This is a genomic window from Phytoactinopolyspora halotolerans (genome assembly GCF_010550675.1).
GTDB lineage: Bacteria > Actinomycetota > Actinomycetes > Jiangellales > Jiangellaceae > Phytoactinopolyspora > Phytoactinopolyspora halotolerans.
The window spans coordinates 112,929-160,442 of record NZ_JAAGOA010000018.1 but is presented as its reverse complement, the minus strand read 5'-3'; the positions used below and the strand labels follow the sequence as shown (position 1 = coordinate 160,442).

Here is a 47,514-nt window from a genome sequence, read left to right as displayed (position 1 = left end):
CGTCATCACCCGCACCGCCTACGGCTTCAAAGACCCCCACGCCCTCATCGCCCTGGCCATGCTCGCCCTCGGCGGATACCGCCCCGCCCTCCCCGGCCGCTAACCCACGGATCGGGACGGAGAGCCCTAAAATGATCATGTGAAGTGGGTTTTCTCGCGCCGTAACAGGTCTGCAGGCATGGTAGGGCACGAGAAAACCCACTTCACATGATCATTTAGGGCGGGGCGGTCAGTCCATGCCGCCGTCCCCGCCGCGGCCTTCCGGCGACTCCGGCTCCGGAATCCCCTCCGGCCCGCCGTCCATGTCGTCTGCGAAGGTCGTGCTGCGATGCTCGTCGGCGAAGTCCCCGTCCTCGCCGGCCCGCTGGTCTGCGTGTCGCTGATCGGCGCGTCGCTGATCTGCGGCTTGCTGACCTGTGCGCTCCTGATCAGTACGCTCCTGATCGGCGTCGGTACGGTCATGGCCTCGTTTCTGGTTCATGTCCATCCCGTACCCAGGACGACCCATTTCAGCGACGACGACGGGCGCGACCGCCGAGCGGACGTGGACTGAGCGGCCGATTCGGTGGAATACTGCATGCAGGACAACTCGATCCGTCTTGAGAGTTGTTCTCAACTAACGTAGAGTGTGCCGCTGCCGGTGATGGATACGCGGTACGGCGCACCCGCGCAGTGCACCCCATCGACGACGAACAGGATGTGACGAATGGCCAACCGGAAACCGGTCAAGCCGGAGAAGCGGACCTCGCGCAAGCGGAAGAACCCGCTGGACGCCGCCGGGATCACCTACGTTGACTACAAGGACGTCAACCTGCTGCGCACGTTCATCTCCGACCGGGGCAAGATCCGCTCCCGCCGGGTCACCGGGCTGACGCCTCAGCAGCAGCGGGAGGTGGCGCGAGCCATCAAGAACGCTCGCGAAATGGCACTGCTGCCGTACGCGGAGGGATCTCGCGGCTCGCACTGACGGCCTCCCGTCGGCCCGCCCGTCGCGGCGTTATGGCAGACGGCCGGTCACCCGGCGCTCCACGGCCAACACCGCCAGGACTGCGGCGAATCCGAGCGCCGCCAGGCCGGCGGCGGCCGCAATGTGCTCGTCCGGCGCCTGTAGTGCACGATCGTCGTCCTGCCATGGCCACAACGCACGCAGGCATCCGACCATCACGCCGGTCAGCACCACCAGGGTGACCCGGCGATGATGCTCCAAGACCCACTGCAACAGCTTGACGAACGAGGCGAGCCCGATGGTCGCCCCGGCGGCGAAGAACGCCAGAAATCCAAGATCCCGGTCGTTGAGCGCTGACAACGTAGCCTCGTAGAGCCCGAAGGTCAGCAGGATGAAGGATCCGGACAACCCGGGCAGGATCAGTGCCGAGACCGCGATCGCCGCGGCGAACATGATCATCGGCTTGCTCGGGTCGACGTTGCCGGGCGGGATACTCACCACGAGGAACGCCGCCGCCGCCGCGCCCGCTCCGACCAGGTAGTCGCGTCCCGACCAACGGCCGTCGGCGCGGATGTCGTCGTCCGATCGTGGCGTCCGCGTGGCACGAGACGCCAGCGAGAACGGCACCCACACCGAAGCGAGCACCAACCCGAAGAACAACGCCCTGCTCTGAATCGGTTGGTCCTCCACGAACCCTTCGATCAACCGGGCCATCAGCACCAGCGCGGCCGCCATGCCGATCAGGAGCGGCACGACGACCCGCCAGTGCACCCTGCGTAGCTCGGCGGCTGCGCGTTCCGTCCCGCGGCCGCGTGGCACGTCGACGACGGCCCGGCGCACCCCGGACAGCAGATGCCCGGCTGAGGTGATGAGCGTCTCGTAGACGCCGACGACAAGCGCGACGGTGCCGCCGCTCACGCCCGGCACGGTCTCCACGGTGCCGATCAGGGCACCGCGCACCAAATTGGCGCTATGGGAGCGCCATGCGGGTAGCTCGGCGGCTCGTCGATGGCGCGGCTGCGCCCCGGTCGGGCTTGCGGTCACGGCGTCATTGGACACTCAGGCACTTTATCTCTTCTCAGTAGTCGATCGAACGACGGCGGGAGCGGCCGGTCAGCCGACGACGCTGCGACTCGTCGAGCATGAAATACGCGGCGACGGGCACACCGACGACGATCGCCACGATCAGCCAGGTGGGCAGCAGCCACCATGCGAGCACGAATCCACCCGCTCCGATCAGGAGCTTCTTACCAGTGGACATGTTGGACCTCTCTTTCCTGGGCCGGACACTTTCATTCTGCGCGCGGAGACAGCCGCCCGACCTCAGGGAACGCCCTGATCTCACCCGGATATGACCACTGGTGATCACCGACCGCGACCCGGTCATGCATGGACCCGCCGACGGTCGGTGATCACTACGGGAGGTGGTTCGGCGTCAGCTGGCCCACTCCAGGAGCGGCTCGTGCCGGGCGGGATCGCGCAGTTCGGCGATCGCCTGCTTCTCCAGCTGGCGGACCCGCTCCTTGGTCAGCCCGACTCGTTCCCCCACCTCCTGCAGGGAATGCTGCCGACCGTCGTGCAGACCGTAACGGAGCGTGATGATCATCGCCTCCCGCGGTGCCAGCGTGCCGACCAGCGAACGCAGCTCCTCGCCGAGCGCCCGGAACTCCGCGACCTCAGAGGCCTGCAGCACTTCGGTGTCCTCGATCAGGTCCCCCACGTTCGCGCTGCCTTCATCACCGACCGGAGTGTCCAGGCTGATCACGTCGCGGGACAGCTCGCGCAGCTCCTCGACCCGCTCGACCGACATGTCCGCTTCCGCAGCGAGCTCCTCCACGGTCGGGTCCCGCTCCAGGCGGAGCTGGAGCTTGCGGTCCGCCCGGCCGAGCTTGGACAGGCTCTCCACCTGATACGCGGGGAGCCGGATGGTCCGCGCCTTCTCGGTCCGACCACGTTCGATCGCCTGCCGGATCCACCACATCGCGTAGGTGGAGAACTTGTAACCCTTGGCATAGTCGAACTTCTCGACCGCCCGGATCAACCCGAGGTTGCCGTCCTGTACGACGTCCAGGAACGACATGCCGGAGTTGCGGTAGAACTTACGGGCCGCCGAGACGACGAGGCGAAGATTAGCCCGGATCATGTGGTCCTTCGCCCGCTCACCGTCACGAGCGATCGCCTCGAGCTCGCGCCGCGGGCGCCCCGGGTCACCGCCGGCGTCTTCCTGCTCGAGTAGCTGCTGGGCGTAGACGCCTGCCTCGATCCGCTTGGCCAGCTCGACCTCTTCCTCCGCACTCAACAGTGGAGTGGCACCGATCTGCTTCAAGTACTGGCCGACCAGGTCATATTCAGGCTCTTGTTCGCGAGGCTCGGTGCGCCGAGCCGCGTCGCCGTTGCTGTGTCCATTCACCAATGTCATCGCATCTTCCCCTCTTCCCTTTCCTACTACCCGGTTCCCCGCGAATGGCATGCGCGACGCGGGGTAAGTCGTTGCCACAGATGACCCTCAACTCCCGCGAAAAGGCAGGTGACCAGCCTGATGGCTGAGCGCATATCTCCAGAGGTCGATGAACTCTGGGAACGCTTTCACCAAGCCGTCAACATGACGTCCCGGGAACTGCTGGACTGGCTCGGCGTGGAACCGGACCTCGACCAAGGCCCGGGACCAGCCGGCCGGGCGCCACTCGGCATGGCCGTCGTCAGCATCCTCTCCAAGCGGAGGACGGACCTCACCGTCGAGGATCTGGCGGTCATGCAGAAGGTGGTGGATGTCGTCGATGAAGAAACGTCCGACACGTCCCGAGAATTCCTGGCCGAGGACGAGCGCCGGCGGCATCGTCTGATGAACGTCGGTCACGACCCGCTCCGCAATGAACAATACGAGCGCTGAGGGTCGCAGCACGGCGTCGCCGGACCCGGAAGAGCGCCCGGCACCGGTTCCGGCGGGGGCCGATCCGGACCGTTTGCGCTCCGCCGCGGCCGGCTGCCGGGCGTGCGGGCTGTTCCGGGACGCCACCCAGACGGTCTTCGGTGCGGGAGCGTCGGACGCCCATGTGGTGATGGTCGGTGAACAGCCCGGCGATGTGGAGGACCGGGAAGGCGATCCCTTCGTCGGGCCGGCGGGCCGGTTGCTCGGGCGTGCCATGGACGACGTGGGACTGGTCCGGTCCGCCGTTTATCTGACCAATGCGGTGAAACACTTCAAATTCCGGCGTGCCGAGCGCGGCAAGCGCCGGATCCACCAGAAACCCGATGCGGCCGAACTCGCCGCCTGCCGCCCCTGGCTGCGGGCGGAGCTGGCGGCGATCCGGCCCGGCGTCGTCGTGGTGCTCGGCGCGACCGCCGCATCCACCATGCTCGGCCGCGCCTTCCGCGTCACTCAACAGCGCGGGCGCCCGCAGCCCTGGGCCGAACTCGCGGAGCGCTCTCCTCTCGTCTCCGCCGCAAGCGACGGCGAGCCGGACCCGATCGACGCCGACGCGGTCGTCGTGGCCACCGTCCATCCGTCATCGGTGTTGCGCGCCCGCGACTCCGAGGAACGGGCGGCAGCGTATGCGGACTTCGTCGCCGACCTTCGGGTGGTGGCGGAACTGTAGGCTCACGCCGTCGTTCGTCGGTGGTCGTCGATGAGGCGGCGCGCCATACGCCGCGCGCGGCAAGCGGCTTCCCGATCGCCTTCGACCGCGGAGATGATCGAGCCCTTCATCAGGATGTGCCAGGAGCGCGCGAAACCGTGCGGATCGCGCAGCCCGGCCTTTTCGGCGCGTTCGGCCACAATGGCCCGGATGTTGTTCAGGTGGCGGATGCAGGCCTCGCCCGATGGGTGTCCAGCACCGGTCTCCAACAGCACGTTGATGAACGTGCACCCCTCGAAATCGTCCTGCTGGAACCAGTCGTGGAAGACGTCGAAGATCGCCAGCAGTTGCTCTTCCGGCGTCGTGCCGCGCCGGGCCGACTCGGCCTCGACCAGGCCCACCGTCCACAGCCGTTCGCGGAGGTTCAGAAAGGCCAACGCCAGGTCGTCCTTGGTGCGGAAATGCCGGTAGAACGTGGCCTTGGCGACGTCGGCGCCGGCGATCACCTCGTCGACGCCCACTCCCCGGATGCCGCGGCGGGAGAACAGGTCGTACGCTGTGCTCAGGATGCGCTCGCGCGCTGCGGGGCGCGTCGCCGCGACCGTCGTCGTATCCATCTCCAACAACGGTAGCGTCTCCTTCGCGCTGGTGAGAACACGTGGTTGACACCTCCACCTCGAGCCGTTATACAAAAGATATAAAGACAGAACGGTCTGTCTAGGTGGGGATTGGGGTGCAGACGATGACGGAGTCCGTCTCCACGCAGTTGGCGACCTTCGCCCGCGAACTGCACGGCGAGGAGGGCATCGGCGACACCGTACGCATGATGCTCGAGCATGCCTCCGCGCTCACCGGTTGTGCCCAGGCCAGCGTCATACTCGGCCGCAGACCAACGGCCGAGATGATCCGAGCCAGCGCTCCGCAGGCTCACCTCGCCGCCATCGCCCAGGTCGATCTCGGCGAAGGGCCGGACGTCTCCGCGATGTCCTCCCAGACGCTGGTGGTCGCCGAGGACATCGCCGCCGATGTGCGGTGGCGACACTGGACACCGATCGTCACCGATCTGGGGCTGGGACGGGCCGTGAGCGTGCGGCTTGGAACCCAAGACGAGGCCCTCGGCACGCTGAGCCTGTACTCCACTTTCGCCAAGCGGTTCGACGCCGAACGCCTCGCCACGTTGAGCCTCTACGCCCAGCACGCTGCGGTGGCCATCGCGACCGCCCGTCGCCGGGCCGCTCTGCGCAGGGCGATGGACGACCGCAACCTGATCGGGCAGGCCCAGGGCATCCTCGTCGAAAGGCATGGGCTGGACGCCGAGGAGGCCTACGCCATGCTGCAGCAGTACTCCCGCAGCCGGCATGTGCGGCTTCGAGACGGCGCCGACCAGGTCGTCAGCCGACGGTACAGCCTGAGCTGACCGAGCGCCACGGCACGGCCGTGTCCCGGCACCGGCTCGGCCCACCGGTGGGTCCGGGGTCGACGAGCCCAGCAGAACAGCTGGTCAGGCGGACAGTGGATCAGCTGCCTCGGGGAACCTGGCGGCCGCTCTGCGAGCCGGGCAACAGCCCGAGCAACACCATGCCGGCCGCAAGCCCGAGGTGGAGCCAGTTGTCCGCGTCGTTCACCGGCACGAAGTTCACGTCCTCGTCCTGGTCGATCACGATCCCGAAGATGAACAGGGCCAGATAGACCAGTCCGCCGGCGATCAGGTACGTCCTCGCCAGTCGTACCGTGCGCGCGAGCAGGAGCCCGACGATGCCGAACAAGAGGTGCACGATGTTGTGCAGCACCGAGACGGCGAAGACGCCGAACAGCATCGCCTCCGAATCCGGTCCGGCGAACTCCATCATGTCGTAATCGGTGGTGATGCCCGGGATGAATCCAGCGACACCGACCAGCAGGAATACGACCGCTACCAGGTAGGCGGCGGTCCGTACAGGGCTGCTCACCGGGGAGGGACCATCCGGGACTTCCGGTGCAGGTGCCATGATCGCTCCAGACATCGAGCCGATGCTGCGTACACCCATCGGCTACCCGTCACTTCGCCTCGCAAACGATCGCCGGGCCAGGATGTCGGCCGGGACTGGACCGGACGTTGACCGGACGTGGACCGGAGGTTGCCTCCGCCGCGGTTCGGGTACCGACCAGAGAGACACATCGAACCGTTGCTGAAGGCGGCACCACATGACGCTGACTCTGAATCACGGTCCTCTCTCGGCCAAGCCTCCGGACGCCACGAACTACCGGATCGGCGGTCCGGACCACCGGCTGTTGTTCACCGACTTTCCCCGGCGCGTCCGCGCCCTTTTCGGCGGCGAGGTGGTGCTGGACAGCCGGCGTGGCATGCAGCTGCACGAGACCGGTTATCTGCCGCAGCTCTACGTGCCTGAGAGCGACCTGCGCACGGACCTTCTGGAATCGACGGACCGTCACACGACCTGCCCGTTCAAGGGCACCGCCCAGTACTGGTCGATACGCACCTCGGACCGCTCGGACCGTGTAGCGGAGAACGCCGTCTGGGGCTATGACGACCCCACCGAAGCCGCCGACTGGCTGCGCGGCTACCGCTGCGTCGAGTTCGAGGCGATGGATGCCTGGTTCGACGAGGACGAGGAGATCGACGGACACCTGCGAGATCCCTACCACCGGGTGGACGTCCGTGCATCCAGCCGGCACGTCCGGGTCACGGCCGGGGACGACGTGCTCGCCGAGACCGAACGGCCGATGCTGCTGTCTGAGACCGGTCTGCCGAACCGGTACTACATCCACCCGGACGACGTCCGTCGCGACCGGCTCGAGCCGAGCGCGACGCACACCGTGTGCCCGTACAAGGGCACGGCCTCGTACTACTCGGTGCGCCTCGGAGACCGGCGGATCGCGGACGCCGCATTCTGCTATCCGGCGCCGCTGGAGAACGCGGCCAAGGCCGCCGACCACGTCTGCTTCCTCGCCGACGGCGTACGGACCGAGGTCGACGGCGAGCGCGTCGACTGACCCGGACGCGGAGCCGGTCGAGCGGCCGGACGAGCGGCCCGACCCACAGCCGGTCGAGCGAGATCGACAATGGCGGTGAGCAGCATATCCGGGGGTTCCCGGAGATGTCCCTGAGTGGACCCTGGAGTGTCCCTCGAGAGCCTTAACGCACACGTCGCACGGCCCTAGCGTGTCTAGTGACAGCGCGGCACCACGGGGGCGCCGCGCCCCCACCACCAGACCAAGCGAACGACCAGACGACCAACCGAAGGCATCGAGGGACTCCATGATCACCGCACAGGGACTCACCAAACGCTACGGAGACACCACCGCCGTCGACTCGATCGACTTCACCGTCCGCCCCGGCGCGGTCACCGGCTTCCTCGGCCCGAACGGTGCCGGCAAGTCGACGACCATGCGCATGGTGATGGGGCTCGACCGCCCATCCGCCGGTTCGGTGACGGTCAACGGACGTGCCTACCGCGACCACCCGGCACCATTGCACGAAATCGGCGCGCTGCTGGAAGCCAAGGCGATCCACGGCGGCCGGACCGCCTACAATCACCTGCTCTGGATGGCGAAGAGCAACGGGATTCCGCGCCGCCGCGTCGACGAGGTCATCGACCTCGTCGGTCTGAGCGAGGTGGCGCGCAAGCGGTCCGGCGGGTTCTCACTCGGCATGGGCCAGCGGCTGGGTATCGCGGCGGCGCTGCTCGGGGACCCGGGTGTGCTCCTGTTCGACGAGCCGGTCAACGGACTCGACCCGGACGGCATCCGGTGGATCCGCACGCTCATCCGGAGCCTGGCCGCCGAAGGACGAACGGTATTCGTCTCCAGCCATCTGATGTCCGAGATGGCGCTCACCGCGGATCACCTGATCGTGATCGGACGCGGGCAGATCCTCGCGGACACCGACATGAACGATTTCATCTCCCGCAACTCGACCTCGTACGTGCACGTACGCTCGCCGCACGGTTCTGAGCTGGCGGAGCGGCTCGTCGCACACGGGTGGCGAGTGGAACCCGCCGACGACGGTGCGCTGGCCGTCCACGACGCGGCACCGGAGCAGGTCGGCGACGTCGCCGGGGCGGCCGGACTGTACCTGCACGAGCTGCGGAACGTCCAGGCGTCGCTGGAGGACGCCTTCATGCGTCTGACCGCCGACAGCGTCGAATACCAGGCCGGCGTGCCCGGTGCCGCGACCACCACCGCGGACACTTCGGCCGAATTCGCGGCCGCCGCCGCGTGACGGTGGGCCTCCCCCGTCCTCCGTCGAATCCACCGCTCTCGGCCGGGAAGGCCGAGACCTCACGCGAAACATCGGTGATAAGTGATGAGCACTGCAGTTCTTGATCGAGACCCGAGCGCGGCGTCTCCCACGCCGACGTCCCCCGCACCGGGCGTGAGTTTCGCCCGGATCCTGGATGCCGAGTGGACCAAGATCCGTACCGTCCGCTCCACCGTGTGGAGCCTGATCGCCATGGTGACGGTCAGCGTCGGCGGGACCGCTCTGGTGTGCTGGGGAGCCGCGAGCGAGCTGGCCAGCGACGAGAGCAACGAACCAGTGGGGGCGTTCCTCACCTGGGGCCTGTTGTTCGGCCAGATCGCGGCCCTGGTCCTGGGCATCCTGGTGGCATCGTCCGAGTACTCCAGCGGCATGATCCGCACCACGCTGGCGGCCGTGCCTCGGCGGGGATCCGTTCTGGTCGCCAAGGCCGCGGTGCTCGCTGGGGTCCTGCTTGTTCTCGGGGTCGCCACCACGCTCGCCAGCTACCTCGCCGGCAACTTCTTCCTGGACCGCGAGGGCATCGGGTTCGCCCTCGACGACCCGGGTGTGCTGCGTACCATCGTCGGCGGCGGCCTGTACCTGGCGATGCTCGGCGTCTTCGGCCTTGCCCTCGGCACGCTGATCCGGCACACCGCCGGCGCCGTCACCGTGGGCATCGCGGTGATCTTCGTCGTCGGCAATCTGATCGGCCTGGTTCCCGGCGTCGTCGGCGAGTGGCTGGAGAAGCTCATGCCGGGCAACGCGGGACAGATGGTCGCGGTCGTCGAGTGGTTCGACCCGGACGCGCTCGACCCATGGGTGGGCTTCGCGGTGTTCTCCGCGGAGACACTTGTGCTCCTGGCCATCGCGGGGCTGCTCTTCAGCCGCAGAGACGCGTAGCGTAACCGCCGTGTCCATCATCACCACCGACGAGCTGACGAAGCGGTACCCCGGCGTCACCGCCCTGGACCGTCTCACCGTCAGCATCGAACCCGGCGTCGTCGGGCTGGTCGGCGCCAACGGCGCCGGCAAGTCGACCTTGCTCAAGATTCTGCTCGGGCTCAACGACGCGACGTCGGGGCAGGCCACCATGCTCGGCCTCGACGTCGCCGCCGAGGGTCCGCAGATCCGCGGCCGGGTCGGCTACATGCCCGAACACGACTGTCTCCCCGCCGATGTCTCGGCCACCGAGTTCGTCGTGCACATGGCTCGCATGTCCGGTCTGCCGTCCAGCGCCGCCCGCGAGCGCACCGCCGACACGCTGCGTCACGTCGGCCTCTACGAGGAGCGCTACCGACCGATCGGCGGGTACTCGACCGGCATGCGGCAGCGGGTCAAACTCGCCCAGGCCCTGGTGCACGATCCGGAGCTGGTGCTGCTGGACGAGCCGACGAACGGCCTCGACCCGGCGGGCCGAGATGAGATGCTGGCGCTGATCCGCCGGGTGCACACCGATTTCGGCATCTCGGTCTTGGTGACCTCGCACCTGCTCGGCGAGCTGGAGCGGATCTGCGACCACGTCGTGGTCATCGACGCGGGCGTGCTGCTCCGCTCGTCGTCGACGGCGGACTTCACCCGCGCCACCCAGCAGCTCGCGGTCGAGGTCACCGCAGAGGCCGACGCGGTCGCCCGCACACTCACCGAGGCCGGGCTGAAGGTCGGCCGGGACGCCAACCTGCTGCTCGTGGAGCTGGCCGGTGATGCCACCTACGACGTGGTGCGGGACGCAGTCGCCCAGCTCGGCCAAGGGCTGGTGCGGTTGGAGCCGCGCCGGCACCGGATCGCCGAGGTCTTCGAGGGAGGTGCCCGCGATGCAGCCGCCGTCTGACCCGTCCTCTGCCTCGTCGTCTGCCTCGTCGTCTGCCTCGTCGTCTGGGCTGTCGTCCGGCCCGTCGCCCACCGGCGTCATCCACGACATCGGCTACCGCGGTTACGACGGCCCCAGGCTGGGCCGGCGTGCCGTCGCCCGGGCGCTGTTCGTGCACAGCCTGCGCGGCGTCTTCGGGATCGGACGTTCCGCCAAGTCCAAGGTGCTGCCGGTCGGTTTATCGGTGATCATGTGCGTGCCGGCCCTCGTGCTGGCCGTCGTGACCGTGATCGGTGCTGGTCGGGGCCTCCTTGACGACGTCCCGCTCGACTACTCGCACTACGCCATGGTGCTCCAGGCCGCGTTGGCCATCTTCCTGGCCACCCAGGCGCCGCAGACGGTCTCACTCGATCTGCGCTTCAACACGCTGCCGCTGTACGTGTCCCGCCCGCTGGAGCGGCCCGACTACGTCGTCGCGAAGTACGCGGCGATGACCCTCGGGGTGTTCCTCCTGCTGGCCGTCCCGCTGCTGATCATGTACGTCGGTGCGCTGTTCGCCGAACTCCCGGCCGGTGACGAGACCGCCGAGGTCGCCGCAGCCCTGGTCGGCGCGGCGATCTACGCGCTGGTGCTCTCCGGGCTCGCGCTGCTGATCGCCTCCTTGACGTCACGCCGCGGATTCGGCGTGGCCGGCATCATCACCACGCTGGTGATGACCTACGCCGTGGCCACCGCGCTGCAAGGTGTGGTCGGCATCGACAACGACGACGCCGTGACGGCCGGGTGGCTCGGCCTGATCTCTCCGATGACGCTGGTCGATGGCGTGCAGGTGTGGGCGCTGGGCACCGATCCGGCCACGCCGGCCGGTCCGGCGAGTGACGCCACCGGGATCACCTTCGTCCTGGTCACGCTGGCCGTCGTCGTCGGCTGTCTCGGGCTGCTGGTCGCTCGCTACCGAAAGGTGAGGCTGTAGATGACGACGATGAGTGTCACCGGCGTGTCGAGGTGGTTCGGCAACGTCGTCGCAGTGAACGACGTGACCATGACCATCGGGCCCGGCATCACCGGCCTGCTCGGACCCAACGGCGCGGGCAAGTCGACGCTGATCAACATGCTGGCCGGATTTCTGCCGCCGTCTGCCGGGACGGTCGCGCTGGACGACACCCCGGTGTGGAAGAACCCGGACGCGTACCGCGCCATCGGTCTGGTACCGGAACGGGAGGCTGTGTACGACTTTCTCACCGGTTGGGAGTTCGTGCTGGCCAATGCGGAGTTGCACGGACTGCCCGACCCCGGCGCGGCGACGCGGCGGGCACTGGCCACGGTGGAGATGGAGTATGCGCAGCAGCGCCGGGTCGGCGAATACTCCAAAGGGATGAAGCAGCGGGTCAAGATGGCTTCGGCGCTGGTCCACGATCCGGCGGTGCTCTTGCTCGATGAACCGTTCAACGGCATGGATCCGCGGCAACGGCTGCACCTGATGGAGCTGCTGCGGACGATGGGCATCGAAGGCCGGACGGTCCTGTTCAGCTCGCACATCCTGGAGGAGGTCGAGCAGCTGGCCAGCCAGATCGAGGTGGTGGTGGCCGGACGGCACGCCGCGTCCGGCGACTACCGCGAGATCCGCCGGCTGATGACCGATCGTCCGCACCAGTACACCATCCGTTCCAGCGACGACCGGGCACTGGCGTCGGCGCTGATCGCGGACGGCTGCACCACAGCCGTCTCGCTCGACGACGTCGACCAGGTGCTGCGGGTGGAGACCAGCCAGTTCTTCAGCTTCGCCGAACTGCTCCCACGACTCGCCCGAAACGCCGGGATCCGGCTCTACGAGGTCTCGCCCACGGACGAGTCCCTGGAGAGCGTCTTCTCCTACCTAGTCCAATCATGATCATCAACCGACGGCCGGGCCGTGATGGTCGAGGAGTTGATGATCATGGGAAACGTTTGAGGGAGTCATGGGTGTGAACAACACGATCGTGCGGCTCACCGCGCGCAGCATGCTGGGCGGCCGACGGCTGTACCTGCTGGCCGGCCTGGCCGCGCTGCTGCTGGCGCTGGCACTCCTGCTGCGGCTGTTCGCCGACGTCAGCGCGACCGATTCCGCCGAGTTCATCCAGGCCGTCTCGCTCGGCACATTATTGCCGTTGTTCGGGCTGATCGTCGGCACCGGAACCATCGGACCGGAGATCGACGACGGGTCGGTCGTCTACCTGCTGGCCAAGCCGGTGTCGCGACACGTGATCGTGCGAAGCAAGCTGGCGGTGGCGGTCACCACCACGGTGACGTTCGCCGCGGTACCGACCTTCCTCGCCGGGCTGATCATGGTCGGGGACCGCGCCGGGATCGCGCTGGCGTACGGCATCGGTGCGCTCGTCGCCGGCATCGTGTACAGCGCGCTGTTTCTGCTGCTGGCGGTCGCCACCCGGCACGCGGTGATCTTCGGCCTGGTCTACGCGCTGATCTGGGAGAGCCTGGTCGGCACGTTCGTCCCGGGTGCGCGCACGCTCAGCGTGCAGCAATGGGCGCTGTCGGTGGCCGAATCGATCGCGTCGCCGGGAGTCATCACCGCCGACGTCAGCCTGGGCGTGGCACTGACTCTGGCCGCCGTCGTGTTCGTGGCGGCGACCTGGTACGCCGGGGAGCGGCTGCGGGTGCTCACGCTCGCCGGCGACGACTGAGTACATCAGCGCGGCTGACGACCGCACCAAGCCTCCACGCGCACACCCGCACAGCACCAAGCCTCCTTGGAACACCGTGACGAGCGCACCAAGCCTCCACGGCGACCCGTGTGCGTGCGGCGGTGGCTTGCGCAGCGGACGTTGACGGTCATATGACCGATCCGTATCCAACTGGATGACCACTAGGCAACGACGCTTGTCGATGCTAACTTTTCTCGTCAGTCACGTCGGCAACAAGAAGTCCGGCGTGCACGGGGGACAACCGAATACCTTCGCCTCGGGAGGACCCCCGCATGGTCAGACGTGTCTCCGTTGCCCTGATCTCGCTCGCTCTGATGGCCACCGGAACGACGACGATGGTGTCGGCGCAGGAGTCCGATCCACCGGATCGCCCGTTGCCGGACCGCCTGGCAGGTCTCAGACTCGACGAACCGTCCACGGCGACGCAGGCGGAGGTACAGGACAAGCTCGATCCCCAGCTCCGCCATGCCGACGGTACCCAGCTGGTCAGCATCGAACTCAGCGAAGAGCCGGTCGCCAGCGCCGCGGCAGCGGGTGCGGACAGCACCGAACAGCAGGCCCAGCAGACCCGGGTCGAGCGCCAGCAGCAGGACGTGCTCGGCGAGCTCGTCGCAGCGGATCGCGCTGCGGACGAGGTGGCCTCGGTCTCCACCGCTCTGAACGCCATCATGGTCGAAGCCGACGCCGACGCGCTGGCCGAGCTGGCCACGGACGAACGCGTCCTCTCGATCGCCCGGGTCATCGACTACGAGATGGATCTCAGCGAGACGGTGCCCTACATCGGTGCGGAGACGGTGCAGAACGCCGGGTTCGACGGCACCGGCGTCCGGGTGGCGGTCCTCGACTCCGGTGTCGACTACACGCACGCGAACCTCGGCGGCGACGGCACCGCCGAGGCATACGAGGCGGCGTACGGCACAGACCCCGGCGACGCGCGCAACAAGCAGCGCGACGGCCTGTTCCCGACCGACAAGGTGGTCGAGGGCTACGACTTCGTCGGCGAGCAGTGGGTAGGCGGTGACCCGCCGTCGGCGCTGAGCCCGGATGACGACCCGATCGACTACGACGGACACGGCACGCACGTCGGCGACATCATCGGCGGTGAGCAGGGCGTCGCACCCGGCGCCGACCTGTACGCGGCCAAGGTCTGCGCCTCGCAGGACAGCGCGTGCTCCGGCATCGCCCTGATGCTGGCGATGGACTGGGTCCTGGATCCGCACGGCACCGGCGAGGCGGATCCGGTCGACATCGTCAACCTGTCCCTCGGGGCAACGTACGGCCAGCACTTCGACAACCAGCTCTCGCAGGCCGTGGAGAACGTCTCCCACCTCGACGTGCTGGTAGTGGCGTCGTCCGGTAACTCGTCGGACAAGCCGTTCATCACCGGTACGCCGGCCGCCGCGCCGTCGGCGCTCTCCGTCGCCCAGACACACGTGCCGTCGGACATACTGCCGGTGCTGGAGGTGCTGGATCCGGAGGCCATCTCCGGCGAGTACGGCGCGGTGTTCCAACCCTGGTCGGCGCCACTGGAGTCGGTGATCGAGGCGCCGCTGCAGTACGGCGACGGCGCCGGCGGCAACCTCCTGGGCTGCGAGCCGTTCGAGCCGGGCAGCCTGGATGGGCACGTCGTCCTGGTGGACCGCGGCGACTGCAACTTCTCGCTGAAGATCAGCCACATCAGCCAGGCCGGCGGGCTGGCGGGCATCATCGGGTTGGTCACCCCTGAGGCGCCGTTCACCGGCGGAGACGGCGGGGACCGGCCGATCGACGTTCCCGGCTTCATGATCGGTCCGGACGAGAACGCGGCGTTGAAGACACACGTCACCGACGGCGTGACCGTGCGGTTCGACCCGGAGCAGGGTGCCCCGCTGGTGGGCCACGTCGTGGGCTCGTCGTCCCGTGGCCCGACCATGCTGAGCAACCGCATCAAACCCGAGATCGGTGCACCTGGAGCCTCCGTCTCCGCGATCGCCGGCGGCGGCACCGAGGAGGGTCCGTTCGGCGGCACGTCGGGCGCGGCACCGATGGTGACCGGATCCGCGGCGTTGCTGATGCAAGCATTGCCGGAACGAGACGCCATGCACGTCAAGGCCGGCCTGATGAACACGGCCGAGACGGAGATCCAGAACGCACCGGAGCTGCTCGGCGGCGGGCTGGCGCCGATCGCCAGGATCGGTGGCGGCGAGGTCCGCGTCGACCGTGCGCTCGACGCCGGGGCGGTCGCGTGGGTACCGGAACAGCGCAGTGCCGCGCTGTCGTTCGGCTTCCATGAGGTAGCCCAGCGCACGACCACGTTGACCGAGACGGTACGGGTGAGCAACGTCTCCGACCGCCGCATCACGTACGACGTGGACGCGTCGTTCCGGTTCGCCGACGACGAGGCGAACGGCGCAGTCTCGGTGAACGCTCCGTCGCGCATCGCCGTGGCACCCGGGAAGTCACGCGAGGTGAAGGTCACGATCGAGATCGACGGTGCCAAGCTGCCCTCCTGGGATCTCGACTCGGGTGGGCTCGGCGCCGACGGTGACGCGATCACCGCGATGGAGTACGACGGCTACGTCACCTTCACCGAGGCCGGGCAGGAACAGAACACCCTGCGGGTGCCCTGGCATGTGCTGCCGCGGCAGTCCGGCGACGTCCGCGAGACCAAGATCCGGGACGAGTTCCGGCTCACCAACACCGGCGTCGGCGACGCTCCGGTCGAGGCCTACTCGCTCGTCGCCACCAGCGAGCAGCTGGAGCGGGGTGGCCCGGGCGAGGAGAGCCCGACGCCGGACCTTCGCTACGTCGGCGTGGCCACGTCACCGGTTCCGGCCGGCTTCTGCTCGGACGAGGAGTCGTTCGTGATGACCCTGGCGGTCAACACCTGGGAACGGCAGACCCACGCGAACGCGCCGGCGTCGTTCGAATTCTGGCTGGACACGGACCAGGACGGCACGGACGACTACGTCGTGGTCAACCGTGACCTGTCGTTCAGCGCCTTCGACGACGGCCGGAACGCGACCTTCGTCGTCGATCTGGCCAGTGGCGACGCGCAGGCATGGTTCCTGACCGACCACGACACCAACAGCGCCAACACGGTGCTGCCGTTCTGTGGCGAACAGATCGGGATGACCGCGGCCGACTTCGGCGATCCGATGGACGTCACCGCGGTCGCCTCCGACGTCTACTTCGACGGCCCCGGTGACGCGACCAAGCAGTTCTCCATCGCGCCGCTGGGTGAGCGGTTCGTCGGGGTGTTCCATGACGGCGGCGTCGGCTTCGGCACCGTTCCGGCACGTGGCCGGGAGACACTCGGCTACGTGGACGGCGGACCTGGCCCGAACACCTCAGAGACCGGTCTGCTGCTGCTCTACCGGGAGGGTGCGCCGGGCATGGCGGAGGCGACCGCCCTGGAACTGACCGACTAGCCCCAACCTCCGATGATCATGAACATTAACCGTTCCATGTGGACGGTTAATGTTCATGATCATGGAAAGCGAGGGGGATCAGGATGGCGGGGTGACCACCCAGAAGGTGGTCACCGGCCGGTCCCCCAATGCTCGCGTCCGGTGCGGTAGCCGGCTGGAGAAGTAGATGCTGTCGCCTTCGGACAGCACGTACGTCTCCCCCTGCACGGTCACCTCATAGGTGCCGGACAGCACCAGCCCGAACTCCTCGCCGCGGTGGGTATACGTCTCGTGCCCGTATCCCTCGCCGGGCTGCAGAACGCTCAGCGTCACCTCGATCTTGCGGTCCAGGTCCGGAGTCAGCAGCGAGATGTCAGTGGATGATCCCGGGTACCGGCGCACTCGGCGCTCATCGTGCCGGACGATGGACACCCCGGCGGAGCCGGCAGCCGTGCCGCCGGTAGTCGGGCCGCCGGCAGCCGCACCGCCGGCAGCCGTACCGTCGGCGGGCCTGGCATGGGCGCCGGCGGATTCATCGTCCAGCAGTGCCCAGACGGGGATGTCGAGAACGGCGCATATCCGCTTCAACGTGCCCAGCGATGCCGCGGAACGGCCGAGTTCCACTTGGCTGATGAAACTCTTGGAGAGTCCAGCCTGATCGGCGATGTGCTGCAGGCTGTACCGGCGCTCCTGGCGGGCAGCGCGCAGCCGTCGGCCGAGTTCAGCCTGGCGGACGCCTTCGACCTCCATCCGGTTCTCCTCTTCTTCGCCGACGTCAGAACGCCGGCGGGGTGGCGATCCAGACGGCGCGCGCCGGCGTCTCACCCACCACCCGCACGCGGTACGTTCCTCGCGGAGAGAAGTACATGCTGTCGCCCGGATGCAGCGTGAATGTCTCGTCGTCGATCGCCACCTCGTAGCTGCCCTCCAGCACCAGCGCGAATTCCTCTCGGTCCGCGCCGGATCGCTGCACCGAATGCCAGGAACCCGGGACATCCGCCGCCAGCGCCACCTCGAACGGGCGCTGCAGGTCCGGGGTGAGCAGCTGGAGGGGAGCGCGCCCACCCGGGTAGGTCACGGTCTTGCGGCCATCCTTGCGGACCACCCAAACGGTGGGGTCGGGCGCCGGCACCACCGGGGCGTCATCCCTCGCCCGGGCATCATCCCTCGCTCGGGCATCAGCCCTCGCCCGGGCGTCGTCGCTCGCTGGGGCGCCACCCTTCGCCGGACCACGGCCCGTCGGCCGGTCAGCGTGCGTCGTCTGGTCGGCGTCCTCGGCGACGAACACCCAGGCAGGGGTCTGCAGGACCGCGCCGATCTGGGCGAGCGCGCCGACCGAGGGCCATGATCGTCCGATCTCCACCTGACTCAGGAAGCTCTTCGACAGCTGCGCGCGATCGGCGACGTTCTGCAGGGTCAACCCGAGTTCGGTACGACGAGCCCGAATGCGCGCGCCGACCGTCGTGGCATCGAGCCGCCGCTCTTCACTCGGGACACCCGTGTCGTCTTGCCCCATATGCTGCTACTCCGTCGGTACGCGATAGCCAGCTCCGCGATACACCAGCCACGCGATTGTACAGCCGCCCCGCCGCCCGACGAGCCGTTCACAGGTTGATCGGCGATGCCGGAATCTCGTCGACGGTCCGTAGTCCCGGCCTGGCGACCTGGACCCGGCCGAGCGAGTTGACCACTACCGCAGCGGTCGCCGAGTCGCCATGCAGCCCGCGTATGACGGATTCCAGGCCCGGATCACCGTCGATGGTGACGACGTCGCGCGGGTCCGCCAGGCCGACGGCCATCTGCAGGTGCAGGCGGATCACCGGTTCGCCATCCCGGGACGCCACCACCAGTTGATCGATGCCGAGTACCCGTCCGGGCTCGATCGTTCCGGCGCCGAGGGGCACCGCTGAGTCGGCGATGACCGGGTCGATCGTCTCCTCGTAACCGGTACAACCCAGATCGAGTGCGCGGTCGATGATCCGCGCCGACTCCGGCAGGCCGACGTGCCGGATCGTGCCCTGCGCCACACGGTCGGCGAACTCGTCCGTGGTCAGCCCGGCACCCACCTTGCGCTGCAGCGGCAACCTCCGGAGGCCGGCGTCCTGGACTCGGTGGACCTGCACGCCCCGAACCGCGCGCTGAGAGGCGGCCAGAACGACGGGCAGGTAATCCATCGAGTACCCCGGATTGACGCCGGTGCCGAGGAGAACGACGCCATTGCGGCGCGCGCAGGCGTCCAGATCGGCGGCAAGCTGCGGCTGGGTGGCCCACGGGTTGGAGAGCTCCTCGCACGTGGAGACGGTGTGATAACCCGCCTCCAACAGCGCCATGAACGTCGGAGCGACCTTTTCCAACGACGAGCCGGCGCAATGCACGGCGACCGCGCCAGGCGTGGCACTCCCCAGGCCTGAGACCGTGTCCACGACCCGCACCTGGCCCGGGCTGACGGCCGCCTCGGCGACGTCGGCCAGGTCCTTGCCGACCAGGTCCGGGTCGATGTCGACCGCACCCACACTGCGATAACGCTTGCGATCGCCGAGAAAGGCGAGTATCTGGCGGCCGATCGGGCCGAGCCCGACGTGGACCACGCCGATCGGCTCGGTGTTCTGGTCCACAGGTGGGAAAGGCATGGTCGCAGAGGTCATATTGGGCGTCCTTCAGCACGTGGTGTGGGCAGGCAGGCACGTCGACGTGTGCCACCCGGATCGGCGTTCCGTGCCGTACCGGTGGACCAGGACCGTACAGCCCTACTGGACGTGCGTCAAGTATTAGTTGACTCCTGATGGCGACGTGCACTTGCCCGGTCCACGGCAACAGCTCTGCTGGTCCACCGCGATAGACGCCTCGCCGCTATTCGGGCGCCGGGTGGAACCAATCCCCTGACCCGTGGCGTCTGATCTGTATGAGGAAAGGCACGGCTCTCGCCATTGCCATCCTGGCACTGTCCGTGTCCGCATGCGGATCGGATGACGACGACGCCACTACGTCTCCGCGCGGTTCGGGCACGCCGGACAGCGGCGAGCACACACCCACCCCCGAGCCGACACCCACCGCGGAGGAGGAGCCGATGCCGGAGCCGACACAGGAGCCGACCGGCGAGGAAACCCCCACCCGGCCGGTTCCCGATCTCACTCCTGCACCGCCGACCCCGGGGGAACGACCCGTCACCGGCGAGGTACCGGACACGCACATGGACGCGGTCATTGCGGACGCGGTCGAGCGCAGCGGGGCCTCCGCCGAGGACCTCACCGTCGTCCGTTCGCAGGCGGTGCAGTGGTCCGACGGTTCACTCGGCTGTCCGGAGCCCGGTCAGGTCTACACCCAGGCGATCGTCGACGGATACTGGGTGGAGCTGGAGACCGATGATGAACACCTCGACTACCGGCTCCGCCATGACGGCTCGTTCCGGCTGTGCACCTCGCCGTCTACGCACCCGCCCCTGAAGAAACAGCCGGGAACCTGAGGCCGCCGCCGGCGGGTCGGGGCCGCTCGCTGCGCCGTCGCGCAGGTGCCGTCGCGCAGGTGCCGGCGCGGCTGCGATCAGCGACGCGGACCCTGGCGCGGGCGGTGCGTGGTCGGAACGCCATGCGACGGTGGAATGATCGGCTCGGCCTGCGCATTCGGCGGAACTTTGCCGGTGTTGCGCGGCTGATCCGTGGCACCACTAGGCGGCGGCCCTTCGGTCGGCTCCGCACCGGCAGAGAGCTCTGCCATCCGGGTGGTGATGACCTCCTTCACCAGCGGCCGGTCGGCATGGGCGTACTCGTACTGCAGCAGCGTCTGCAGCTGCTCCTCGTCCAGGCTCCGTACCGCCTGACGCACGGTGTCGACCGACATCTGGTCGTAGCCTTCGAGAGGTAGATCTTCGTGGTGAGCCATGAGTCGCCTCCCTTGCGGATGACGTCACCGTCATCTAGCACGTACCCGCCAGATCGCGGGCGCATGAGCCCTCCGCGACTCGGCAGCGCTACCCGTCGGTCGCCTCGTCCTTGTCATCGAACGCCGACGATATGGTGACCGCCAGCTGTTCGGCACTTGGCAGCTGTTCACGGACGTCGGCGGGCAGCGCGGACCACGTGCTCACCGCTACCGGCGAATCCACCGTGTCCAACGCGTACTCGACGACGACATCATTGCGGCTGGCCACGAGCAGAATGCCGAGCGTCGGCGCGTCGTACTCAGGCTTTCGCAGCTGTCGATCGATCACGTTGACGTAGAACGCGAGCTTGCCCGCATGCTCCGGCTTGAACTTGCCGACCTTCAGCTCGATCACGATGAACCGCCGCATGCCCATGTGATAGAAGAGCAGGTCGACGAAGAACTCCTCCCCACCGACCAGCAAGCAGTACTGGCTACCCATGAAGGCGAAGCCGACACCCAGCTCCTGCAGGAACCGTGCGACGTGGATCAGCAAGCGTCCCTCAAGATCACGCTCCTTGAGCCCTTCGTCACCCTCGAGGAACTCCAGCATGTACGGATCCCGCACCAGACGCTGCACCGACTCGCGCTCCTCCAGCGGCACGGTCCGTTCGAACGTGTTGGGTGCGACGCCGACGCGCTCATGCAGCCGACTCTTGATCTGATGTACAAGCACGCTCCGTGACCAGCCTTCCTCGGCAGCGCGCTCACCATAGAACTCACGGACAGAGCGACCATCCAGCTGGTCAAGCAATACCTTGATGTGACCCCACGGCAATTTACCCCCAAGCTGGGGGACAATTGCGGGCCATGCTCGGGCGAAGGCCCGCATGTACCCGAGATTCGTACGCGAGAAACCCTTGACCTGCGGATATTCAACTCTGATGTCGGCGGCTAACCTAGCTACCACCTTGGCGCCCCAGCCTTCATCCTGCTGACGATCGAGGATCAGGCGGCCGATGCGCCAATAGAGCGCGACCATCTCCGCATTGACCGCCAGAGCGGTCCGGAGACGTGCACCCTTGATCTCCTGCTTGATCTCGTCAAGCAGGTCTCCGTATCCGGCAGGAAGGCCGCCACTGCCGGTGGTTTCATTCAACTGGGAAATAGACATGTCAATGGATGATAGCAGACGTAAATTGAGTCAACACGAGTCTAAAGTGTCTATCTAGACTAGAATTCGTGATAATCCGGTCAAGCAGAAGCTTCATCCAGTTCCGGTGGCCTCTGCCGACCGACTCGCGCACGTGCACCTCCCGGGGAGATCGGTACGTTGACCCCACACAGGGACTTGGAGGGTGAGCATGAACCACAGCGCGCAGACGGGTGTCGAGCGACTTCGCGACGAGCCTGGACTGGTCGATGGCCGACGGATCGGGCTGGTGACCAACTACACCGGCGTCATGCCTGATCTCGGCCGGAACGTCGATGCCCTGCTGGCAGCCGGTGTCCCATTGACCGCACTGTTCGGCCCGGAGCACGGCCTGCGCGGCACCGCCCAGGCCGGCGGCAGCGAAAACGAGACGCGCGACGCCTCCACCGGTCTCGCCCTGTTCGACACCTATCAGCGCAGTGGCGCGTCGCTTGACGAACTCGTCACCGCCGCCGGTGTCGACGTCTTGATGGTCGACCTACAGGACATCGGTACGCGTTTCTACACATACGTGTGGACGATGTATGACCTGATGGTCGTGGCCGCGCGCATGCAGCTGCCGTTCGTCGTGCTCGACCGTCCGAACCCGATCGCCGGCTTGCACACCGAGGGTCCGCTGCTCGATCCGTCGTTCGCCAGCTTCGTCGGCCGGTGTCCGATCCCGATCCGGCATGGCCTGACCCTGGGCGAGCTCGCGGTTCACCTCAACCGCACCGCGGTTCCGGACGACTCCGGACGCCCCGCGGATCTGCGCGTCGTCCCGATGACCGGGTGGTCAAGGTCGATGTTCTTCGACCAGACCGGGCTGCCGTGGGTGATGCCGTCGGTGAACATGCCGACCCTCGATACGGCACTCGTCTATCCCGGCACCGGACTCTTCGAGGGCACGAACGTCTCCGAGGGACGTGGGACGACACGCCCGTTCAAGCTGATCGGAGCTCCGTACATCGACGGCCGGTGGGCATCGGCACTGAACGACCGGAAGCTGCCAGGCGTGCGCTTCCGCGACACCTGGTTCACTCCGACGTTCCACAAGTACGCCGGGGAGTCGGTGCGCGGCGTACAGGTGCACGTCACCGACCGCACGGTGGTCCAGCCGGTACGCACCGCCGTCACCATGCTGCACACGCTCCGACAGCTGTACCCCGGCGAGTTCGGCTGGCGGGCCGCGCCGGAAGGCGGCACACATCGGCACTTCATCGACTTGCTATGGGGAAACGACGAGCTGCGCGCGACCATCGACGCGGGCGACGACCCAGAACGTACCCTCAGCTTCGGCGAAGGGCGACCGACGTCGGCGACAGACCGGGCAGAGCCAGACACGGCCGAGCCGGACACGGCTGAGCCGGACAGGGCGGGACCAGACTGGGCAGGCACGGAGGTCTTGCTCTACTGAACGGTCCGGACCAGCCGCCCGGTCTTGCCACGCCGCCGTACGGGAGTCAGAGCTTCAGCACGGTCTTACCCACGACCGAACGCGCCTCGATCGCGGCGTGCGCCTGATCCGCCTGCTCGAGCGGATACGCCGCGCCGATGAGGGGCCGGACCGATCCGGAGACCGTCGCCGCGAGCGCCTGGCGGGCCAGCCGAACTCGGTCCCCCGCGGACATCCCCTCGTCGATGCCGACGACGGTGATCCCGCGAGCCTCCGCTTCCGCCGGTTCGATCGCCGCGAAGTCACCACTGGCCGCGCCGTAGGCGAAGAACCGGCCGCCGGGCACCACCAAGTCGAAGGCAGCACCGCCCGTGGCCCCGCCCGCGCCGTCGAAGACGACATCCACGCCCCGGCCGCCGGTCGCGTCCACCACCTGCAACGTCCAGTCGTCGTCGGTGTAATCGACGGCCGTGTCAGCTCCGAGCTCGCGCACGCGTTCCAGCTTTCGCTCGCCTCGCGCGGTTGCGATCACCCGGGCGCCGGCGGACCGTGCGGCCGGGATCAGCCATCCGCCCAGGCTGCCCGCAGCCACGGTGACCAGCACATGCTCGCCTTCCTGGAGGTTCGCCTTCTCCACCGTGCCCAGCGCGGTCGTGCCGTCGTGCAGAGCCGCCAGAGCGACCGGGAGCTCGATACCGTCGGGCACCTCGATCACCTTGTCGATCGGGACAAGGGCCTGCTCCGCGTACCCCCGGAGAACCCAGTCTCGGCGACGACCGTACGTCCGAGCCAGCCGTCATGCACACCGTCGCCGACGGCGATCACCGTCCCCGCGACCCCGGCACCGGGGATGTACGGCGGCTGCACCGGGAAGTAGTCGGCTCCCCAGCCACTGCGCAACTGCGTATCAAGGAACAGCACTTCGGCGACGGCGACCTGAACGACGACGTGCGCCGGTTGAACGACGGGCGGTTCCACATCGGCGGGATGGAGAACGTCCGGTCCCCCGAATCGCACGGCTTGTACGCTCCGCATGGTGATCAGTTCCTCTCGATTGATCTCATGTGACGCCACAACCCTGAGACATCAACCAATGTTGAGGTCAAGCCACTCCAACCCCCATGATCATGAGCATTTGCCGTGCTATGTGAACGGTATGTGTTCATGATCATGGGATGTGGGACCGAGAACTAGACCGAAGGTCTAAGGTGAGGGGATGAGACCGCGCACGATCATGGCCGTAGGCGGGCACATCGGCGACATGGATCTGGCTGCGGGGCCCCTATTGGCCCAGGTGGTCCAGGATGGCGGGCGCGCCGTGCTGGTGGCGCTCACACCCGGCGAACGTGGACATCCCAGGCTCAGCATCGATGACTACCGGCGGCAGAAGATCTCCGAAGGAGAGGCGTTCGCCGCCGCCATCGGTGCCGATTTCCACGTCTTCGACGACCTGTCCGACGGCTTCCTCGAGCCCACCGACGACGTCGCCGGCCGGCTGGCGCGACTGATCCGCGATGTCCGCCCCGAGATGTTGATCGCGCACTGGAAACATAGCATCCACACCGACCACGAACACGCCTCCACCGTCGCCGAGCGAGCACGGTTCCTGGCCGGCCTGCCGGGCTGGGCGCCGGAACACGGGGAGCGGCACGGTGTCGCCCAGTTGCTCTACGCCGAGAACTGGGAGGACGACCGCGGCTTCGACGCCGACAGTTACGTGCCGATCAGCGAGCAGGCGTTCGCGACCTGGCACGCGGCCATCAGCGGTCAGGCATTCGCCCGCGGCGAAACCTATGGGTTCCGCTACATCGACTACTACACCGCCCAGCTCACCATGCGCGGCTGCCTGGCGCGCACCGACCGCGCCGTCGCCCTCTCCACCGGCGACGGCAGCCGGGTCACGGTGCTCGACTGAGCGGTGAGCGGACACGAGGCGGCGAACGAACAGGAGCACGGCATGCCGGCAGTCATCTACCGCACCTTCGAACCCGGGGACACCGACAGACTCGTCGCGCTGGTCAGCGAGGGCATGCCGGCCGATCCGGTCTCTCGGGAGTGGTTCGTCGAGTACGTGCTGCTCGATCCCAACTTCGATCCGGCTGGGCTGATCGTGGCGGCCGATGCCTCCGACGGCGCTGTTCTCGGCTTCGTCTACGCCGTGCGCGGTCGCGCAACGAACGGCATCCCGGTCGACCCGGACGGCGGGTGGATCACCATCGGGACGGTCGCTCCGGCGGCACGCGGACGCGGCATCGGCACCGAACTCCTCGAACGCGCCAAGCGGTTCCTGCAGGCTCAGGGCTCCCACTGGGCGGTCTTCTCCGGCTACCCGCCCGCGTACTTCCTGCCCGGGCTGGACGCCGAGACGTACCCAGCCGGCCTACGCCTCCTCGAGCGCTGCGGCTTCACCACTGTCTCCCGTCCCGTCGCCATGGATCTCGGCCTGGCGTCCTACCGGTCGCCCGAGGATGTCGTCGCCCGGCGAACCGCCCGCGAGGCCGAGGGATACTCGTTCATCCCGGCCGTCGCCGACGACCTCCCGGAGGTCATCTCTTTCGCCGCGGACCGGCTCGCACCCGACTGGGGAGAGGTGATCCGCGAAGCCGTCGTGAGATCGGGCCGCCCGGACCGGGTGGTCGTCGCCCGCGAGCCGACCGGAGCAGTGGTGGGATTCGCGACGTATGGCGCGTACCGCGGCGTGCTCGAACGGTTCGGGCCGTTCGGCGTCGACGAGCGTTGCCGAGGGCTCGGACTCGGCAAGATCCTGCTGCACGCGACCCTGACACGGATGCGGGGCGAAAGCGCGCACAGCGCATGGTTCCTGTGGACCGGTCTGCAGAGCGCGGCGGGCCGGCTGTACGTGGACGCCGGGTTCACCGTGACGCGCACCTTCAACGTCATGCGAGCACCGCTCGATCCCGCGCCGGATATCCGCCGATGAGCCAACTTGAAGGAGGTACACCGCAGCCCGGCCGACCGATCCGCAGGCTTCATGCCCTTGCTCCAGATGAGAAGGCGGTCGGTGCAAGGGTGCGCTAGCAGGATGCGCTCGCCGATCGCTGACGCTCCAGTGATCTCAGCAGAACGCGCCGGTGACGGCGACCGCCGGTGCACGAGGATCCTCGAGCGCCGCGCGGCGGCCGGGAAACGTGGCCGTCATCTTCTCCGTACGATCGCGCTACAAGCTGTGAGAAGGTAAGACTCGATGGACGGGTACTGGTTCGCGGCGCTGGTACCAGTGCTCACGCTCTTCCTTCTCGTCCTGCTCGGACGGCTGAAGACGACTTGGTCAGCAGCGGTCACGCTGGCGACGGCGCTCGTGCTGGCGCTGACCGTGTTCGCAGCGCCGGTCGATACGGTGGCCACCGCGGCGGCCAAGGGCCTGTGGCTGGGCACCTGGATTCTCTGCGTCGTCGTGCCTGCCCTGCTGCTTTATCGGCTGGCCCATGCCGCCGGAATGGACCGGCTGGGCGAGACGTTCACCCGTTTCCTGCCCCGGCGTACCGATCGGCTGCTGCTTCTCGCCTGGATCTTCCCGAGCTTCGTCCAGGGTGTCGCCGGCTTCGGCACGCCGATCGCGGTCTGCGCGCCGCTGCTGCTCATGCTCGGGTACGACAAGGTCCGCGCCGTCGTGCTGCCGTTGGTGGGCTACCACTGGTCGGTGACGTTCGGGTCCATGGGCTCGTCGTTCTACATGGCCTCGCTCACCGCCGGGTTCAGCGGATCCTCCCAGGACACGCTGGCTCTGGAGGCCGGCGTGATGCTGGCGGTCAACGCTATCGTCGCCGGCCTGCTGGTCCTGCTCATCGACGGCGGTCTGCGCCAGCTACGCCGAGGCTGGCTCTTGCTGGTGACGGCTGGGGCCGCCATGGCCGGCACGCTCGTCGTCGTCGCGACCGCGGTTCCGGCGATCGCGTCCCTGGCGGCCGGTACGGCAGGACTGCTGGTACTGACCGGGAAGCGGCTCGTCGAGACTCGCCGCACGCGCGCGACGGTTCCGGACTCCGACGACGCGGACACCCCGGACACCTCGGACGCGGACAGCCACCAGGAGTCGCCGGCCGCGGCGGTGACCCCTGCGGCGTCAGCCACCGTGCTCGCGCCGTACGGCTTTCTGCTGCTTGTGGTCCTTCCGGTCTTCCTCACACCGCCCATTCGCGACTTCGTCCGGGAACGGTTCGAGCTGGCGCCGTCGTTCGGCCGCACCGTCACCGACCGGGGCTGGGTCAATGAGCCGGTGGACCACTACCTGCCCATCCCGCTACTCGGCCATCCCGGCTTCTACATCCTGCTGGCCTGTCTGCTCGGTTGGATCACGTACCGCGTCGTCGGGCTGTGGCGCGGCGTCGACACCGGGCACGTCGTGCGCTCGTGGCTGTCCGCGGTGGCCGGATCAGCACCGACGACGCTCATGCTCGGCACCCTGGCCATGGTGCTGGTCGACAGTGGCATGGTCACGACCCTGGCGGACGGCATCGCCGACACGGCCGGCTCGGCGTATCCCGTGTTCTCCCCCGTCGTCGGCGCGCTCGGTTCGTTCATGACCGGATCCAGCACCTCCTCGAACGCGCTCTTCGCGGCGCTGCAGGCCGAGGTGGCCGGCCGGGTCGGCGTCGAGCCGGAGCTGCTGGTGGCTGCGCAGGCCACGGGGGCGAACGTGGGCAACAGCATCGCACCGGTGATCATCCTCATCGGGGCTACGGCCGTCGGAGCGCTGGATCGAGTCGGACAGATCACCAGGCGCGCGCTGCTCCCGATGACTGTTCTGCTCGCCGTCGTCATCGGCGGCGTCGTGGTGCAGGCCAGCGTGTTCTAAGCGTCGGCGAGCTCGCAAGTGCCCTTCGCTGTCAGCAGATTATTCTCGCCGTCGGCGATCACGCCTTCCTTCGCCGTCGCCGATGAGGAACCGTGAGCGCCATGAGAGAGTTCAGATTCGGTTTCAACGCCTCCGGCCTCCGCTCCGCGCGAGATCTCGCCGAGCTGTGCCGGCAGGGCGAGGGTTACGGGTATGACGTCGTGCTCGGCACGGACCATCTGCCCAACGGTTCGCCGTTCCTGCCGCTGGTGGTCGCCGCACAAGCGACGGAGCGGATGCGGGTCGGCACACTCACCACCAACAACGAGTTCTGGAATCCAGCGCTGCTGGCACGGGAGGCGATCACGGTCGATCACCTGACCGAGGGACGGCTGGAACTGGGCCTCGGCGCGGGGCACATGAAATGGGAGTTCGACGCGGCCGGAATCCCGTGGCGCCCTCTGGGCGAACGCGTGGACCGGCTGACCCACGCCGTCGACGAGCTGAGACGGATCTTCGCCGACGGCTTCGACGAGCCGGAGTCCGCGGTAGCCACCAGGAAGGCATTCGGACGTGCTGAGTCGAGACCGGTGCAGCGACACGGTTTCGACGGGTCCGGCCCGCCGTTGCTGATCGGCGGCACAGGAGACCGCGTATTACGGCTGGCCGCCAGTACGGCGGACATCATCGGCCTCGGAGGTGTCTACCAGGTCAAAGGAGAGCCGCCCGGCACATTCCGGATGGCCACGGCGGCCGAGGCGAAGGAACGCGTCGACTATGTGCGGACATGTGCGGGTGACCGCGCCGCACACCTGGAGTTCAACGCGCTCGTGCAGTTCGTGGCGATCACCGACGATCGCCGGGCCCTCGCCGAGAATCTGGTCGCCGAGCGCGCGCCGTACTTCACCGTCGATGATGCCCTGGAGACCCCGTTCGCGCTGATCGGCACGGTGGAACAGATCGCGGAGCAGATGCGAGAGAACCGGGAACGGCTAGGGCTCACCTACATCACCGTGCACGAGCCGTATATGCGCACGTTCGCCCCCGTCATCGAAAAACTCCGCAGTTGACCCAAGAACCATCGACGGAGCGGTCGCGTCGTTGCGCGCGTCCAGGCTGGAGAACCGTCAACCAGAAAGGGGTCCGCCGCGTCGTTGGAACATGACAGTTCGGTGCCGCACCATCATCATCGCCGCGTTCGTCGCCGCGACCACGGTAGCCGCCTGCTCCGAGGACTCGCCGACCGTGACCTCCTCACCCGACGACACACCGAAGGCGACGGGCCGCGCCGCTGCGGGCTCGTCGGTTTCCGAGACCGATGCCGGCTCGGCGACCTTCGACGCCCTCACCATCAGCCTGGTGTTCGACACCACGCGCGTGGCGAGCGGCGGCGAGCTGCCCAGCACGTTGGTCGTGGAGAACAGGTCGGAGGAGACCGTCGTCGATCCCAGCTGTGACCTGGCCGAGGGCCGCTACGCACTGATACCGGTCGACGAGCCGGATGCCAAGCTGTGGGTACAGCCCGTCGCCGACTGCGGCGGACCCCATCCGATGCCTCCCGGTTTCCGGGGGGAATACACCGGGCCCGACTTCCTCGCCTGGACGGAGACCGGTGAGGCGCTGCCGCCCGGCGACTACCTCGCCGTGGTCGAGTTCGAAGGCCGGACCGAGCGACTCACGTATCCCGTCACCGTCGAGTAGATCCCTCCCGCCGCCGCTGGGCCGGCACCGCAAGAGAAGGTCGGCAACGCGGCGATGAGTTCTGTGTCGATTCACGGTCTGAGTATTCGACGCGTCAACGAGACAAAGCACGAGCGCTGACGATGAGAGGACTCGACGTGGATACCAACACCGTGGACGGCTCCGAGACCCGGGCCGGACGCAAGGAGTGGATCGGGCTGGCGGTGCTGGCCCTGCCGACACTCCTGTTGTCGCTCGACATGAGCGTGCTTTACCTGGCGTTGCCGCATCTGACCGCGGACTTGCAGCCCAGCAGCAGTCAGATGCTGTGGATCATGGACATCTACGGGTTCATGGTGGCCGGCTTCCTGATCACCATGGGAACGCTCGGTGACCGGATCGGCCGCCGCCGACTGCTGCTGATAGGCGCTACCGCATTCAGCGCCGCCTCGGTCCTCGCCGCGTATTCGAGCAGCGCCGAGATGCTGATCGCGACCCGTACCATCATGGGTATCGCGGGCGCCACCCTGATGCCGTCGACACTGGCGCTGATCAGCAACATGTTCACCAATCCCAAGCAGCGGGGTACCGCGATCGCGGTGTGGATCAGCTGCTTCATGGGTGGCACGGCCATCGGCCCGCTCGTCGGCGGAATCATGCTGGAGTGGTTCTGGTGGGGATCGGTGTTCCTGCTCGGTGTGCCGGTCATGGTCCTTCTGCTCGTCACCGGACCCGCGTTGCTGCCGGAGTTCCGTGACGGCACGGCCGGCAGGCTCGACCTGGCCAGCGTCGGGCTCTCGCTGGCAACCATCCTGCCGATCATCTACGGCGTGAAGGAACTGGCCAAGGGCGACGGAGCGACGACGGCCCTCGTCTCAGTCTGCATCGGTGTGGCGGTCGGTGTCGTCTTCGTCCGCCGTCAGCTACGGCTGTCCGATCCGCTGCTGGATCTGCGACTCTTCGGGAACAAGACCTTCACCGCCGCGTTGGGCACCATGCTCGTCGGCGCGTTCTTCATGGGCGGAATGTTCCTGTTCATCAGCCAGTACCTGCAGCTCGTCAACGGCCTGTCGCCGCTGGGCGCGGGCGCCTGGCTGGTTCCACCGTCGGTGGGCATGATCGCTGGGACCATGCTGGCTCCGAGCTTGGCTCAGCGGATCGGCCAGTGGCGGGTCATCGGCGGAGGCATGGTGGTGACCGGCGTCGGTTTCGCCATTCTCACCCAGGTCAGCGCCACCGGCGGGCCGCTTCTTCTGGTGGTCGGCATGGCCGTGGCCACGGTCGGTTTGGGCCCCGGTGCGGCTCTGGTGACGGACATCGTCGTCGGGTCCGCCCCGCCGGAGAAGGCCGGGTCTGCTTCCTCCATGTCCGAGACCAGCGGCGAGTTCGGGATCGCCACCGGTGTCGCCGTGCTGGGCAGCCTGGGAACGGCCTTGTATCGCGGCCAGGTCGAGGTGCCCGAAGGCGCGCCGGCTGAGGTCGCGGATGCGACCCGCGACACGCTGGCCGGTGCGGTTTCCGCGGCCGACCACCTTCCCGCAGACCTGGTAGGGCAGCTGCTCGGGCCCGCGCGCGAGGCGTTCACCGATGGTCTGAACACCGTGGCCGCGATGGGCGGCGTTGCCATTGCCTTGTTCGGCATCATTGCGATCACCTTCGAGCGACGCCAACGTCAGGCGAGCGGCGCACAGCAGACGAGCAGTGGCGACGACGGAGTCGATGGCGATGAGGTGACTGGCGAGAAGGTGACTGGCGAGAAGGTAGCCGGCGGCGAGGCGCTCCGTGAAAGGGTCCTCGGGGACAGGCCATTCGACGACGACCCCGACGGCGAGCCAGCTTGCGCGATCGGAACGTAATCCCTCCAGGCGTGCGTGACCCATGGCCCGGGGCAGCTCCCAGCTGCCCCGGGCCACCTGTGTGTGGTGACATTGACGGGCGCATGATGATCCGTCCCCCGGCAGCAACTGTGGTCCGAGCGTTGGCGGAGCGGACCGCATTGCTGGTCTCGTTCGGCGTACAGCTCTCCGAACGTGGTCAGCGATCCACCTTGCTTCGTACGCTTGTTCGATGTAGGGTGGGTTTATCAGTGTTGGAGCGGTGTTGTTTCTGGTTTCCGCTCGGTGTGTTCAGTTCTGTGGTGGTTGGTGTGGGTTCGGCGGGTGCGGCCGGCCCGGTCCGTTGACCGTTGTGCCTTTGGTTGGAGGCCGGCCGCCATGTCCGTTCAACCCCATCCCAACGACGACGACGCCGTGCCTGGCGACGCTGTCCACGACGATGCTGTCCACGACGACGGCGCGTCCGAGGGCTTCGTGCCCGGCAGCGACGACGAGCGTGCCCACCACGACACGCGCCCCGGCGACAGCCAGCGCCGCGACGGCGACGGCGGGGAACGCCGCAACTACGACGATGACGACGCCGACGAGCGTCCCCACACCGATGACAAGGGCCTCAGCGACGGTCAGCACCGCGATAACGACCGCGACGTGCCGGTGCGGCGTGGCGGTGATGCCGCTGACCACCCCCGCGATCACCGCGTCGGCGGTGGTGGTGAGGACGCCCGCGGCGCAGACCAGGACGGTGCCTGTGGTGGGGTGCCGTGGCCGGTTCCGCAGGGCCTGGATGCGGTGCCCGCGGGTGCGGATCTGCTGGCGATGTTGGAGGACATCCCGATCGCGGGCGTGTCCGGGCGTGACACGGTCGAGGTGATGAAGGCGGCCTACCGGCAGGCTACCCGGGATCGGGCGTTGTTCCTGTTGTGTCTGCTGGAGACCGGGATGCGGGTACCCGGTTCGGCGGACACGCTGCAGCGGGTACAGGTGCCGGGGGAGTTCGCCCCGGAGGAGGCCCGCGCGGCGTTGGTGTGGTCACGTTCACGCGCCGGGCGGGTGTTCGGTTTCGCCTACGACATCCACCATCGGCTGCCGATGCTGGGTCAGGCGATGCTGACCGGGGTGTTGGACGAGCCCCGCGCGCAGGCGTTCGTGTCCTGGACCGACGGCCTCGATGATGATCAGGCCGGCTACATCTGCGCCTTCCTGCTCCCGGACGCGCCGGGGATGACGGTGGCGGAGTTGATCGATGCGATCAAGAAAGCCGCGATCGCGATCGACCCGGAGTTCGCGGAGAAGAAGTACCGCAAAGCGATCCGGGGTCGTCGGGTGGTGGGCTCGCGTAACCCTGACGGCAGCGCGAACGTGGCCGGCTACGATCTGCCCATCGATCGTGCCGCCGCTGCGTGTGAGCGTATCGATGTGTTGGCGCGGGCGTGTAAGAAGGCCGGTGATACCCGCAAGATCGACCACATCCGCGTCGATCTGTTCCTCGGCATGCTCGACGGGACCCTGGAAGACCTCGACGAAGACCAGATCATCACCCACATCCTCAACCACCCCTTCACCGACGACGAGACCACCACCGCCGACAGCGGCGGAACCGGCCGTCCCAGCGGCGATGGCCCCGCCACCAGCAACGGCAACGACAACGGCACCGACGACGACCACGGCCACGGTGACGACCCCGACAGCGACGACGGTGACGGCTCCGGCGACGCGCCTGACGGTTCGGGCGGTTCCGACGACGGTAGCGGCCCTGACGCTCCCGACGACGACAGCCCCGGTGACGACGGCTCCGGTGACGACGGCTCCGGTGACGACGACTCGGGCGGCGGTGACGCCGCCGGCGACGGTGGTCCTGGCTCTGGTGGCGGCTGTGCAGGTCGTGGCTCCGGTGGGCCGAGCGGTCGTGGTGGAGGTTCCTCGAGCGCTTGTGCATCCAGCACGGATACGTGCGATCTTCACGATGACGCGGGCACGACCGGCCCTGCCGGCCAGACCGATACACCCGGTAGCGGTGCGACCAGCTCTCCCACCGGCGACAACACAGCCTCTGATGCGGATGGTGCGGGTGCGTCATCGTCGTGCCCTGGCACGGGTGTGGGCGGTTGGTCGGTGCCGGAGCTGCGTATCGGGTTGGCGAGCCTGCTCGGTGTGGACGAGCACCCCGGTGAGATACCCGCCTGGGACTTCATCCCCGCCGCCGTAGCCCGCCAGATCGCGGCACGAATGCATTCGGCGCAGTGGCGGTTTGCCATCTGCAACGACGACGGACAGTTGATCCAGACCGGGATCACCACCGCCCGGCCCCGCTCACCCGACGAGCAAGCGGTGCGTCGAGATGCCCGCCGCGGCGGCATCCTCGAACTGCATGTCACCATCTCGATGCTGGCCCGCCTGGCCACCCTCGTCCACACCGAAGCGAACGCCGACCCGGACACCCGGGCGGCGGACGAACCTGCCCACACGGTGCAGGAGCGTGCCCGCTGGGCCGCGGCTATCACCGACTGGGCGGCGGTCATCACCGACCTCGCCCGCCAACACACCACCGCCACCGCCGGCGAGACCACCACCGGCACCGAAACGGGTTCGAGTAACGGCACCGGCACCGACTCCGGCACCGGTACGGGCTCCAGGCCAGGCCCCGGTTCGAGCTCCAGGCCCGGCGCGGGGGCGGGTTCACGCTCCGGGTCCGGCGCGGGGACAGGCTCGGATGACGACGCGGACGCGGGCGTGCGTCGGCGTCGGGCCGGGGCGGGGCTGCGCCGGCACATCCAGATCCGGGACCGCTGCTGCACGCACCCGACGTGTCGGATGCCCGCCGTACGCGCCGACCAAGACCACGAACACGAATTCTGCCTCGGCGGGCTCACCGTCGCGGGCAACCTGGCCTGCCTATGCCGCCACGACCACCGCCTACGCCACGACGGCGGCTGGAAAGCCCACCGCCCCGACACCGGCACCACCATCTGGCACAGCCCGCTCGGACACCGCTACACCAACCGCGCCCCAGCGATCATCCCCACCCTGCCCAACCCCCACCCGGCAACTGACGAAGACAGCCAGGACAGCAGCCACGCCGACCAAGCCGGCGGCAGCGACGGAGCAAGCGACGGCGATGCTGGGCACGGCAGTAAGGCGCGTGTGGCCGAGAAACTACGCCGCATCCGCCACGCCACTGCCACGGCCGACCAACGCAGCCGCAACGCGGATGGCGCCGATCACACGGGAGAAACGACGGAGCCCGGAAACAGCACAGGACCCGATGACATGAGGAGTGGCACCGCAGAGGAGAACACGACGACAAGTCCCAGCGAGGAACGACTCAGCGTCCGTCCCGAAGACGACGAGATACCGCCCTTCTGATGACGCAGGCTGATCACACCGCAGTCACGTCGCCTCCGAAGGCCGTGTATGCCTAGCCTTCGCGACCGAACGGTGCGAACATATGTTCGTGAGCGATGCCACTATCCTGCATGCGGACCTCGACTCGTTCTACGCGTCGGTTGAGCAGCGGGACGATCCGCGCCTGCGCGGGAAGCCCGTCATCGTTGGTGGTGGCGTCGTGCTCGCAGCGAGCTACGAGGCGAAAGCCTGTGGGGTGCGCACGGCGATGAGCGGTCGCGAAGCCCGCCGGCTGTGTCCACGTGCGGTGGTGGTCGAACCCCGGTTCTCCGCGTACACAGAGGCGAGCAAGGCGGTCTTCGACATCTTCAAGCAGACCACGCCTGTGGTGGAAGGGCTCTCTATCGACGAGGCGTTCCTCGGTGTAGGCGGGTTGCGGCGGATCGCAGGTCCGCCAATCGACATCGCCCGCGGGCTGCGCTGTGACATCCGCGACCGAGTCGGGCTCCCGATCACCGTCGGGGTGGCCCGCACCAAGTTTCTGGCCAAGGTCGCCAGTGGCGTCGCCAAACCGGACGGGCTGCTCCTGGTCCCACCCGACGCGGAGCTGGAATTCCTGCACCCGCTGCCGGTGGAACGGCTCTGGGGTGTGGGACCTGTCACCTCACGTAAGCTCCGCGACAAGGGCGTGTACACCGTCGGCGATGTGGCGGAGCTTCCCCGCCGGGCTCTGACCGCGATCGTGGGCAGGGCGGCGGGCCACCACCTTTATGCGCTGGCCAATGGGCTCGACCCGCGCCCCGTCGAGGTTGGCCGGCGCCGCCGATCGGTCGGGTCGCAGAGCGCATTGGGCCGCCGGCGGCGGACGCCGGACGAGCGGGAAGCCATCCTGGCGGCCCTGGTGGACCGGGTCACCCGACGGCTGCGGGCGGGAAGACGGGTCTGCCACACGGTGACCATCCGGCTCCGATTCGACGACTTCACCCGGGCGACCCGCTCACACACGCTGCCGGAGGCGACGGATGAGACCCGGCTCGTCCTGGCCACGGCGCGCCGCCTGCTCGCCGATGCGAATCCGCTGATCGAGCGCAACGGACTGACCCTACTAGGCGTGGCGGTCAGCAATCTCGATGATGCGGACGCCGTGCAGCTGGCGCTGCCCATGGAGCCACGGCCGGAAGCAACGCTCGATGCCGCCCTGGACGAGCTTCGGGACCGGTACGGCAGCAGCGCCGTGACGCGGGCGTCCGTCGTTGGGCGCCGGGTCGGGCAACCGGTCCCGATCCTCCCTGATGCGCCCGAGTGACGCCGCCATATACACCGTGCGCGACAACATCGTGCCCAGCCACCCGCATTCGGAAGTCCTGCGAGGTGTCAGTTGGGGCTTCACACCTCGCAGGACTCTGGCCGGATCCATGCTCTCGATCAGTCAGCTGCACCCCAGCTCTTCCCGATACACCACAACGGGCTCCTCGAGAACAGTGTCGCCGACGACCGTCCCGGCAGGTATGGCCTCGTCTACGGGACCACCGTTCGGACGCGTACCCTCGCCGACGATGGCATCGGCGTACTCCCAGATCGCGTCCGGGAATCCTCCCTCCGGCGCCATCGTCTGCAGGATCGACCAGTCATGCGAGGATGCCAGCGCCGACTCCGCCGCCTCTACCGCAGTGTCGTCGCCACGCTTCGTACCCTCCACCCAATGGTCGATCCACGAGCAGGTAACCGCGCCCGTGACGTCGGCACCGAGATGGTACTGGTCGCGCACGCCGACGGAGTCCGCCAGATCCGTGGGCTCGAAGCCCTCTGGCACGGGAATGTCGGATAGCATCTCCGCGACGGCGCTCTCGATCTCGTCGGGCTGGACCACGTCCCCTGGCATCGCGTCCAGCCAGGTCTCGATGTCGACCTGGGTAAAGGTCGCGAGCACATCTTCGAACTCTCCGTGCGCAAGTCGGCCGTCCGCATCCGTCAAGCCATACGCGGCCACCTTGACGACGTGGCCGCCTTGCTGCCACACCGCCAGTATGTCGGCAGAGTCCGGGTACGCGAACACCAGCGCCTCGTGGCCGACAACTGTCAGCGACGTTTCGTTGCCTTCCCCGTTGCGATAGTGATCGACGATCTCCCCGTAGTCCCACGCGCTGTTCCATTCCACACGGAGGTCGTCAATGCCGTCAGACACGGTCATATAGCCCTCGTCGGAGGTGAACTGTTCGGCGTCACTGATCCGCCAATCGGGGTCGTCGACCACCAGGCGCGGCACGGACTCCGCCACCTTCCGCGCGCCGTTGGCCCAGACGGAACCGCCGTCGCTACCGGTTTGGACGGCGAACATCGCCGCAGTCGCCACCGCGGCGATGCCGGCGACGGCGGCAAGACGCCGGCCGGTGACCCAGCGCCGTGGCGGGTGGCCAGAGGGCCCGGCTGCGGGCACCGTCTCGAGTACTGGTGTGGACATGATCTCCTCCATGAGGTCGGCCTCGGCCTGCTGGAGGGGAAGCGCCTGGACCTCCGCATCGGACACCCGGGCGGTCGCACCCACCAACGCATCCATCTCGTCTCTCACAACTCCTCCTTCTGCCGGACGGGCGTTGGCCCGTCGCCCTCTACATGTCCGGATCTCGCACTGCGTTCGGCGCCCGACCCATCACGTCGCTCGGCCCTCCAGCCCTGGACCTCCAACCGCGCCCTCAGGCGTCTCCGGGCACGGTGCAGCCGGGTGCGCACTGTCGCCGGCGGCAACGACATGACCTCGGCGATCTCGGTCGGGCTCAACCCTTCCCAGCTGGTGAGCCGCAACAGCTCCCGATCGTGCTCATCGAGTTCGCTCATCGCCGCGCGGACCACGTCGATGACTTCGCCGCGGCCACCGTCGACCCCGCCGCGGCCACCGTCACCGCTTGGGCCGGCATGTGTGAGCAGATCTGCCCGGAGTCGTTCGGCGAGGCGATGCCGGCGGCGGTCGCCCCGGGCATGATTGGCGCACACCCGACGCGCCACGCCGTAGAGCCAGAGCCGTCCTCCCCGCCCCGTCGGTACGTCGTCGATGCGTCGCCACGCCACCAGGAACGTCTCGGCAACGATGTCGGCCGCGTCGTCGGGGACGTCGACCCGTCGCAGCGCATATCCGAGAACGGCGCGGGACTCGGCGGTGAACAACTCCTCAAACCTCGCCCGGCGAATGGTCAGATGATCATCTCCCTGGCCCGATGCTTCGTCTTCGACCGAGGTCTCCCCCTGCAACACGTGTGCATCTCGCTGTGTGCGTGCTCCCGTCAGGATCGACACGCTTCCTTCCCTTCCGTTGACGCTGACGCTTTCACATGTCCGGCGTCACCGTGCGCGTTTCACACCGGGAAGAATGGCTCTGGTGAGAAGTCCTGCCCCGGAGGTCCCGGTCCGGCTGCTACTGGCCTTGGCCCTGGGCACGGTGCTCAATCCGCTGAACTCGTCGATGATCGCGGTCGCCCTGGTCAGCCTGCAGCGCGATTTCTCGGTAGGGATCGCCACATCCACCTGGCTGGCGTCGAGTTTCTACCTGACGGCATCGGTCTGCCAGCCGCTGATGGGCCGGTTCGCGGACCAGTTCGGTGCCCGCAGGCTATTCATCGCCGGGCTCGCGCTGATGGCAGCGACATCGGCGCTGGCCCCGCTGGCGCCGACGTTCGGATGGCTGCTGGTCGCCCGCGTGTTCCAAGCGGTGGCGACGTCGACGGCGTATCCGAGCGCCCTGATCCTCATCCGGCACGCCGCCGGTCCGAGCACGCAACGGCGGTCCGGCGCACCGCCCGCACGCGCCCTGGCCACATTGGCGGTCGCCGGATCCGTCAGCGCCGCGCTCGGGCCCGCGTTGGGTGGCCTACTGGTGGCGGTTGCCGGGTGGCAGGCCGTCTTCGGCGTGAACGTCCCGCTCACAGCCGTCGGCATCGTCATCGCCCTCCGTGTCCTGCCGCGAACGCCGCCGCGCTACGGCCGGTCCTGGGGGCTGCGCGACATCGACGTGCCGGGAATCGCCCTGTTCGCCGGTACGCTGAGCGCTCTCATCGTGCTCGTGCTGTCGTTCGCGGACGACCCCACATGGTGGTTGGTGCCGGTCGTCATCGTGACGTTCGGCCTGCTCGTCCGGCGCGAGCTTCGCGTCGCCCAGCCGTTCCTGGACATTCGCGGCCTCATCAACCAACGGTCCCTGACCACTGTGCTCGCACAGCAAGGCGGGGTGAATCTGGTCTTCTACTGCGTCTTCTTCGGCATGCCGATGTGGCTCGAACACGTCCGCGGCCTCACACCCGATTCGGTGGGCCTGATGCTCCTGCCCGTCACCGTGGTCGGGCTGCTCGTGATTCCGCTGACCGCCCGGGTGCTGCCCCGGTACGGCTCGCGGCGGGTCCTGGTCACCGGGTTCAGCGTCTTGCTGATCGCCACGTCGGCGGTTCAACTGCTGGACGAGGACGCCTCCGTCGCGCTGCTGCTCACCATCGTCGTACTGCTCGGGGTGCCCAACGGGCTGAACAACCTCGGCCTGCAGACGGCTCTGTACGAGGCCGCACCCGCAGACCGGGTGGGTGCATCGGCTGGGCTGTTCCAGACCTTCCGCTACCTGGGCGCCATCTCGGCGACGAGCGTGCTCGGCGTCGTGCTCGAGCAGGATCTCTCCACCCGCGGCATGCACCATGTCGGCTACGTCATGACCTCGGTGGCCGCGACCCTGCTCCTCCTGACCCTCGTGTCGATGCGACGCCACCGTTGACGGACACCCTCTCGGCCGCGCCCGCACCTCCCGGCACACGCGCGACGCGGCCAGGGCGGCAGAATGCGAACCACCAAGTGCACGAAGAGAGAGGCGGGCCATGACCGGTACGCGCAGAGTCATCCTCGATGTCGACACCGGGAACGACGACGCGGTCGCCCTCATGATCGCCGCCCTGCACCCTGCCATCGATCTCGTCGGTTGCACGACGGCCGCCGGGAATCTGACGATCGACCAGACCACGGACAACACCCTGCGGGTGCTCGACCATGTCGGATGCTCGGACGTGCCTGTCTATCGAGGGTTGGCCAAGCCGTTCGCGCCGCGCCCGTTCCCGTTCACGGAACTGGAGCCGATCCACGAGCCCACGCTCCCGCTCGCCGAACCGCGCAGCCGGGCCCGCACGACGCCCGCGGTCGAGTGGTTGATCGAGACGCTGCGCACCACCACCGAACGGATCACTCTGGTGCCGGTCGCGCCGCTGACGAATATCGCGGCGGCGCTGACCGTGGCGCCGGAGATCCGCGATGCCGTCGACGAGATCGTCATCATGGGCGGTGGCCACGCGTTCGGCAACCGCACCGTCTCGGCGGAGTTCAACATCTACTACGATCCCGTCGCCGCCGACGTCGTGCTCCAGGCCGGGTTCGAACGTCTGGTGCTGATCCCGCTCGACGCGACGCTGCAGGCGCTGGTCTCCGATGAGCAGATCCGAGAGCTGGACGCGCTCGGAACCCCCGGCGGCACCGGCGCGGCAGCAGTCCTCGCCGGGTACGTCAGTGGTGGCGTGGCCGGCGCGCCGAGTGTCAGACCGGTGCACGACGCGCTGTGCATCGCCTATCTGCTCGATCCTGACGTGGTGCGGCTCACGCGCTACCACGTCGCCGTCGACACGACCGGATATCAGAGCTTCGGCCGCACCATCGTCGACGTGCGCAGCCAGGGCGGGGACGACCCGAACGCCTGGTTCGCGACGAGCGCCGACGCCGCCCGGTTCTACGACATCCTCCGCTCCACCCTCCGCGATGATCATGAACAGTAACCGTGCTATGTGAACGGTTACTGTTCATGATCATGTGTGTGTGCAGCATATGCATGGCCTCGGTGGGGTGGCGATGCTCGACATATGCCTGCGACGTCCACAGCGCCTAGTGTGTGTGCATGAACTCGGCACCAGAGGCGTCCGACTCGGACCTCTCCGGCAAGCTGGCCGTGGTCACCGGGGCTGGCAGCGGAATCGGCCGGGCATGCGCGCGGCGACTGGCGCGAGCCGGAGCGCGGGTGCGCGTCGTCGATATCGACAAGGACGCCGCCGAGGCCGTCGCCGGTGAGGTCGGCGGCGAGGCACGAGCGGTAGACCTCACCGACCTCGAACTCGCGGAGTCGCTGGGCGCGGACGCGGACGTCGTCGTCAACAACGCTGGCGTGCAGACCGTGAGCCCCATCGAGGAGTTCCCGCCGGAGAAGTTCTCCATGATGCTGCGGCTGATGGTGGAGGCGCCGTTCCGGCTGGTGCGGGCGGCTCTGCCGCACATGTATGCGAACGGCTGGGGACGCGTCGTCAACATCTCCTCGGTGCACGGCCTGCGCGCATCGGCATACAAGAGCGCCTACGTCACCGCCAAACACGCGCTGGAGGGCTTCTCCAAGGTCACCGCGGTCGAGGGCGGACCACGAGGGGTCACGTCGAACTGCGTCAATCCTGGATACGTCCGCACACCGCTGGTGGAGAACCAGATCGCGGCGCAAGCGGAGAACCACGGGATCTCCGCGGACGAGGTGATCAAACACGTGCTCCTGGCACGCAGCCCCATCAAGCGGCTGATCGAGCCGGAGGAGGTGGCCGCCGCAGTCACGTATCTGTGCGGGCCGGAGGCAACGTTCATCAACGGATCGTCGCTCACCATCGACGGAGCGTGGACGGCCAGCTGATCATGACCGGCGACCTCGACCATCCCGACGACGCCCACCGCGACGACGCCCACGACGACGGCGGCGGCAACGGCGGCGGTGCAGCCGTCGACGCGGAGACCGCTGCCGGGCACTACTTCGACATGCTGCTGCGCGACGCGCCCGCCGTCGAGTACGAACGTCCCGTGGTCGAAGCGCGCGGCGTCGGCGCCGACGACCGCACGGTCGCCGCGCTCGAACAGGCCAAGATCGCGGCACTGCGCGTGCGTGGTGTCCTGCACGACTACCGACGACGCGAGTCCGAGCTCACCGCGCTCTACGAGACCGCCAATGACCTCGCCGGCATGCGCAACCTGGACCAGGTACTCAGGGCTATCGTGCACCGCGCCCGGGTGTTGCTCGGCACCGACATCGCGTATCTGACCCTGCGCGAGGCAGAGTCGGCGGACACCACGATGCGGGTCACGTCCGGCTCGGTCTCCGCGCGGTTCCAGCAAGTCAGGCTCGGCCCGGGGGAAGGGCTCGGCGGGCTGGTGGCGACCACGGCGCATCCGTACGTCACCGCGAACTACTCCGCCGACGATAGATTCCTGCATACCGAACCCATCGACAGCGCCGTCGCCGAAGAAGGGCTCGTTGCCATCCTGGGTGTTCCACTGGAACTGAACGGGCAGGTCATCGGCGTTCTGTTCGCTGCGAACCGGCGAGAGAGGCCGTTCACACAGGCAGAGATCGCGCTGTTACGCTCGCTCGCGACGCACGCCGCGATCGCCATCGACACGGCCAACCTGATCGACCGCACCAGGACCGCGCTGGCAGAGCTGAACGCCGCCAACGCAGAATTGACGGCTCGCACCGAAGAGGTGGAACGGGCGGCCGACGCTCACGACAAGCTGACCGACCTATTGCTGCGTGGAGCCGGCACAGACGACATCACCGCCGCCGTCGCCGAGCTCATCGGCGGGGACGTCGAACTGCTCGACCTGGCCGGCGACGACGCGCAGCAGTCCCGGCGCATCGAGACCGCCGACCGCACGGAACGGGAGGGTACGGAGCCGGCCGCGGATAGCGTGCCGGCGGCCGTTGCCGAATCCCTGACCAAGGGGCGTGCCGCCAGCCGGAACGGGGTGTGGGTGGCCGCGTCGGCGGCGGGCAATGAGCCCTTGGGTGCCCTGGTGGTTCGCCGTCCGACCGACCTGGGGCCGGCCGAGCAGCGCATCCTGGAGCGGGCCGCCGTCGTCGCGGCGTTGCTGCTACTGCTGCGCAGATCGGTGAGCGACGCGGAGCATCGTGTCCGTGGAGAACTGCTGGACGAGGTGCTGGCGGACCCCGGGCGCGATCCCGAGACACTTCGCCAGCGCGCCAGGAAGGTAGCCACCGACCTCGGGCGACCGCACGTCGTCATCGTGGCCGACGCACCGCAGGCCGACCCGCACCGGCTACGCGCCGCCGCGCGGCACATCGCCGAGGTCCGCCACGGGCTGGCCGGGGTCCGGGATCACTACACGGTGATCACGGTCCCCGGCGACGGGGCCGCCGAGATCGCCCGCCAGGTCAGGGCCGATCTGCGCGGTGCTGTCGGCCACCCCGTCACTGCCGGCGCTGCCGGGCCCACCGACGGGCTCGCGACCTTCCCGCCCACATACCGCGAGGCGCTGCGCTGCCTGCAGGCTCTGCAGGCGCTGGGCCGCGAGGACGAGGCCGGGGTGTCGGAGGAGCTCGGCTTCGTCGGGCTGCTGCTCGCCGAGAGCCGCTCGCTCGAGTCGTTCGTCGCGGATGCGATCGGTCCATTGATCGACTACGACGCCGAGCGGGGCACGACCCTGGTGGAGACGCTGGCCGCCTACTTCGCGGCAGGTGGAAGTCTGACCCGCGCCAAAGCGACGTTGCACGTGCACGTCAACACGGTGTCGCAGCGTCTGGAGCGCATCTCCCAGCTGCTCGGCACCGAATGGCAGCAGCCCGACCGCGCGCTGGAGCTGCAGCTAGCGCTCCGCGTCCACGGCCTGCTCCGCCACGGCGTCGACCTCGGCGGCGATCTCGGCGGCCGCTGAGGAGAACATCACTGAGTAGTGGTTCTCGCCGACGAGTTCCCGCGCCGTCACGGTTTCCAGGCCGGCCAGCAGCTCGGCCGTGTACAGCCCTGGGCTCTCATCCATCAACCCGCGGGACGCCCAGAGGAGGCGGGCCGGGCACGGCAAATTTGTCACGGCGGCGAGGGTCTCGGTGTCCTGCAATACCTGAGCGCCGTCGATCCGCACGGCGTCCGCCCGGCACGCCGATCGCAGTAGCGGCGGGGGGCCGACAAGATCCCGCCGGATGTAGTTCTCGACGTAGGAGTTCCAGCGGCCGGCGAATGCCGGATGTGCCTGCCAGAATCCCCTGCACTCGTCGAGGTCGGCGAACGTCATGCTCAGCCTCGTCATGGCAGGGCCGAGGACAGCCTCGATTTCCGTGTCCGGCGGCACCGGCAACGCGAGGCCGCCGTCGACGAGCACCACGGCGGCGACCCGCTCGGGATGCCGGACCGCGGTCAGACAGGAGACAAAGGCACCCATCGAATGACCGAGGAGAACCGCCCGGTCGATGCCCAGGTGGTCCAGGAGCGCGATGAGATCTTCCGCGTGCCGATCAAGCCCATACGGGCCGGACACGTCGGCGCTGCGGGCACGCCCGCGCAGGTCAGGCGCGATCATTCGACGTCGGCCACCCAGCTCGTGACCGATCCGCCCGAACGCCGCTGCGTTCGCGGTGATGCCATGCACCCCGACGACGGGGAGTGCCGCCTCGCGAGCCGGTTCCGCATCGTCCGGCTTCTCAGATCCGGCTCGCACTGGCTCAGGCAGCTCCCATCCAGCTGTCTGTGCCTCGGCGGTCCACCATTCCAGGGCGGCCAGCTCGCCGCCGTCGACCGGAACCGTCAGCTCACGCATGGCATCAGCTGCCACTTATGCGTCCTGCCGTCAGGGTTGCGAGCAGCGCGTTCGCGAACTCCTTCGGCTGCTCGATGTGCGGGCTGTGCCCAGCTCCTGCGATCACCGTCTCGGTATACGAGCCGCCGGCCGCCGCGTACCGGTCGAGCACGTGCCGCGTCTGGGCGATCATCGGCTGCGCGGGAGCGACGTCGTCCCCCGGCCAGCCGTCGACCGCTCCGATCGCGCCGAGATGCGCCAGGTCGAACAGTGAGGTGTCGGAGACGATGACGTCGCCCTCGCCACGGATCCATCCGATCGGCGGCTTGGGGTCGATGTCGGGCAGGTCGTCGATGCGGAAGTGAGTTGGCGCCATCGCGTTCAGCACGCCGCGGTCGCCCGGAGCGACGCCGGGCCAGGTGTCGACCGTGTGCACGTCGCCCGGGTAATGTCCCTCGCCGGTCCGGGTCGACAGCATCGAGTCGAGGTAGGTGTCCAGTTCGGCTTCGTCGTCGATGGTGAAACCGGCCTGCACGTACGCACCGAGGAAGACCTGCCGGGGCGCGGTGGGCACGTCACCGGAGCGGTCACCGGACGCCAGCCGGGAGACGAAGTCCGGGTTGGCGCACCCGCCGCCGGAGCCCGCTCCGGCGGGATCGTTGAGCTGGCCGTCGACGCCGTGCGTACCACCGAAGCCATAGGGCGACACCGGGTTGACCAGCGTCACGGATGCCACCCGTCCCGGCCGATCCCGCAGCGCTTGAAGTGCCACCCCGCCGCCCATGCTCCAGCCGACCAGATGTGCCGACGTCAGATCGAGGGCGTCCACCACGGCGGCCACGTCGTCCGCGTAATCGGACAAGCCACGCCGGGCGTTAACCTCCTTGGACTCGGTATCGCCGAACCCTCGCAGGTCGACCGCGATCGGCCGGTATCGCTCCGGAAGATCGAGCATGGTCCGCTGCCAGAACAGGGCTGACGACACGTTGCCATGCAGGAGCAGAACCGGCTCGCCGGTAGTGCGCCCTAAATGCAGCATGTGCACGTCGAGCCGGGCGGTCGGCAGGTGCTCGGAGACCACGCCTGGCCAGAGCCGAGAAGTCATCGTCGGTATCCCTTTCATGACAGCCAGGAGATGACCTGGTCACGGACGGTCGGATGCCAGCCGAGCTCGAGATGGTTGACGGATCCGGCGAGCCGGGTACCCGCGACGTTACCGACACCGGTGGTGTCCAGCGCGCTGTCGACGAAGACCACACCGTCGCTCGGCCCGCGCGTCTCATTCCAGATGCCGGTGACGGTCGGTGACCCGCCGGCGAGCAGATACACCTCGACGCTGGCCGGCGTACCGGCTGCCTGGATCTGTGCGATCAGCGAGCCGGCGTCGATGGCCGCCTGGATACCCTGACCACGCGTGTAGAAGCCTTGCCCGCCGTAGTACGTGGTGTACCAGTCTTGGGCGGCGGTGTTGACACCGTAGACGCCGTCCCAGCGGGCCAGCATCTGGCGCTGCCCCGGGTACGCGTCCCAGCCGGACTCCGGCACGAAGGAGAACTCGGGATGGTAGGTATACAGGCCGTAGCAGGTCATGCGGGTATGCGGGGACGGCGCGTTGATGGATCCGCCGCACTCGGGCCAGATCGAGACGTTGTGCGCCCAGCCATGCGCGTACGGGTAGTCGTACCCGCCGTTCGGCCCGCCGAGCAGGATGAGTTTCCCGACGTCCCCGGCGTAATCCGAGCCCCCGGGCGGGCGGACGGAGGAGACGTACATCCGAGCGGACATCATCCCCTTACTCCAGCCGATCACGTCCACGGTGCCGACACCCAGCTTCTCCCGGATCATCGCGATCGCGTTCCCCACGTGCTGCGCCTGCATGAGATTGTCGCCCTGTTTGTGGGCGAATCCGACGGCGAAGACCGGCACGCCCTCCGCCACCAGCTGCTGCATCAGGCCGGTACCCGGGCACGACGATCGACCACATCCGTAATCGCCGGACTCGCCGGGGTTGGCCCATGCACGATCCGGGGTGTCGTTGGCGCCGTGCACCAGCAGCACCGGCCGGCGGCTGGTCTGCGCATTCCAGCCGGGAGCGTGGTAGAGCAGGAACTCAGACGAGTGCGGTTTTGCGTCGCCGCCGAAGAAGGTCACCCGCTGGCCGTCCTGATCGCCGCGTCCGTCGGGTGGGAACTGCTCCTGGGAGAATCCAGCTCTGGTGTCGCGGAAGTGCTCCACCAGTTCCCAGCCGTTGGCGACCGATGTGTGCTGCCCGAGCAGCTGCAGATGGGTCGGCGTCGCCGTCTGCGTCAGCGTCAGCGTCGTCGTCGTGCTGTCCGTGGACGTCGCGACGGCGGAGGTGACGGCCAGCGGCACAGCCACGACAACGGCGACGGCAGCCACCGCCACGCGTATCAACGCCGATTGCCTGCTGTTCGTTGCACGCCTACGCATGACTCCAACCCCATCGTTGACGAGTGATGGCGGCGATTCTGCCGGTTGGTGGCGGACACGGACATGTGTGATGAGCACATCAGAACCGGCTCGGCTATGTAGGCCGGCGATTCACCTGACGCAGCGACGGCCGCTGCCGTCGATGCGTCAGCGCGATGGACTCCGATGGACGACGTTCCTCGTCGGGCGCGTCTGCGATTCGCCTCCTGGATACACCCCGGGGCGAGGCTCGATGTACCCCGCCTCCGGCGAGTCCTGTCGATCGGACGACGTGCGGACGGTCAGCGCGTCGAGCCGCGCGTCGACGCGGGCGGCGACCCGGGCGAATGCGCGCTGCCGGACGACAGCGGGCGCCGCACGGTCGCAGAGCGCAGCGAGCAGCGCGGGCTCCACGCCGACGGCGGCCGCCATCCTCGCGAGCTCCGAAAGTTCGTCTTCGACCGCTTCCGGACCGGCGTCGTTCAGCCGATGGGCTAGTTCTCGCAGCTCGGCTCCGCGGTTCGACATGTTCGATCGCACTCCTGAGAAGATGTTCACTCCATCTTCAGCGCGACGTCTGGCCCATCTGTAGAGCCAGTTCGCAAGTAGTGGACTGGGCCAGGAGCGTAACGGCCGATCTATGGCCAACCTGCGCCACGACGGCTCGGAGTGGATCACGGTGACGGTGCTGCCTGCGACGCCGGCTTCACCGAGGTGGAGCGCGTCTCTGCCGCGCGGGGCACGCCTACGACTC

At 68.1% G+C, this 47,514-nt stretch carries 43 protein-coding genes and 2 pseudogenes; 26 read left to right on the top strand and 19 right to left on the bottom strand.

Going from position 1 to position 47,514, the window contains the following annotated elements:
* Positions 1–229: 229 nt before the first annotated feature.
* Complete coding sequence (locus G1H10_RS23000; RefSeq protein WP_163742118.1) at positions 230–481, bottom strand: hypothetical protein; 252 nt, start codon at positions 479–481, stop codon at positions 230–232.
* 225 nt (positions 482–706) lie between these two features.
* Between G1H10_RS23000 and rpsR the strand changes: the two genes are divergently transcribed.
* Complete coding sequence (rpsR, locus tag G1H10_RS22995; RefSeq protein ID WP_163742116.1) at positions 707–967, top strand: 30S ribosomal protein S18; 261 nt, start codon at positions 707–709, stop codon at positions 965–967.
* A 30-nt stretch (positions 968–997) separates the two neighbouring features.
* Here the strand turns inward: rpsR and G1H10_RS22990 are convergent, their stop codons facing one another.
* The 3 genes from G1H10_RS22990 to G1H10_RS22980 form a co-directional block, all read right to left on the bottom strand.
* A complete protein-coding gene (locus G1H10_RS22990) occupies positions 998–2,005 on the bottom strand; it encodes a DUF368 domain-containing protein (protein ID WP_216853582.1) in 1,008 nt (335 codons plus the stop codon).
* A gap of 19 nt (positions 2,006–2,024) precedes the next feature.
* Positions 2,025–2,207, bottom strand: a complete 183-nt coding sequence (locus G1H10_RS22985) for a tail-anchor membrane protein (protein ID WP_163742114.1) — start codon at positions 2,205–2,207, stop codon at positions 2,025–2,027.
* A gap of 174 nt (positions 2,208–2,381) precedes the next feature.
* Entirely contained in the window at positions 2,382–3,365 is a 984-nt protein-coding gene (locus tag G1H10_RS22980; RefSeq protein ID WP_163742108.1) for a sigma-70 family RNA polymerase sigma factor, read from the bottom strand.
* A 120-nt stretch (positions 3,366–3,485) separates the two neighbouring features.
* On the opposite strand from G1H10_RS22980, the gene G1H10_RS22975 reads away from it, so the two are divergent.
* Both G1H10_RS22975 and G1H10_RS22970 read left to right on the top strand, forming a co-directional pair.
* Positions 3,486–3,836, top strand: a complete 351-nt coding sequence (locus tag G1H10_RS22975) for a DUF3140 domain-containing protein (protein ID WP_163742106.1) — start codon at positions 3,486–3,488, stop codon at positions 3,834–3,836.
* The gene (locus G1H10_RS22970) at positions 3,817–4,542 is read left to right on the top strand and encodes a UdgX family uracil-DNA binding protein (RefSeq protein WP_163742104.1); all 726 of its coding nucleotides are present in this window, start codon (positions 3,817–3,819) and stop codon (positions 4,540–4,542) included. Before G1H10_RS22975 ends, G1H10_RS22970 begins: the two co-directional genes overlap by 20 nt.
* Positions 4,543–4,544: 2 nt before the next feature.
* Here the strand turns inward: G1H10_RS22970 and G1H10_RS22965 are convergent, their stop codons facing one another.
* Positions 4,545–5,138 carry a TetR/AcrR family transcriptional regulator gene (locus tag G1H10_RS22965; protein WP_163742102.1) on the bottom strand — a complete coding sequence of 198 codons (594 nt, stop codon included), beginning with the start codon at positions 5,136–5,138 and terminating at the stop codon, positions 4,545–4,547.
* 125 nt (positions 5,139–5,263) lie between these two features.
* Here G1H10_RS22965 and G1H10_RS22960 point away from each other — a divergent pair, with 125 nt between their 5' ends.
* Positions 5,264–5,938 (top strand): GAF and ANTAR domain-containing protein, encoded by a 675-nt coding sequence (locus G1H10_RS22960; RefSeq protein ID WP_163742100.1) that lies wholly within the window; start codon positions 5,264–5,266, stop codon positions 5,936–5,938.
* A gap of 100 nt (positions 5,939–6,038) precedes the next feature.
* On the opposite strand, the gene G1H10_RS22955 is transcribed toward G1H10_RS22960, so the two are convergent.
* Positions 6,039–6,470, bottom strand: a complete 432-nt coding sequence (locus G1H10_RS22955; RefSeq protein ID WP_216853581.1) for a DUF4383 domain-containing protein — start codon at positions 6,468–6,470, stop codon at positions 6,039–6,041.
* Positions 6,471–6,705: 235 nt separating this feature from the next.
* Between G1H10_RS22955 and G1H10_RS22950 the strand changes: the two genes are divergently transcribed.
* The 8 genes and pseudogenes from G1H10_RS22950 (at position 6,706) to G1H10_RS22915 (ending at position 16,680) form a co-directional block, all read left to right on the top strand.
* Positions 6,706–7,515, top strand: a complete 810-nt coding sequence (locus G1H10_RS22950; RefSeq protein WP_163742096.1) for a DUF427 domain-containing protein — start codon at positions 6,706–6,708, stop codon at positions 7,513–7,515.
* Between the two features lie 265 nt (positions 7,516–7,780).
* Complete coding sequence (locus tag G1H10_RS22945) at positions 7,781–8,743, top strand: ABC transporter ATP-binding protein (RefSeq protein WP_163742094.1); 963 nt, start codon at positions 7,781–7,783, stop codon at positions 8,741–8,743.
* An 84-nt stretch (positions 8,744–8,827) separates the two neighbouring features.
* Positions 8,828–9,661, top strand: a complete 834-nt coding sequence (locus G1H10_RS22940) for an ABC transporter permease (protein WP_163742092.1) — start codon at positions 8,828–8,830, stop codon at positions 9,659–9,661.
* A 31-nt stretch (positions 9,662–9,692) separates the two neighbouring features.
* Positions 9,693–10,589, top strand: a pseudogene (locus G1H10_RS22935) (ABC transporter ATP-binding protein); the annotation flags it as partial.
* Entirely contained in the window at positions 10,573–11,541 is a 969-nt protein-coding gene (locus G1H10_RS22930; protein WP_216853580.1) for an ABC transporter permease, read from the top strand. The pseudogene G1H10_RS22935 and the gene G1H10_RS22930, both read left to right, overlap by 17 nt.
* Entirely contained in the window at positions 11,542–12,459 is a 918-nt protein-coding gene (locus G1H10_RS22925; RefSeq protein ID WP_163742088.1) for an ABC transporter ATP-binding protein, read from the top strand.
* Between the two features lie 67 nt (positions 12,460–12,526).
* Complete coding sequence (locus tag G1H10_RS22920; RefSeq protein WP_163742086.1) at positions 12,527–13,249, top strand: ABC transporter permease; 723 nt, start codon at positions 12,527–12,529, stop codon at positions 13,247–13,249.
* A 293-nt stretch (positions 13,250–13,542) separates the two neighbouring features.
* Positions 13,543–16,680, top strand: coding sequence for a DUF8811 domain-containing protein (locus G1H10_RS22915; RefSeq protein ID WP_163742084.1), 3,138 nt, complete (start codon positions 13,543–13,545; stop codon positions 16,678–16,680).
* Positions 16,681–16,758: 78 nt separating this feature from the next.
* Here G1H10_RS22915 and G1H10_RS22910 read toward each other — a convergent pair whose 3' ends face one another.
* The 3 genes from G1H10_RS22910 to G1H10_RS22900 form a co-directional block, all read right to left on the bottom strand.
* Positions 16,759–17,409, bottom strand: coding sequence for a helix-turn-helix domain-containing protein (locus G1H10_RS22910; protein WP_163742083.1), 651 nt, complete (start codon positions 17,407–17,409; stop codon positions 16,759–16,761).
* Between the two features lie 25 nt (positions 17,410–17,434).
* A complete protein-coding gene (locus G1H10_RS22905; RefSeq protein WP_163742081.1) occupies positions 17,435–18,175 on the bottom strand; it encodes a helix-turn-helix domain-containing protein in 741 nt (246 codons plus the stop codon).
* 88 nt (positions 18,176–18,263) lie between these two features.
* Positions 18,264–19,304 carry an NAD(P)H-dependent amine dehydrogenase family protein gene (locus G1H10_RS22900; protein ID WP_163742079.1) on the bottom strand — a complete coding sequence of 347 codons (1,041 nt, stop codon included), beginning with the start codon at positions 19,302–19,304 and terminating at the stop codon, positions 18,264–18,266.
* Positions 19,305–19,561: 257 nt separating this feature from the next.
* Between G1H10_RS22900 and G1H10_RS22895 the strand changes: the two genes are divergently transcribed.
* Positions 19,562–20,122, top strand: coding sequence for a DUF8738 domain-containing protein (locus G1H10_RS22895; protein WP_163742077.1), 561 nt, complete (start codon positions 19,562–19,564; stop codon positions 20,120–20,122).
* A gap of 77 nt (positions 20,123–20,199) precedes the next feature.
* On the opposite strand, the gene G1H10_RS22890 is transcribed toward G1H10_RS22895, so the two are convergent.
* Both G1H10_RS22890 and G1H10_RS22885 read right to left on the bottom strand, forming a co-directional pair.
* Entirely contained in the window at positions 20,200–20,538 is a 339-nt protein-coding gene (locus tag G1H10_RS22890) for a DUF8129 domain-containing protein (protein WP_163742075.1), read from the bottom strand.
* A gap of 88 nt (positions 20,539–20,626) precedes the next feature.
* Complete coding sequence (locus G1H10_RS22885; RefSeq protein ID WP_163742073.1) at positions 20,627–21,691, bottom strand: PDDEXK nuclease domain-containing protein; 1,065 nt, start codon at positions 21,689–21,691, stop codon at positions 20,627–20,629.
* Between the two features lie 190 nt (positions 21,692–21,881).
* On the opposite strand from G1H10_RS22885, the gene G1H10_RS22880 reads away from it, so the two are divergent.
* Positions 21,882–23,126 (top strand): exo-beta-N-acetylmuramidase NamZ family protein, encoded by a 1,245-nt coding sequence (locus G1H10_RS22880; protein ID WP_163742071.1) that lies wholly within the window; start codon positions 21,882–21,884, stop codon positions 23,124–23,126.
* 46 nt (positions 23,127–23,172) lie between these two features.
* Here G1H10_RS22880 and G1H10_RS22875 read toward each other — a convergent pair whose 3' ends face one another.
* Together G1H10_RS22875 and G1H10_RS32525 are read right to left on the bottom strand one after the other, a co-directional pair.
* Positions 23,173–23,811: a zinc-binding dehydrogenase gene (locus G1H10_RS22875; protein WP_216853578.1), complete on the bottom strand. Its 639-nt coding sequence runs from the start codon at positions 23,809–23,811 to the stop codon at positions 23,173–23,175.
* Positions 23,812–23,816: 5 nt separating this feature from the next.
* On the bottom strand, positions 23,817–24,140 hold the full coding sequence (locus tag G1H10_RS32525; RefSeq protein WP_216853577.1) for an alcohol dehydrogenase catalytic domain-containing protein: 324 nt from the start codon (positions 24,138–24,140) through the stop codon (positions 23,817–23,819).
* Positions 24,141–24,321: 181 nt separating this feature from the next.
* On the opposite strand from G1H10_RS32525, the gene G1H10_RS22870 reads away from it, so the two are divergent.
* The 8 genes and pseudogenes from G1H10_RS22870 (at position 24,322) to dinB (ending at position 36,063) form a co-directional block, all read left to right on the top strand.
* Positions 24,322–25,020 (top strand): PIG-L deacetylase family protein, encoded by a 699-nt coding sequence (locus tag G1H10_RS22870; protein WP_163742069.1) that lies wholly within the window; start codon positions 24,322–24,324, stop codon positions 25,018–25,020.
* 42 nt (positions 25,021–25,062) lie between these two features.
* A complete protein-coding gene (locus G1H10_RS22865) occupies positions 25,063–26,046 on the top strand; it encodes a GNAT family N-acetyltransferase (RefSeq protein WP_216853576.1) in 984 nt (327 codons plus the stop codon).
* Between the two features lie 264 nt (positions 26,047–26,310).
* Entirely contained in the window at positions 26,311–27,921 is a 1,611-nt protein-coding gene (locus G1H10_RS22860) for an L-lactate permease (protein WP_163742067.1), read from the top strand.
* Between the two features lie 101 nt (positions 27,922–28,022).
* Entirely contained in the window at positions 28,023–28,970 is a 948-nt protein-coding gene (locus G1H10_RS22855; protein ID WP_163742065.1) for an LLM class F420-dependent oxidoreductase, read from the top strand.
* Positions 28,971–29,061: 91 nt separating this feature from the next.
* Positions 29,062–29,601, top strand: coding sequence for a hypothetical protein (locus G1H10_RS22850; RefSeq protein ID WP_163742064.1), 540 nt, complete (start codon positions 29,062–29,064; stop codon positions 29,599–29,601).
* A 122-nt stretch (positions 29,602–29,723) separates the two neighbouring features.
* A pseudogene (locus G1H10_RS22845) lies at positions 29,724–31,226 on the top strand (MFS transporter); the annotation flags it as partial.
* 567 nt (positions 31,227–31,793) lie between these two features.
* Positions 31,794–34,778 (top strand): HNH endonuclease signature motif containing protein, encoded by a 2,985-nt coding sequence (locus G1H10_RS22840; protein WP_163742060.1) that lies wholly within the window; start codon positions 31,794–31,796, stop codon positions 34,776–34,778.
* Between the two features lie 82 nt (positions 34,779–34,860).
* Positions 34,861–36,063: a DNA polymerase IV gene (gene dinB, locus G1H10_RS22835; RefSeq protein ID WP_163742058.1), complete on the top strand. Its 1,203-nt coding sequence runs from the start codon at positions 34,861–34,863 to the stop codon at positions 36,061–36,063.
* Between the two features lie 123 nt (positions 36,064–36,186).
* On the opposite strand, the gene G1H10_RS22830 is transcribed toward dinB, so the two are convergent.
* Positions 36,187–37,326 (bottom strand): hypothetical protein, encoded by a 1,140-nt coding sequence (locus G1H10_RS22830; RefSeq protein WP_163742056.1) that lies wholly within the window; start codon positions 37,324–37,326, stop codon positions 36,187–36,189.
* Positions 37,323–38,048, bottom strand: coding sequence for an RNA polymerase sigma factor (locus G1H10_RS22825; protein WP_216853573.1), 726 nt, complete (start codon positions 38,046–38,048; stop codon positions 37,323–37,325). Before G1H10_RS22825 ends, G1H10_RS22830 begins: the two co-directional genes overlap by 4 nt.
* 82 nt (positions 38,049–38,130) lie before the next feature.
* Between G1H10_RS22825 and G1H10_RS22820 the strand changes: the two genes are divergently transcribed.
* The 4 genes from G1H10_RS22820 to G1H10_RS22805 all read left to right on the top strand — a co-directional run bounded on the left by G1H10_RS22820 (position 38,131) and on the right by G1H10_RS22805 (position 43,472).
* A complete protein-coding gene (locus tag G1H10_RS22820; protein ID WP_163742054.1) occupies positions 38,131–39,507 on the top strand; it encodes an MFS transporter in 1,377 nt (458 codons plus the stop codon).
* A gap of 100 nt (positions 39,508–39,607) precedes the next feature.
* Complete coding sequence (locus G1H10_RS22815) at positions 39,608–40,549, top strand: nucleoside hydrolase (RefSeq protein ID WP_163742053.1); 942 nt, start codon at positions 39,608–39,610, stop codon at positions 40,547–40,549.
* Positions 40,550–40,668: 119 nt separating this feature from the next.
* Entirely contained in the window at positions 40,669–41,439 is a 771-nt protein-coding gene (locus G1H10_RS22810) for a 3-hydroxybutyrate dehydrogenase (RefSeq protein ID WP_163742051.1), read from the top strand.
* A 122-nt stretch (positions 41,440–41,561) separates the two neighbouring features.
* Positions 41,562–43,472, top strand: coding sequence for a helix-turn-helix domain-containing protein (locus G1H10_RS22805; protein ID WP_376778652.1), 1,911 nt, complete (start codon positions 41,562–41,564; stop codon positions 43,470–43,472).
* Here the strand turns inward: G1H10_RS22805 and G1H10_RS22800 are convergent.
* The 4 genes from G1H10_RS22800 to G1H10_RS22785 form a co-directional block, all read right to left on the bottom strand.
* Positions 43,404–44,366: an alpha/beta fold hydrolase gene (locus G1H10_RS22800; protein ID WP_216853571.1), complete on the bottom strand. Its 963-nt coding sequence runs from the start codon at positions 44,364–44,366 to the stop codon at positions 43,404–43,406. The genes G1H10_RS22805 and G1H10_RS22800 overlap by 69 nt on opposite strands.
* On the bottom strand, positions 44,356–45,435 hold the full coding sequence (locus tag G1H10_RS22795) for an alpha/beta fold hydrolase (RefSeq protein ID WP_163742050.1): 1,080 nt from the start codon (positions 45,433–45,435) through the stop codon (positions 44,356–44,358). Before G1H10_RS22795 ends, G1H10_RS22800 begins: the two co-directional genes overlap by 11 nt.
* 14 nt (positions 45,436–45,449) lie before the next feature.
* The gene (locus tag G1H10_RS22790) at positions 45,450–46,781 is read right to left on the bottom strand and encodes an esterase/lipase family protein (RefSeq protein ID WP_163742048.1); all 1,332 of its coding nucleotides are present in this window, start codon (positions 46,779–46,781) and stop codon (positions 45,450–45,452) included.
* 147 nt (positions 46,782–46,928) lie between these two features.
* Complete coding sequence (locus tag G1H10_RS22785) at positions 46,929–47,288, bottom strand: hypothetical protein (protein ID WP_163742046.1); 360 nt, start codon at positions 47,286–47,288, stop codon at positions 46,929–46,931.
* Positions 47,289–47,514 lie beyond the last annotated feature (226 nt).

What these genes read in the sequence shown, in the direction of transcription:
- G1H10_RS22880 (WP_163742071.1), top strand. Translation starts at nt 21,882, where the DNA reads ATGAACCACAGCGCGCAGACGGGTGTCGAGCGACTTCGCGACGAGCCT.
- G1H10_RS22970 (WP_163742104.1), top strand. Translation starts at nt 3,817, where the DNA reads ATGAACAATACGAGCGCTGAGGGTCGCAGCACGGCGTCGCCGGACCCG.
- G1H10_RS32525 (WP_216853577.1), bottom strand. Translation starts at nt 24,140, where the DNA reads ATGCGGAGCGTACAAGCCGTGCGATTCGGGGGACCGGACGTTCTCCAT.
- G1H10_RS22855 (WP_163742065.1), top strand. Translation starts at nt 28,023, where the DNA reads ATGAGAGAGTTCAGATTCGGTTTCAACGCCTCCGGCCTCCGCTCCGCG.
- G1H10_RS22865 (WP_216853576.1), top strand. Translation starts at nt 25,063, where the DNA reads ATGCCGGCAGTCATCTACCGCACCTTCGAACCCGGGGACACCGACAGA.
- G1H10_RS22930 (WP_216853580.1), top strand. Translation starts at nt 10,573, where the DNA reads ATGCAGCCGCCGTCTGACCCGTCCTCTGCCTCGTCGTCTGCCTCGTCG.
- dinB (WP_163742058.1), top strand. Translation starts at nt 34,861, where the DNA reads ATGTTCGTGAGCGATGCCACTATCCTGCATGCGGACCTCGACTCGTTC.
- G1H10_RS22910 (WP_163742083.1), bottom strand. Translation starts at nt 17,409, where the DNA reads ATGGAGGTCGAAGGCGTCCGCCAGGCTGAACTCGGCCGACGGCTGCGC.
- G1H10_RS22950 (WP_163742096.1), top strand. Translation starts at nt 6,706, where the DNA reads ATGACGCTGACTCTGAATCACGGTCCTCTCTCGGCCAAGCCTCCGGAC.
- G1H10_RS22920 (WP_163742086.1), top strand. Translation starts at nt 12,527, where the DNA reads ATGGGTGTGAACAACACGATCGTGCGGCTCACCGCGCGCAGCATGCTG.
- G1H10_RS22905 (WP_163742081.1), bottom strand. Translation starts at nt 18,175, where the DNA reads ATGGGGCAAGACGACACGGGTGTCCCGAGTGAAGAGCGGCGGCTCGAT.
- G1H10_RS22785 (WP_163742046.1), bottom strand. Translation starts at nt 47,288, where the DNA reads ATGTCGAACCGCGGAGCCGAGCTGCGAGAACTAGCCCATCGGCTGAAC.
- rpsR (WP_163742116.1), top strand. Translation starts at nt 707, where the DNA reads ATGGCCAACCGGAAACCGGTCAAGCCGGAGAAGCGGACCTCGCGCAAG.
- G1H10_RS22790 (WP_163742048.1), bottom strand. Translation starts at nt 46,781, where the DNA reads ATGCGTAGGCGTGCAACGAACAGCAGGCAATCGGCGTTGATACGCGTG.
- G1H10_RS22915 (WP_163742084.1), top strand. Translation starts at nt 13,543, where the DNA reads ATGGTCAGACGTGTCTCCGTTGCCCTGATCTCGCTCGCTCTGATGGCC.
- G1H10_RS22840 (WP_163742060.1), top strand. Translation starts at nt 31,794, where the DNA reads ATGTCCGTTCAACCCCATCCCAACGACGACGACGCCGTGCCTGGCGAC.
- G1H10_RS22870 (WP_163742069.1), top strand. Translation starts at nt 24,322, where the DNA reads ATGAGACCGCGCACGATCATGGCCGTAGGCGGGCACATCGGCGACATG.
- G1H10_RS22940 (WP_163742092.1), top strand. Translation starts at nt 8,828, where the DNA reads ATGAGCACTGCAGTTCTTGATCGAGACCCGAGCGCGGCGTCTCCCACG.
- G1H10_RS22890 (WP_163742075.1), bottom strand. Translation starts at nt 20,538, where the DNA reads ATGGCTCACCACGAAGATCTACCTCTCGAAGGCTACGACCAGATGTCG.
- G1H10_RS22795 (WP_163742050.1), bottom strand. Translation starts at nt 45,435, where the DNA reads ATGACTTCTCGGCTCTGGCCAGGCGTGGTCTCCGAGCACCTGCCGACC.
- G1H10_RS22815 (WP_163742053.1), top strand. Translation starts at nt 39,608, where the DNA reads ATGACCGGTACGCGCAGAGTCATCCTCGATGTCGACACCGGGAACGAC.
- G1H10_RS22805 (WP_376778652.1), top strand. Translation starts at nt 41,562, where the DNA reads ATGCTGCTGCGCGACGCGCCCGCCGTCGAGTACGAACGTCCCGTGGTC.
- G1H10_RS22895 (WP_163742077.1), top strand. Translation starts at nt 19,562, where the DNA reads ATGAGGAAAGGCACGGCTCTCGCCATTGCCATCCTGGCACTGTCCGTG.
- G1H10_RS22900 (WP_163742079.1), bottom strand. Translation starts at nt 19,304, where the DNA reads ATGACCTCTGCGACCATGCCTTTCCCACCTGTGGACCAGAACACCGAG.
- G1H10_RS23000 (WP_163742118.1), bottom strand. Translation starts at nt 481, where the DNA reads ATGAACCAGAAACGAGGCCATGACCGTACCGACGCCGATCAGGAGCGT.
- G1H10_RS22945 (WP_163742094.1), top strand. Translation starts at nt 7,781, where the DNA reads ATGATCACCGCACAGGGACTCACCAAACGCTACGGAGACACCACCGCC.
- G1H10_RS22810 (WP_163742051.1), top strand. Translation starts at nt 40,669, where the DNA reads ATGAACTCGGCACCAGAGGCGTCCGACTCGGACCTCTCCGGCAAGCTG.
- G1H10_RS22985 (WP_163742114.1), bottom strand. Translation starts at nt 2,207, where the DNA reads ATGTCCACTGGTAAGAAGCTCCTGATCGGAGCGGGTGGATTCGTGCTC.
- G1H10_RS22850 (WP_163742064.1), top strand. Translation starts at nt 29,062, where the DNA reads ATGACAGTTCGGTGCCGCACCATCATCATCGCCGCGTTCGTCGCCGCG.
- G1H10_RS22860 (WP_163742067.1), top strand. Translation starts at nt 26,311, where the DNA reads ATGGACGGGTACTGGTTCGCGGCGCTGGTACCAGTGCTCACGCTCTTC.
- G1H10_RS22975 (WP_163742106.1), top strand. Translation starts at nt 3,486, where the DNA reads ATGGCTGAGCGCATATCTCCAGAGGTCGATGAACTCTGGGAACGCTTT.
- G1H10_RS22965 (WP_163742102.1), bottom strand. Translation starts at nt 5,138, where the DNA reads ATGGATACGACGACGGTCGCGGCGACGCGCCCCGCAGCGCGCGAGCGC.
- G1H10_RS22980 (WP_163742108.1), bottom strand. Translation starts at nt 3,365, where the DNA reads ATGACATTGGTGAATGGACACAGCAACGGCGACGCGGCTCGGCGCACC.
- G1H10_RS22960 (WP_163742100.1), top strand. Translation starts at nt 5,264, where the DNA reads ATGACGGAGTCCGTCTCCACGCAGTTGGCGACCTTCGCCCGCGAACTG.
- G1H10_RS22925 (WP_163742088.1), top strand. Translation starts at nt 11,542, where the DNA reads ATGACGACGATGAGTGTCACCGGCGTGTCGAGGTGGTTCGGCAACGTC.
- G1H10_RS22885 (WP_163742073.1), bottom strand. Translation starts at nt 21,691, where the DNA reads ATGTCTATTTCCCAGTTGAATGAAACCACCGGCAGTGGCGGCCTTCCT.